Genomic DNA, 55,338 nt, shown 5'->3' on the forward strand with positions numbered 1-55,338 from the left:
CGCGGGCGGGGTCGAAGGGCAGGCGCGGCAGCCGCACCTCCAGCGTCTTGGGGTCGAGATACTGCCGCAGCGTGTCGCCCAGCACCGCCGGGTGCTCGTGCAGCTCCTTCTCCATGTAGTGGCGGTAATTGCCCTTGCCCGTCGCGGCGCCGGAGACGGCGGTGACGCGGATCTCGCGCTCCACCTCCTCGCCCTGCGCGTCGAAGAAGCGCGCGCCGTCGCAATCCAGCACGGCGTGGTCGCCCTCCTCCAGATAGGCGATGCGGCGGGTCAGCGGGGCGAGCGCCAGCGCGTCGGAGCCGACGAACATCTCGCCCTCGCCGAAGCCGACGGCAAGCGGCGCACCCTGGCGGGCGCAGATCATCATCTCGGGCCGGCCGGCGAAGATCAGCGCCACGGCGAAGGCGCCATGGACGCGCTTCAAGGCGGCGGCGGCGGCCTCCTCCGGCTCCATGCCCTGGGCCAGCAGGTGGTCCACCAGGCGGCAGAAGGTCTCGGTGTCCGTTTCGGTCTCGAAGGTCGCGCCTTCGGCCTCCAGCTCGGCGCGCAGCTCGGCATAGTTCTCGAAGATGCCGTTATGGACCACGGCGACGCGCGCGGTGGCGTGGGGGTGGGCATTGCGCTCCACCGGCGCGCCATGGGTGGCCCAGCGCGTGTGGCCGATGCCGGTGGTGCCGGCCAGCGCCTCGCGCTCCAGCACGGCGGCGAGGTTGCCGAGCTTGCCCTCGGCGCGGCGGCGCTCGATGTGGCCGTTCACCAGCGTCGCGAGGCCTGCGCTGTCATAGCCGCGGTATTCGAGCCGGCGCAGCGCCTCGAGCAGCCGCGGCGCCACCTCGTCCCGTCCGACGATCCCGACAATGCCGCACATGCCTCTACTTCCTTCTCAGTATGGAGCCGCTAGAGGTCCAGGACATGGACCTTCAGGCAGGGCGGGCCTCCCGCCTCCAGCGCTTCGGGAAGCGACTGGGAATCTCCAGTTGATACCAATGGTTCCACCGCGAAAAATGCGGGTTGTAGTAGGGATCTGCGTCAAGGATCGCGCCCCATCTTTCACGCATGTAGCGCCCCTCGCGCTCTGCGCGGGCCTTGCTTTCGGATGTCATGTCATCGCGTCCACGCGAGGCTGACTCCAGGTGGAACAGCTGCGCAAAGGGCGTCCAAATGTGCCGGAGCCCCAGTTCCGTGATGCGCAGGCAGAGATCGACATCATTGAACGAGATGGCGACATCGATTTCGTTGAAGCCACCAACCTGCCTGAAAACATCGCTCCGAACGGTGAGGCAGGCGGCCGTGTTTCCCGACACGGTACGTGTGAGGAAGTTGTGCGAGAAATAGCCACGGTCGGACTGCTCGTCACCGAGGCCGTAATGGCCGGCAACTCCTGGCCCGTCAGCAAAGTCCCCCACACCCAGGACGACGCCGGCATGCTGGATGGTCTGGTCTGGGAAAAGAAGCTTGGCACCGACCGTTCCGACGCCTGGCCGGATGGTGTGAGACACCATCTCGCGCAACCAGTCAGGCTCGATCACAAGAATGTCGTTGTTCAGAAGGAGGAAAATTTCGCCACTGGCCGCAGCCGCCCCAAGGTTGTTCAGCTTGGAGTAGTTGAAGGGACCGGGTTCCCGAAGGACGCGCACGCGGGGATCCTGCTGGAGTTCCTCCAGGAGCGCGAGTGCCTCTGGCTGCTCGGAGCCATTGTCGACGATCACGACCTCGAGGTTTGCGTAGTCTGTGCGATGGAGAAGGCCGAATGTTGAGCTTCGCAGAAGCTCTGCACGGTCACGGGTCGCTATGATCGCGGTTACGCGCGGGACTTCGGCCGGTAGAGGCCAGACGACCCGGTGAAACTCAGGCACGAACGGGTGAGGCACAACCTCTGCACCGGCCGCATCGGGCCTCGAGGCGAGGTGCTCCTTCACGGCAAGACGGGCAGCCTGGATGCACCGGTCCAGCTGCTCGGAGGAGAAGCTCCCGCTCTGTGTGCGCCAGTGGTAGAGGAGCCCTGGCACATGGCGTATCTGGTGCGGCTCAACGAGACGCGATGCCCGCAGAATGAGATCGTGGTCCTGGCTGCCCTCGAAGCCTTCACGCAAGCCACCGACCGCCTCGAGAAGGGATCGGCGATAGGCTGCGAGGTGGCAGACATAGTTCTGCCCCATCAGCAGGTCTGGGTCCCAGCCTGGCTTGAAATACGGCGTGTGCCGCCGGAGCCCGTCTTCGTCGATCCGGTCCTCGTCGGAGTAAAGGATCTCCAGATCGGGCGCGTCGTTGATCGCCGCTGCTATCTCATAGAGTGCCCGCTCCGACAAAAGGTCGTCGTGGTCCAGGAAGACCACATAATCACCTCTTGCGAGGCCGAGAGCCGTGTTTGTTGCCGCGCAGATATGGCCATTGAACTGCCGTGACACCCAGCGGATACGGGCGTCCTGCGCTGCGATGGAATCAAGGAAGGGCCGGATATGGCCGGCTGTCGAAGCGTCATCCGCGATGCAAAGCTCCCAGTTCTCGTAGATCTGCGCCTGGACCGCCGCGACAGCACGCCGAAGCCCTGCCTCGGGCGTGTTGTAAACGGGCATCACGACAGAGATCAGAGGCTTCCGAGAGAAGCGGGATATATCCTCCCTGATCGCGCCTCTGTCCCCCTCGGTCAGGACGTCACAGTGGGAGACCCAGCGCGCGAAAAACTCCGGATCGAGCGCAAGGCCTCGATCCTGAACCACGAGTTGATCCATCGCATCTGGCGCAGATCCAGAGGCTGTTCCATGAGGGCTGGCGGAGCCCGGCGCTGACCGGCCACGCATGCTTTTCATGGCCTTGGCGGCAGCCAGAACGGGGGCCATTGCGCGCCACAGCGTTGAGTGAAGGACTGCCTCGGCCGCCTGGCGTGCCTCGCGTGCGACGCGGTAGGCATCCTCGATCTTGCGGACGGCCTCTTCCTTCTCGAGGTTGGCCTCCTTAGTCACACGCTTGTAGCGCTCGGCCTGCGCGCGGGCATGCATGGCGCGATGTTCGGCCAGGAGCAACTCGTCCTGGAGCGCCTGAATACGCGCCGTGAGGTCTCGGATCTCCTGGTCGGCTGGCGTTCCTGCAGGCTTGTGATCTGACATCATCCTTCCTCGGCCCACGACCGCGTTCTGCACGCTGAGGTCGCTGAACTCAGCGCTTGTCGCTGGATCTGGGCAGCACTCTTATGACGCGAAGAAATCGCTAACCGGCATATCGCCTACAATCCGGCCCTGGTCCATCTGCAGGACGCGCGTGCACCAGCGCTGCACGACGTTCATGTCGTGGGTCGCCAGCACGAGGATGTCCGCGCCGGAAACCAACTGCTCCAACCGCGTGGTCGCACGGGCGATGAAGTCGGCATCGCCAGCGAGAAACCACTCATCCATCAGCAGGATCTGTGGCGACATCAGCGTCGCCGCGGCAAATGCGAGGCGGATGCCCATCCCAGCAGAATAGGTCCGGACCGGTACGTCGAGAAACTCACCGAGGCCGCTGAACTGTCCTGCCTCTTCAGCCATGGCCTCGCACTCGGCCGGCGTCCGGCCCAGGAACATACCCCGCAATACAATGTTCTCGCGGCCCGTCGCCTCTTGGTCCATGCCTGCGGCAGGGTCAATCAAGGCGCCTATGGTCCCCTGCAGCTCGATACGTCCACTGACCGGCTCGTAGATGCCCGCGAGGCAGCGCAGAAGGGTCGTCTTGCCTGCACCATTGCTGCCGACGAGCGCCACGCGCTCCCCCGGATTGATCGTGAAGGTCAGGTCCCGCAGCGCAGAGACGACCACTCGGTTCGCGTCATCCCGCAGACGGCTCGAAGACTTCGCCAGGAGCCGCTTCTTCAGAGACCGAGCGCCGAGATGATAGAGAGGAAACTCGACAGTCATCTCCTCGGACCGAATGTAAGCCATAACCGACGGTCCTCAAATCCAGAACGCAAGCCGGTTGCGAAACCGGACAAAGAACACAAGGGCGAGCGCCACCATTCCAGACGTGTACACGACCGAGGCGGCCCAAACCCGGAGCGGAACCCCGCCCTCAACAAGCGGACCTCGGACCACTTCGATGAGGACATAGAACGGGTTCAGGAAGAGCCAGGCCTGCCACCCTTCGAGGAGTTCAGGCTTCCACAAGATGGGAGAAAGGAAGAAGGCGAGCTGCATGACATTCGCGACAATGGGCGGGATGTCGCGGAAGCGGGCACACAGCAGGCCCAGGAAAAACGCGCCGGCGATCGCATTGACGATCAGGATGATAAAGCCAGGCACGACAAGGAAGGCCTCAGGGCCAGGAAGGTGTCCGCAGACCAGGAAGACAAGGGCGATCAGGGGCAGGCTATGCGCCGCCGAAATCAGCGTCCTGAAGACAGTCCTTAGGATGTGGACGGTGTAGGGCAAGCGCATCTGCCGGATGATGGCGTCAGCGCTTGTGAAGGTCGTGCAGGCCTCAGCAGCGATCTGGTTGATCGTGTTCCAGAGGAGGAGGCTCACTGCGAGGAAGGGGAGGTATAGTCGGATGTCGAGCTTGAAGAGCGTCGAGTATAGGACGCCCAGTCCTCCCACCATCACGGCCGTGGAGAATGTCAGCCAGAACGGCCCAAAGACCGAGCCCCGGTAACGGTTGCGCGTGTCGAGCCACGCCAAGGCCCAGGCAAGCCGCCGCTGTCTCCAGCCACCGGCTAGATCCTCGACCGCCCGTGCGACTTTGCGGGGATCGGCCGCATCCCGGACGTAGACTTCCGTTTCCATGGGGCTCTGCTGAAGCATGGCCGCCCTATAGCCCAGCTACAGGGAGCCGCCTACCAGCTTGCCCTTCGGCCGGGAACCGGAGACGGGCGTCATCTGGCCGTGGCGTCTGACACCATGGGCGACTGCCCTGAATTGGATGACGGCACTGCACTTGATCGTGTCGTGGGACGTGCGGAGCGGGAGTCTGCGTGGGGCCAGCCGCCCAAAAAGGTCAATCCCTGCGCACCCCGCGACGACGCCCCCTAACAGCGCCTCCGGCCAAGGGACGGAACGGTTTCGGAAACACCAAAGGGGTGTAGCCCTCCTCCCGACTTCCAGGGCTTGGCCAGGGACACCTCGAATGGTGCTGGACGGCCTATGTGGCCAGGACGCGACGAGGCGGAGCTTCCCTCATTGCGAAACTTTGTGCCGTGATGGGTGTTCTACAGGACGCTAACCGACCACAGTACCTTCAAACTTCCCCCGTTGCCTGAATGGCAGCGGGGCTTCTCATCTGGTGTCGCCGGAGCCCACGCCCTAGCGGCAGCGCGAGGCATCCACAGTCCAGCCGGGCGAGGGCCACGGCGCGGTCTGGGAGAGGCAACACGGCGGGGCGGCGCCCATCTCATCCCCGAAGGACCGCTGGCCTGTGCGACGCTGCCTCAGCCTCGAGGTAAGCCCGTCCCTAGAGGGGGTTGGCGGTCCCCGCCCAGGTACTGCTCTGCGGAAAACTCCGCCGCTTAGCGGAGCGCCGTGCTGCGGCGCGGTCCGAGATGGCGGGGCGTATCGCTGGTCCATCTATGGCGACAAACGTGTCCTTCATGCACACACCTCAGCTGACGCTTGTGACCACGGCTTCGCGACCTAACGGTCGCTGCCAGATCCTCACAAGACATCTCCGCCGCATCCGACCAACAACTTCGCAGCCGTCGACTTGCCCGGACCAAGGCAAATCCCGGAGAGGGAGGCCCATAGGATTGGCCCTGCTGTCCTGCTTGCCGCGTCGAACCCGTGCGCCGGTTCTCCGCCCCCGGCGTTGTGGCGTGCCATGCGGCACACCAGCGCCGGCGAACCCAAGATGCTCGGCGAGCGACTGGCAGGGGCCTGGGATGCCGAGGCGTTATGAACGGGTTTCTCAGGCTTGGTCTCTCTCGCAGCGCGTCAAGAGAAAGGGCGGCACTGGCAGTTGCCAGGCGTCGTGAGCTTCGGCGGGGGGGGCATGTAGGGGGCCACCTCGCTGAGCCTGCCGCTGTCGAGCGGCCAATGTCATTTTGACCGGGCCAATGTCATTTTGACCGGGAAAGATAACTGGGAAGTCAGCCTCATAGTGGTCTCAGGCAATCCTAAGCTCTCTCATGTCGATCTCGGAAACCACCTTCCTCAACACCTCGATGATGTCGTTGATCTCGTCGAGGTCACTTTGCGCGAACTCGCTGCCTGGCGGCCGTTCAGAAACAGACCGAAAGATCTCGACCGCGGTCAGCCCGTACTGAATGAGGGTCTGAACCTCGAACACCAGTTCGCCGTCACGCGTCACCCTGAAATCCACAGATCTCAAGGCGGCGAGGATGTTTTCGATGGAAGGGATCGTGCCCACGCTGATCCGGCGCGCCCTTTGCGGGTCGGAGAGTGCGTGGTGCGCCATAGCGAGCAGCTTTGCGAGGTTCTGCGCGAGAAGAGCCACGCCCTTGCGGAGGTTCCGCCCCTCATCAAGTTCGTGCTGTGCCAGCGTTCGTGCATGGCTGCTCGCAAGGCGGGCTGCAACAAGAATACCGAGGACAGATCCGATCGCCTGCACCCAGGCCGCCCAGGTTCGACCTTCGACGCTCTGGAGCCAGACCCAGGCTTCGCTAAGTGCCGCCACGGCTCGTCGCCTCATTCCGATTCACGTCACCATCGTCCGTACACTGCTGGCGCGCCGCAAGAATTAGAAGCAAGAGCCTGCCCGAACCGACATCTGCCGACAGCGCCGGAACATGAACCGGAATGCGTTACGAAGTCAGCTTGGGGGCAGAAGGCGGTCGAGTATGGGCGTAGCGATGACGACCTCCTGCAGATCGAGAAACGCTCCGGCCCTTGCGGGACCGGAGCGCTGTCTTTTAAGCCCTGATGAGGAAGTGTCAGGCGGCCTTGCGGCGCACGAGGCCAAGGCCAAGCAGGCCAGCGCCCAGCAGGGCGAGACCGGCCGGCGCGGGCACGGGCGTCTGCACCGGAAGCGCCGCCGAGCCGCCCGAGAAGGTGAAGTCACCGACCAAGTTGATGCCGTCCGTCTGGCCCGAGAAGGTGAAGGTGCCAGGGGTCGCGTCAAAGCCCGCAGCGCGCAGCGTGCCGGTGCCGCTGATCAAGAGGTAGTCGGTCGGCGCGGTGCCCGGAGGCAGCGGCGGGATCGTGGTCTGCGTCGCGATGATCGTGTTCAGGTCGAAGGACAGGCCGCCCACCGTGAAGAAGTTGGCGATCGGGCCCGAGAACGAGTCGAAGTTGAAGTCCTGGATCGTGCCGACGTTGCCGGAGGAAACCGGCATGTTGCTGCCCGGGCTGACGGCGTCGACCGAGAAGGAGCCACCGGCACCGGTGATGCAGGGACCGACCACGTTGGCGCAGAAGTCGATGGCCACGGCATCGGCGAGGCGGACATTGTTGCCGCTGCCGTCGACACCCTGGAAGATGCCGCCGAAGTCGATCGAGCCCGTCAGGGGCGCGGCATGCACCGCCACAGGCGCCGCCAGAAGAGCGAGGCCCAGTACCGCTTGCTTGAGAATCTGCATACTCGTGTTCCTCTTGTAATCGGCCAACGCGGCCAGGAGACACCCGTCGTTGCGGGTGCGCACCCTCGTAGCAAGAGCCGTGCCAAGATGTTTTTGGAAACGTTTTCAGTGGTTTGAACCGAAGCTCGCTGCTGAAATTTTCGGGTTTGGCTAGGTCATCGACACGTGCGTCGGTTTCATGAGGTTACGAAAAATTATAATTGCAGAACTCAACAAGAGGATGCTGGGAGTTGCCTGTGGGGCCGAAGTGCTTCCTTCCCCTTGCTGCCAGGAGGCTGACAACTCCAGGACGAACGGCTCAACTGCGCCTGAACACCCAGGTCCCTTTAGAACAAAGAGGTGTAAAGGCCTCCGACCTCGCTCGGCATTTATCCGCAGCCCGCGGCTGACCAGGGTCGTCTAAGAGCCCGTCTCGAACCTCATGCGGAACGGCAGAGGCGGCGTAGAGGAAGGCCTCGGCGGAGGCGATGGAAGCCTCGAAGTCCTTGGCCAAGCGCCGGTTGCGGCCGATCCACGCAAAGAAGCGTTCGGCCACCCCCTACGTGCATGAACAGCGAAGCCGATCTGCCCTTTTGGCTTGCGCACGATCTCGACACGGATGGGGCTGGCCCCCGCGACACGTTCACCTGCGTAGCCTGCATCGGCAAAGGCCAACTCGACGAAGGGCCAGCGGCGTCGCGAGGCGCGCAGGAGGGGCGGCGCGCCGTCGCGGTCCTGCACGCTGCCGAGGTGAGCATGCAGGATCAGTGCTCGGCCATCCGTGTCCACCAGGGCGTGCTGCTTGCGCTCCAGCACCTTCTTGCCCGCATCGTAGCCGTGCGGGCCACCGGCCTCGGTGGTCTTCGTGCTTTGGCTGTCGATCACCGCCGCTGTCGGGCTGGCCTCGCGCCCGGCGCGCTCCCGGTCGAGGGTGACAAGGTGGTGGCTGAGGCTTCCGGCACCCCGTCGTCACGCAGTCGGGCAAACCAGCGATACACCGTCCGCCTGGGCCGGAAGCTGTCCGGCAGGAGGCGCCAGGCACAGCCCGCCCGCAGGACATAGAAGATGGCATTGACGATCTCCTGCTCGGGCCAGGCCCGCCGACGCCCTTGTCGCGAGGCTGGCGGCCACAGCGGTGACAGCACCGCCCATTCCGTGTCGGTCAGGTCACTCGCAAAGCGTAGGGCCGCGCGGCTATGCTGCCGCCGGGTGGCGGGGGTCCACATCGGGTCGTTCGTCCAAGGTGTACGCTCGGCACCCAGGCGGGCCATCCGACAACGGGCGATGGTGCTGCCAAGAACCTGACGGGGGATACGTTCATGCAGCTTGATCGCCGCTCGACCCTTGCCCTCACGCTGGGCGGCCTCGCGATGCCCGCGCTGGCGCGGGCCCAGCGCGGTTCTGTCTGGCGGCCCACGCGGCCGATACGCCTCATCGTGGCTGCGTCGCCCGGCGGCTCCAACGACATCCTCGCCCGCATCATCGCCGAGCCGGCCGGGCAGCTCCTCGGCCAGCCGGTCGTCATCGAGAACCGCGCCGGCGCCGGCAGCGTCATCGGCAGCGAGGCGGCGGCGCGCGCACCGGCCGACGGCTACACGGTCCTGATGAACAGCTCGCTCGCCACCATACCGGCGGTGGTGGCGAACGTGCCCTACGACACGCTCGGCGATTTCGACGGCGTGGCGGTGGCCGGCTTCTCGCCGCACCTGCTCGTGATCCATCCCGCCGTCCCGGCGCGCACGGCGCAGGAGTTCCTCGCGCTGCTCCGCGCCAGCCCCGGTCGGCTCAACTACTCCTCGGCCGGCCCGGGCAGCGGCCCGCACATCGGCGGCCTGGTGCTGATGGCGCGGATTAACGTGCAGGCCGAGACGGTTCACTACCGCGGCGGCGGGCCGAGCGTCGCGGCGCTGGTCTCGGGGGAGGCGCATTTCGGCACGCCCACCATGGCGTCCGCGATCGGGCAGGTTCGCGGCGGCAGCCTGCGTGCGCTTGCGGTGCTGGCGGAGCAACGGAGCCCAGCCCTGCCGGACGTGCCGAGCGCCCCACAGGCGGGCATGCCGGGCGTGATCCACGAGGAGTTCTTCCCGATCGTCGCACCGAAGCGCACGCCGCCCGCTGCGCTTGAGGCGCTCGGCGATGCCTTCCGGCAGGCCATCCAGCAGACCGCTGCGCGGGTGAACGAGATGACGGGGGTGGCCGCGCGCCCCGGCTTCGAGACGAGCGCGCAGGTGATGGCGCTGGTCCGGGAGGGCATCGAGACCAACACGCGCCTCCTGCGTGCCGCGGGCGTGCAGCCGGAGTGACGCGGCCGGACTGCGGGCGCCGCGGTCGTCCGCCGGGACATGCCGGCAGAGCCGCGATGCCGCCTCCTCGGCCAGGCGGCGCATGCCCTCCTGCTCCCTACGCAGCGTTCGCGCCGCTCCGGTCCAGGCCGGCCACGAGGAGACAATCAAGGAGCCCGCCCCGCCCGGTGTCGGACATAGAGCCGTGGCACTGGCCGAGGCGGCGAAGGCGCGCTTGCGTGGGCTGCCGCGAGCGACCGGTGCGGTCAATGATCAGGCCATCGCCAAGGCCGCCCCCGCTGATGGTCCGCTTTCCGCCCACACCAGACGTTCCGCAGATTACGAGACAGTCTTCAAGTTCGAAGCGGGCGGGAACAGGTTCTTCTGGCTCAAGCACGAGCCCGTGAAAGGGTGTTTTGACAGGGGCCTTAGGACAACGCTGGAGCCTAAAGGCCTATGGCTAACCCGGGGCCGGCGTTGGTCGCGGCCCTTTCCTCGTGGGAATAGGGTAATACCGCAGAGCGCAATCTCATCGGCGGACCAACGGACGGTTCGACAGCCTGGGCTGTCTTTCATATGCGCAAGAAATCACAGGTGATCTTAATAGAAAAATTGCATAGTCAACGAAGTAGATGGCCGATCCAGAACATGATCATGAGTATTATAGAGAAAAATGCAGTCGCCACTAGCCAAACAAGAAGCCATTGTTCTCTGGAGATGGGGCGGTAGGCAGTACTTTTTTCTGAAGAAATAGCCATCAAAACGCCCGCGAGAACAGGGATCAGATACCAGGGCAGACCTGCATAACCTAGAAAAGCGGCCGCGACACAAGCTGCTGCATTCATGGCAAGAACTGGCTTTATAGGCTTCAAATCAGCAAGACTCATCAGGCTCTCCCATCCTGTTCTGACTGTAGAGTGAAATGCCCTGCAGTGGCGAGACTTGATCCCCAGCAGAACGACCCGCGCCTCTTGCTTCCTGCATTGTGTTCCAATCGGTCAGGACCTCGTTCCGATAGCACACAGCAGTCACCCTGCCGATGATGGCCGAGACACGGATCGGCGGCTTGTCCACGACGTGCGGTCAGGAGCCGGCCTGGCGAGCCAATTCAGGCCTGTGGGTCGGGAGTCCTGGGACCGCAAACCATCCGATGGGCCGAGTCCTTGTCGATGCTGCATCGTTTACCGATTGCGGCCGGAAGCCATGGCCTTGTCGAGGAGCTGCCGCAACAAATGTTGGTGGCAAGTGGCCCGCAGGTGGAGCAGAGCGGCCAACTCCAGACATGAGAGGCCAATGGCCTCGCGCCGCGCCTGCTCGGGAGGTCGGATGGATCGCCTGCGCCTCTGCTCCCTAAAAATCGGGAACGGAAGATGCGAAGGCCACCCGACCAACGCTCGGCGAAAACGTGAGCCCGCCTGCGCTCATCGAAGCGACAGCGCAGCCATGGAAGGGGCGAGCCACCGAACTCTACATCCAGAATTCACATGGACACTGGCCAAGAATATGGCCCAGGCCGCCGTCAACCACGCGGAATTCGGGATCTGCATCTTCCATCTCGATGCTTGGCCACTATATGGAGCACATCAGCTTTTATTGGTTTTAGTGCGCTCTTCCTGCTCCTGCCTGAGCGCCGGGCCCGCCCATCCCAGAAGAAGATTGATCGGACGCGCAATCCTGTGCGGCCGCGACCTGCGCATGGATGTGGCGCCGATCCTCAGACGGCGTCGCCGAGAAAAAAGACGACAAGCATGAACACGACTTACGTTCCGCGCGGCCTTCCCGCGCACAGCGGTACCACCACCACACCGTCAGCTACGCCGCGTCCTGGAACTGCGCTCTCGGCCGCCGAAATCCGCCAGATCGTCCTCGACATCCTGGGCTGATCTTGGCGTCCGACCGTTCAACAACCTAGGACAACACGAGGGCACGATGCCTGGAACCAAGCGCGACGACTTCAACACAAGACGCGAAGCTGCAGGCCTCGCCCGCAGGGCGATGATCGAGCGTTTCCGTGCACAGCCAGGACCAAACGACCCAGCCGTGCAGGAGCGGCTTGCCGCACAGCGCGCGGCAGCCGAGGAGCGCGAGAAGCGTCGCGCCGAACGTCGTGCCGAAGCCGAGGCGCAGGCGGAGGCTGCCGCCACGGAAGCCCGGCGGCTGAAGGCGGAGCAGGCGGTCCGCGAGGCCGAGACAGCGCGTCTCGCTACCGAAGAGGCTGCGCGGCAGGTGGAGGCCGAGCGCGAAGCAGCCGCGGCGGCCGTGACGCTTGCCGCTGAACAGAAAGCGAAGCGCGACGCCCGTTATGCCGCCCGTCAGGCGCGGCGTCGGTAGCCGGGCACCAGTACCATTACCCTTCCCGATGGAGTCTCCGATGACACCCCTAGCAACCAATTCGGCACCGAAATCCGACACCCAACTCGAAGAGGATGTCGCGCAGATCGCGAAGCGGCACAGGATCTCCGTGGCCATTGTGCGAGAGATCATGAGGCGATCGGGGACGACAGACCGCTCCGTGATCGAACGCGAAATCACGAAGGGAAAAGCCCGCCGCTGATGGTATGAGAGGCGTGGCGGATGCGGGTCCATTCGCATGCGTCGGCATGCATGTCCGCGCAAGATCATATCTGCTTCTAGGGGTCTCGGGCTCGCTGGCCACTATCGGTTCTCTGCCCTCCTGATCCTTCGTCTCGACCAGCAGCCCGACCGCCAGCAGCGCTGGCTCCAGCGCGGCTTAAGGCGTGAGTGACGTGATATTCGCTTATCTCGTAGACGAGGACGCGAAATACCGACGAAAATCGGCACTGAGGTTCAGCCCCCTGATGACGATAGACGTTCTCGCCGCACGAACTTCCCCTGACCCAGGCGCCTTTGCGGCTGCCGGAAACCCAAATTCCCTAAAGCATCTGGAGGCTTATGTCTGACATCGACCGTGTCTTCGCCCGCCTTGGTGGAGGAAAGATCGCCGGCACCGAACAGCGCGAAATCCTAAACGTTCCGCGCAAGGGCCATTCGGCTGGCAGCCGAGCCGTGGAGGTTGTGCGATTACCAGCCAGACCCGTCAGTTCGAGCACGACTGGCGCTGATGGGAAGGGTTACAGGGCTCGTGCCCAGACATGGGACGACGGGTTTCCCGCCAAATCCAAGCATTTCTCACCGCAAGAGCCGGTTGAAGCTGAGACAAGGGAGGTGGTCGCTCACATTATGCCGATGTGGGCGCCGGCACCGACTGAACCTGAAAGCGAGCCAGTGCCGGCTGCTTCAAGCGAAGCGGTACAGCCCGCTCCGTCCTCAATAACGCCATACCCCAAGCGACAGTCTGCTAAGCGGCGCGTCGCCGACCCATTTGACGCACACGACGGCGGAGCGAATTGCCTGCGCTGCGGCTATGCCATTGAGGCTGCGCGCGATCGGCGCGGACTGATGACCTGCGCGAAGTGCGGATAGCCTGCTGCCCATGACGTGCAAGCGGCGTCCCGGAAGGGGCTGAGCGGCCTTCCGCCGAAGCAGCCCAGATTGTGCCTGAAGGAGCGAAGCGGCTGCCTCCAGCGGTGTGCTGGCGCAGCGCTGACACTTGGCAGGAGTGAGAAGAACCGCGTCGGTAGACCGGCTTGCCGTCAGGGTGCCCCGCGCGTCCGGAGCGCCTGTCCGCCGCAGATAGCTGTTCCCCTTTGGTTGGCGGGCCATCCCATGAGGAGCCGCCAGACTGTGCGGCGCTAAGCCTCTCACAGAGCCAGTCAGCGAAGACGGCCAGCAATGGACCACCCGTAAGCCGTGCCTCGTACTGCAACATAAAGTGCCGGCGAGTTGGCCTGAGGGTTGGATGCACAATAGCCAGACGGCTGCCTAAAGGGTCGGGTCCAGGGAGGCCCTCAATGGCGATCGCGAGACCGAGATCGGCTGCCGCCGCTTCATGTGTCAGGCTGGCGCTTTCAAAGGTGCTACCGCCCTGAACCGGCACGGCGCTGAAGCCGGCGTCGTCTAGCCAGTGCCGCTAATCCTCCGGGCGTGGCCGCATGTGAAGCGGGGGCACGCGCGCAACATCAACCAGCGTCATCTCGTCTAGCACCTCTGCCGCCGGGGTGCCGGCAGCGAAGACGGCGCGGGTCATGCGCGCCTCGTGCTGGGTGAGCTGCTGTGGGACGCCGGGCTTGAACAGCTTCACGACCTGACCGGGAACCCAGGCGTGGACGTCCGAGAACTTGCCTTCGCCAATCCTCTCTCCGGGGGAGCGCAGCATTGCCTGTCCTCAGCCGCGAGAAGCAAACATCGGTCCGTGTAGCGGTGCTTCCGGCGGATTCAGTCGTGGTGCGTAAAGGGACGCGCTGCCTCGGTGCTCGTTTGTGTCTGTGCGCGGAAAGACCTTTGGCCGTCCGTCAGCGGCCCACAAAAATGGCAGGCCGCCGCTCCGCACTGGCGCGCACACCTTCGCGGAAGTCCTCCGTATCGCGAAGCTTCATCTGCTCGGTGCGCTCATGTTCCATGGCCGCGCGAACTCGCTCGACGAGGCCGCGCCGCATCGTTGCCCGGGTCGCGGCCAAACCAAGCGGCGAACACTCTGCAATTTCGGCAGCCAAGGCCATCGCAGCTTGGCGCACTTCGTCCTGTGCCACGAGCTTCTGCGCCAAGCCCATCGCAACCGCCTCTTCTCCCGCGAAGCGTCGGCCTGTGTAGAACATGAGATTGGCGTTGGGCGCGCCGACTGACTCAGGCAAGGTGACCGTCAGCCCAAAGCCGGGATGGAAGCCGATCCGGGCGAAGTTGGCCGAGAAGCGGCCCTCCGGGCAGGTCACTCGGAAATCCGCGGACATGGCGAGACCTAAGCCTCCGCCGATCGCAGGGCCCTGCACGGCCGCCACAATCGGCTTTCGGTGGCTGAAGATTCGCAGTGCCTGGTCGTAGATGTTCGGCCCTTTGGAGGGGCCGTTGGAAAAATTCGCCCCGGCACAGAAGGCCTTTCCACGAGCCCCCAGGACCACCGCTCGCACCGAACTATCACCATCGAAGGCGTCGAGTGTGTCAGCGATATCCTTGATCAGCTCGTAGTCGAAGAAATTCGAGGGAGGGCGGTTGATCTCGACAATCCCGACCATCCCTTCCCGGGAGATCTCAATATCCACGTTTCTGTCCCCTTCTACTGGGCGGATGCCCGTCCGATCACGCCTTGCTCGTCGAGTTCCTGGATCTCCGCCGAGGACAAGCCAAGCCGGGAGGAGAGAATCTCCTCTGTGTGTTCACCGAGGTCAGCCGATGGCACTGCGCGCGTCTTCGCGGCGCCATGGAACACGATCGGGTTGTTGGGCACGACCAGTCGCCCAAACTCCGGATGATCAATCCACTCCAGCATCCCGCGCTGGTGCATGTGCGGATCATTGGCGACCTCGACCAAGTCTCGAACTGGCGCAGATGGGACCTTGTGGCGGCGCAGGATCTCCATTGCCTCGTCGCGTCCAAGCTTTGACGACCATTCCTCGATCAGGCGGTCCGTCTCCTCCAGGTTCCGAACGCGCGCAGCCTTGCTCGAAAATCTTGGATCGTCCCGAAGATCCTGCCGGCCCATCGCGGCCAGCAGATTGTTCCAATGATTGTCCTTGACCGCGATGATCGAGACGAAGCCGTCTTTGGCGGGGTATACGTTGTAGGGCGCGGCAGCCAGTCCACCATGCCGGTTTCCCGTGCGTGGAGGCACCTGACCGTTCTCGTACAAAAAGGAAAGATTGGAGGCAAAGGCCGGAAAGACGACCTCCTGCATCGCGACTTCCACAAGGCGGCCAACACCGGTGAACTGACGCTCGTAGAGGACGCTGACGACGCCGGCATAGAGGTGAATGCCACTCAGGAAATCGACCAGTGCGGGACCCGCCTTCACTGGCGGACCATCGGGAAATCCCGTGACACTCATGAGGCCTGACGCGGCCTGTACCGTCACGTCCATCGCCAGATTGTCCTTGTCCGGACCGCTGAGTCCGTATCCTGAACCTGAGGCGTAGATCAGTCTTGGATTGATTTGGCGCATCGCCTCCCACCCCAAGCCGAACTTGTCCATCACCCCGGGAGCGAAGTTCTCGAGCAGAACGTCCGCGTCCTTGACCAGTCGCCGGACGATCTCCTGTCCCTTGGGCGATTTGATATTGAGGGCGATGCACTTCTTGTGGCCATTCAGCATGGCGAAAGGTGCGGCTGCCACTGGACCGATCGAGCGCCGCTGCCGGACGGGTTCACCAGCCAATGGCTCGATCTTGATGACCGTCGCCCCAGCCATTGCCATGAGATAGGTGGCGTAGGGGCCTTGATAGACCTGCCCAAAGTCAATGACCGTCACGCCGTCCAGCGGCCGGTGCTTGTCTATCTCCATCTGGCCGATCTTTCCCCCAGGGGCGGCACGCGTCAGCCCCGGCAAATTGTCCGTTGGACCCGATCCTGCCGCAGCCGCGCAGGCAAGGCCACCGCATTCACATATGAGACTTTATTTTCACAGACGTGAATTTAATCCAAGATGGACGTCGCCGCAGTCGCGCTCAAAAAAGCGCTCAAACCCACTGCGCAAAATCTGCAGGATTGCCTCCTTCTTCTCGGTCAGGCGCACGACGGGCCCGCCCACTCCGATCGCAAGGACGCGGCCATGGCGTCGTTCGGGTATCAGCATGCCGATCACGCCAGCACCCTCGGTCACCGTGTGCTGAGACATGACATACCCGTCGGTGCGGATCTGGCGAATGATCTCCATGAGTTCGCCAAGGTCCGTCTTTCTCCCTTCCGGTGGCGTCTCGGCATTAATCCGCCGCACCAGCTGCTCGACCTCCTCATCGCTGCGAGAGCTGAGAATGAGCCATCCCAGGCCAGAGCGGGCGAGGGGACGAATGGTGCCAGGTTTGATGCTGAGGCGGATGGCATGCGGTGATGGCACGGTGTGGATGTACTGCATGTACAGATCACTTTGTGTGCCGATGCTGACAGTCTCTCCCGTGCTTTCAACGACGTAATCCACCAGAGCGATGATGTGGGTACCGAACATCGAGTTCTTCACCCATGCCCCGAGGCCATGGATCCGCATCGTCGGCATGTAAGTTCGCGTATAGCGGTCGTAATCAAGGTACCCGAGCTGCATCAGTGTCTTCAGAAGGACTGAGGTGCTGGATGGAGGGTAATCAAATCTCGTGGAGATCTCTTTGAGGCTCAGGGGCCGCTCTACAGCATCGAAGTGTTCAAGCACTTCGAGTACACGCCGGGCCGTCTTGATCGTCTCGCCGCTCATGAGGACCTCCTCATAAGTTCATATATGCGAAAAAGATTTCATATGAAAGAAGAGACTTTGGCGCGCCTTACGCCCGGTGTACCAAGGCTCAGGGCAAGGAAACGCGCGAAAGGAAACGCCTATGAAGGCGTCAGGCGAGATGCTGTTCGCCAAGCAGGACCACGTTGCGACGATCACGCTTAATCGGCCGGACCGGATGAATGCCTGGACCACGACGATGGAGCAGGAGTTGCGAGAGCTGCTTTCTCAGGCCTCCCGCGACGACGAGGTCCGCGTCATCGTTCTGACCGGTGCAGGCCGTGCCTTCTGTGCCGGGGCTGACATGGGCAGGCTCGTCAATTCTGCGAACAGCGTGCCTGGCACACTTGAGCAATCGGCTAAGGACGACCTGGATCAGCGCTATAGCTACATCATGGCTGTCCCCAAGCCGGTGCTTGCAGGGATCAATGGCGCTGTTGCCGGGGTTGGTCTTTGTCTCACCCTTTTCTGTGACCTCCGCTACATGGCCGCTGGCACCAAGTTGACGACTGCTTTCGCGCGCCGCGGATTAATCGCTGAACACGGAAGCGCGTGGATGCTGCGCCGCCTGATCGGCCCGATGAATGCGGCGGACATCCTGCTCACGGGCCGGCCGGTGGAAGCTGAGGAAGCGGAGCGCATGGGCTTGGTGCGCGTTCTGCCGCGCGAGGATTTTCATCAGCAGCTGCAGAGCCGCGCTGCAGAAATCGCGGCGCTCTGCTCGCCGCGTTCCCAGCGCGTTATCAAGCGCCAGCTCAATCAGGCCATCTTCCAGAGCCTCGCAGAAGCAACTCGGCTATCCGAAGAGGAGGCGCTGCTCTGTCGAGGCACCGATGACTACAAGGAAGGTGTCGCTCATTTCGTTGAGAAGCGCGCGCCACGCTTCACCGGCACCTGATCTGGGAGGGGGAGAGTATCATGAACGACGCATCGATCACTCGCCGAAAGTTTGGCCTGATCGGAATCGGCTCCGCTTTGGCTACCCCATCCCGTGCGGACGAGAACTATCCAAGTCGGCCTCTCAAGATCATCGTGCCGTTTGGCCCGGGCGGATCGGGAGACATCTCCGCACGTCTCTGTGCCCAGTACATCGAAGCCACGGCCAAGCAGCCTGTCGTCGTCGAAAACAGGCCTGGCGCCAACGGCGTGATCGGCACCATGGAGGTGCGGCGCGCGCCTGCTGATGGCTATACGCTGCTTCTTTGCACGACGAGCACGCATGCAGCGAACCCCAGCCTCATTCGAAACCTGCCCTACGATCCCGGAGCCGATTTCGACGTCGTCGGGATGTTCGGATCGGCAGGCAGCTTCTTCATCGTCAGGCCTGACTCCCCCTGGCGTAGTGTGCCCGATCTCGTCGACGCCGCGCGGGCCCAGCCTGGCCGCTACACCTTCGCCTATTTCAACACGGCCTCGCGACTGCCCCCTGAGGTCTTGAACAAGGTCGCTCAGATTCAGCTGCTGGGCGTGCCATATCGAGCCGTGGGCGGTGCCATGACCGACCTGATTGCCGGGCGGATCGACTTCATCGTTCAGGAAACGTCCGCCGCGGACAGCTATCTCCGGAACAACCAGGTTCGAGCTATCGCGGTGACGCGCGCGCAGCGTTGGGATCGGTATCCAGACCTGCCGTCCGTCGCCGAGTACTACCCAGACGTTGCGCTTCCCGGCCTCCTCGGTCTCGCGGTGCCCAAGGGAACCCCGCTTCCCGTGATGCAGCGACTGAATGAGCTTGCGGTCGGAGCCCTCAACTCGAGCCCAATGCGAGAGCGGCTGGAAGAGTTCGGCCACACCATCGGACGCTTCAGTCTTGAGGATTGTGCCGCCTACACCCGTGATCTCCGCGAGCGCTTTGCACGCTACATCGCGATGGCGGGTATCGAACCGGAGTAGGGGCACTGGGATCGAGAAGTTTCTGCCTCGGCAGCTGAAGCCTTCACTGGGCTTCGTGGGACCTCTGACGATCTGACGGGTACAAAGGTCGCTCCCGCCAGCCTCAGCTCGACGTATCGAGTTCGGCGCCCTCGAAGCGCGGCGCCTCTGGCTTCCCTTGGGATTCGATCGTGTCGGCTAGATCGCGCAGGGCCTTCGCCATGGCCTGCACCGACTGTGCCTTCTCCTCGAGTGCAGCTACCTGCCTCAAAGCGGTGGACCGCACCTCCTCTGGTGCCTTCCGATCGTCCTCCCACAGAGCCAGAATGGTCTTCACCTCGGCGAGCGGGAAGTTCAGTTCCCGGGTGTGCCGGATGAAGCGCAGGATCGAAACCGTCTTCTCCGAATAGGAGCGGTAGTTGTTGGCCAAGCGCTCCGGCCGGACCAAGCCCAATGTCTCGTAGTGCCGGATCATCTTCGCTGAAACACCACTCCGGTTGGCGGCCTCGCCAATATTCATCGCGGCACTCCTGTTCCTGAACGTCTGCCCTCATTCCTTAACGCTTGGGGCTAACCTTCCGATGCGGCAGAATAGAACACTTTGACAGAATGGAAGAGGAGCGTGCCGTGGGCTTCGGCCGAAGGCCTCTGCGCTTCCCTGAGCGGCAACTGGCGGCCTTGGGGGTTGCTTAGGGACGCATGGCGAATCCCTGGACCAAAAAGAATCCCTTTCTCAGCATGGCCCTGAGCGCCGCCAATGCCTGGGCGGGTGCGGCGCGGGGCATCATGACGGCACAGGCCAAGCGCCAGCTCTCCGCCGCGGCCAAGAGCGGCAAGCCGGCAACGGGCAGGAAGCGGTCGAAGAAGCGGGGCTGAGAGGGCAGGGGATGTGCAGTCTCTACAGCATGAGCAGCAATCAGCGGGCGCTGGTCGAGCTGATGCGGGTGAATGAGAACTGCATCGGAAACCTACCGTCGCTTCCCGCCATCCACCCTGAACGCGCAATCCTGGCTTTGCTGCCAGTCATGGCGCCAACGAGAAAAGATCACCTCGCCGTCGGCAGCGATGCGGCCTAGCCGGAAGCCCTCCGCCGAATCCGATATTGACGGTGCTGCCCGGCATGGGGGCCTACGTCCTGCCAGCCATCAGGTAGCCCACTAGCGGGTTGGCACCAGGATGCGACGTCCGGTCGTGTCTCGGCTTGGCAGCTGCGCCTGACCACTACTGGTTGCGCCCAGGCGGCAGTGCGGTCCGGGCACGAAGCCACTCTCCGAGTTCTTGGTCCTCCAGGGCATAAGAGCCTCGGGCACTCTTCCACACGAGATTCCGGCCGCGCAGCACCTCGATCGCTGCCTGTGCCTCGCTCGCGGAAACCGGGGCACCGTTCCGCTCGGCATAGGCGGCGAGGGAGGCTGACGAGAAGGGCGCGAAGCCCTCGGCCGTTTCGGCGATCCGCAGGAGGATAGCCTGTTGGAGCGGCGACAGGCCGCCGAACTCGCCATCAAACTCCTCCCAGATGCGCTCACGCAGGGCGCGCGCCCCGTCGGCGAGTGCCACCTGGAGGGCCGGTGCCCCGGCCTCGCTGAGGGCGGCCCGCTCAAGCTCGCGGCGGAGCAATTCGGGACGCTGACCGAGCGCTGTAAAGGCCGCCCAGACACCATTCGGCTCAAAGCGGTTGCCTTCCGCGAGCCGCGCGTTGAGCCAAGCCGTGTAGGCGTCGGAGAAGTCGCGCCCGAGGCGGGGCAGATCGGACACCTCGCCGCCGAAGAAGGGTTGGTCGCGCCGGAGTACCAGATGGGCGAGCTTGTCCCGGTGGGAACCGGTCATCACGAGGAGGAGGCGCCGCCCTTTGTCCGTGGCACCGAGTGCGTCGCGCGCCGCCTTCAGGGCGAACATGGCGTCCGCTCCGGCTTCGGTGGTGAGGGCATGCTGGGCCTCATCGATGATGAGCGCCACCGGGCCTCCCGCCCGCTCGGTCACAGCCCGCAAAGCGTCCGTCAGTGTTGGGCCGTCTGGGGCGCCGATCTGGTCGAGGTCGAAGGAGACCCAACTGCCGAGTCCGGCCTTTGTCAGCCCTGCGCGGCGGGCTGCTCGCACCACCGAGCCGTCAAGGGTTCGGAGCGCGCCCCGGATGGCGTCCGCGATCAGGGCAGCGGGATCCCGTTGGCGGTCTGCCCAGAGGTCGACATAGACGACCTCGACGCCGCGGGCGCGGAGTTCGTCACCAAGATCGTTCTTAACGAAGGTCGTCTTGCCCGTGCGCCGTGGCGCGGCGAGGAACAGTCCCGAAGTGCGGTCGAAAGGACCGACGCCCAAGAGGGCATCCGCATAGCCCCGTGCGAGAGCCGGACGCCGGAAGACGAAGGGCTGCGGACTGGCTGCCTCCACGCTTTATCCCCAATTATTGTGCTGACCATAAATTATGGCCAGAGCCATAAAACGCAATAAGCGGTGGGCAACGTTCGCCCCGGCGCTGCGCCACAGAGAGCAGCCGAGGTGTGGTGACAAGGCGAAACCTTGCATATGGAGTGCCCAAAGCCTTTTATAATCAATTTTATGCCCACTTCCTTGACGAAGAGACGGTCTTTGCGCGGTGACCTCGCCCCGCCGCTGCAGGAACTCGCCCTGCCGCCGAGGGTAATCGGCCAGGTCTCTGCGGCACAGGCCACGCTCGCGGCGCTCAGTGCCCGTCTGGGGCCGCAGAAGAACCCATTCTCCGTCACTCGCCTGCTCGCGCGGGAGGAGGCCGTGCGATCGTCGGCCATCGAAGGGGCCAAGACCACCCTCGACCAACTGCTCCAAGCCGAGCCGGTCCTCGACGACGCCGAGGCCAGGACCAAGGGCAGGGACGGGGGCAGGGGCAAGCCTGACGAACTCGCCACGGTCCGGGCCTATGCCATGGCGCTGGAAGATCGTCTCGCACAACCCTCCGCCCTCAACGTCGAATGTATTCTCACCCTGCACCGCCAGGTGTTTTCGGCCGCGCCGGAGTTCGCCGGCGGTCGGAAAGGACCAGCCGGGGCATGGCGCGGTCGAGAGGTCCGGATCGGCCGGAGCCGCGACACCTCGGAGGCGACCTCCATCCCGCCAGCGCACGCTCTCGTCCCCCGGCTGATGGACGAGCACGCCGCTTGGCTCGCGGCCACTGCCGGAGATGAGACCAAGCTTGCGCTGCCGATCCGGCTGGCGCTGGCGCATGCCCATTTCGAAGCGGTCCACCCCTTCACCGACGGCAACGGCCGCATCGGGCGGATGCTGCTGTGGCTCATGCTGGCCGAGGAGGGCTTTGTCCCAGTCCCGCTGTCGCGCCTGCTCGAAGCCGAGAGGCCGCGCTACGACGAGGCGCTGCGTTTCGCTCAGCAGAAGCAGGATCTCGTGCCTCTCGTCCTTCTCCTGTGCGACGCCATCGTGGAGGGGGTGAAGTTCACCGAGGCGCTGGACAGGCGGCTTTCGCCGCTTCCCGACCACTGGTGGGACACGGCACGCTGGCCGGGTCAGCGTCCTCCCCGTCAGGGCAGCGCTGGCAACCGGCTGCTTGACCTCTTGCCCGTCTATCCGGTGGTGACCGTCGGCACGGTGGCGCGCCACCTCGGCGTGAGCCGACAGGCCGCGAACCTCGCCGTTCAGGAACTGGCAGAGGCGAAGGTGCTCGCCGAGCGGAACGGGTGGCGTCGGAACCGGGTCTTTGTCTGCCGCGAGGCCCTGGCTGCTATCGCCGAGAATGCGCACCAGGGATTCATGCCGGTGAGCTTGTGCAACGCAGCGCCGCCGCCGGCGAGATTGCGGTGCGCCTGTCCCTGAGCTTGTAGAGCAGCTGATAGGACAGCCCCATCATCGCGGCCGTCTGGGGCAGGGTGAGGCCGAGCGGGGGCAATGCGTGGCGGCTACCCATAAATTCCCGCATCATCGGCCGGCTTGGTTCACGGCCTACGGCAGTTGCGGATGCGGATTGCCGGTCGGCCTCCGTTCGAACTGCTGTCATGCACCACCATGAACAGATAGACACTGAAGTTCGGATTGAGGGTGCGGGCAAACTGAGACACCTGCGTCGAGCCGGCTGATAGAGTGTATGAGTTGTTGCTGTTCAAGGTCGGATAGACATCGCTCGGGAAGTTCTCAAACGAGAGATTGAAGGCGACCCTTCCGGCATCCTGATTGCGCAGGGTGACGTCGAAGTAACGCGTACCCGTTGCGACAACGACGTCGCCGGCCGTGACAACACGGACTTCGTAGGAGACGGGAGCAATGCGCCCAGCACAGGGGAACTGCTGCGCCTCAGCGGATACCGCAAGGAGCAATGCGGCGAGTGTGCAAAACACGGCGGTCTTGTTCATGGACTTCCCTCCAACCGCAGCATCATCAGCAGCACGGCGAGGTATGACCAATCGGGAAGACCTATCAGGCCGAGAGGCGCCTGTGCGGGCGTCAAACAAGTGCCGTCGTCGCGACCAAATGGAACAACCCTATCTGTTCGCTACCTCTCGGGCACACTGCCGCGTGTGCCGCCTAGGGCCGGGTAGTTGCTGGCATCCCCCGGGGCTTGCAGCGCGTCGAGGCGAGCGCGCATCGCCGCGATTTCGACCGTTTGGCTCGCCATGATCCCCTCGGCGAGCTGTCTCGTAAGCGGATCACGACCATGCAGTAACACCAGGCGTGCCATCTCCACCGCGCCTTCGTGGTGCGGAATCATCATGGCAAGGAAGTCCTCATCGGGCTGCCCGCTCTGCGGTGCAGCGTGCATCGCCTCCATCATGCGTGTCATGGCCTCCGCCATCGAAGCGGTGAAGGCCTGTCCGTCCAGAGCCAGCACGCGGGATTCGGCGCTCCCACCGTGTACTGGGCCAGCGCCGCTCATCCGGTGACACTCGGTGTGCCCGGGCGGACGAAAACCAGATTGATGCCCTTCTTGTTGCGCAGCCGCCCCGACGGTAGGGCCAGGTCGTCCAGCGCTATGCGGTCAATAAATCGCGGCCGGAACGGGTCGGTCACGTCGAGCACTGTGCACAGGGTCTGGCCCTCTCCGGGTGTGCCCGTCGATTTCATCCACTAGTTCTTTTTCGCGGAAGCTTTGGTGCCAAATGGTGAGACGTTCGCCATACCCGCGACGAGGTCAGGCATCGCCCAAACGCCCGCGGCGCGCCGCCAGCCCGGCCGCGAACTCCGGCAGCAACTCGTCGCCTGGCGCCGGTGGGTTGCCCGCGCGTGCGTGCACACGGAAGCGCTCGCGGAAACTGGAACTGTCCCTCCGGCTCTCTCCGGACCGGTAGGTAACCTGCAGAAGCGGTGGGCGGCCAGGGTTCAGTCCTCGGCGTAGTCGGCGAGATCGACGGTCTTGATGCTGAAATCAACCCGATCAGACCTGCGGGCCGCCTCGCGCAGCAAGTTCTTGCTGCCTGAAAGCAAATCTTCGAGTGAGCGGAAGGGGAAGTCGGTTTCTTCTCCATCCTCGGACTTGATCACGAGGGCCTTGCCGGGCCGCGAGGGGGCCGAGCCGGGCTCCTTGGACGAGGAAGGCGGCGTCGGTCCCCGTCGGCCCCTTCCCGTGTCCTTTGCCTCAGACCGAGGCTCGGGCGGAGTTGTCGGCGGCGGGGCCGCCGCTGGAGGGGGACCTTTGGCCGGCGTGAGGGGAACGGGCGAAACGGCATCGGAAAGCAGGGGCCGCGCTTCCGAGGCGGACTGAGCTTCTGGCGATTGCCCCTCACCCGTCGGCTGAGGCGCCACGGCGACAGGCAAGGCGAAGCTGAACAAATCCTCTGCCTCCCTTCGCGCGGGCGAAGCCGTTGGCACGGTTGCTTCGGCGGCCGCCGCGCGATCCCTCGAGACATGTTCATCATCAAGGGAGCTTTTCGACCCGGTGGTGCCGGTCGCCTCCGCCTCGGAGGCGGAAACGTCCTCTGCCAGTGCGCCGGCTTCGCTCGTTGCTTCGAGATCCTCTGCCGCAACCATCCCCGGGACCACGGGGATGATCTCGACTTTTCCTCCGGCCGCAACGCTTGCGGCTGGCGAATGAAGCCCTTGATTTTCTGCTTCAATGGCTCGCTGCTTGCGGGCGATGATGGTGATGTTGGCCGGGGTGACCCCGAACTCGGCAGCGATCTTCTTGGTTGGCTCCCGGGCCTCGACGCGTCGAAGGATGTCGGGCCAGTGGCTGCGGGTGATCTTGATGGCGGGCATCGGGGAGGCCTGTCTGCGGAGGCGGGCGGGGCCGCGCGGTCTGAGAGAGCAAAGAAGGATCTGGTGGCGAGACGTCGCACTCGCCAGGGCGATGCGCCAGTGAGGTGTAGCGAAAGCCGGTCAATCTTCACTGCCGGGCCGAAGGAGGTCATCAAGGGCCAACTGGCAGCGGTTGACGTTCAGGGTTGTCACCGATGGCGCGGCGCTTGGTGATGACTGGCGTGCCATCGGCCGACATCCGATCGGACCCCTGCTTTTGCCGATGTCCCTTACGCCGAGGGCAAGCCTGCCTGGCCATCCCTGGCGGTGTTCAGCGTGCTGCAGACGGTGTGTCAGAATCTCTCTGACGTGGAGCTGAATACTCCCAGACCGACTTGCTCCGGCGCTCGGAGACTGAGTCTACAGCCGCCTGAGTGTCGCAGGGTCGGAGGGGCGCATGCGTGCCTTCCGCTTCGCCGCGGGGGTTGAGGCGCCGTTCCATGGATCCTCGACTATGTCCAGATCGAGCTGGAGTTGGTGGCGCTGCTTCTTCAGCGGCCACCCGAGCGCCGCACTGTGGGTTTCGAAGGCGCGAATTTCGAGTAGAACCCATAGGCCAGCTGCGGAAACCAGCAGGCCTGATGAACAGGTCCAAATGACCAGCGAGCAGTGGAATCGTCTGATCGAAGACCGGGTTAAACGGCGAGAACGCCCCTAGGATTGGCGCTTGACGGCCTGCGGGTACATCACTGCGTCGCCCTTGCTCCACATGTAGGAGAGTTCCTCGTGGGTGATGACTTCCGGCGTCTTGCCGTTCCGTGAGCAGAGCGTCTCCACGATGATGTTACGCTTTACCTCCGAGACCAGCACGCAGGTGCGGTGATAGGCCTCAGACAGCGTGCGGCCGAGGACGGTGAAGCCGTGGCGCCGCATGATGATGCAGTTGGTGTCCTGGATGAACGTCTTGATGGGCGCTACATCTTCCTCGACGTTAACACTGGCTGGCAGATAGAAGGCCGGCTTCTGCATTAGGAAGCCATATGTGAGACTGAAGCTCCTGATCTCCTCGTAGCCCGAGGCGAGGAAGGCGATCGTCTCGTCGTGGTGCAGGTGGATTACGCAATTCACGTCGGGACGCAAGCGCAGGATTTCGCGGTTCATCTGGTGGCCAACGGTGGTGGCCTTCTCACCCGCGAGAAGCCGGCCGTAGGGAATGTCAGTGATCACGAGGTCCTCGACCTCTGCCTCCTCCAGGCTCACGCCCTGCGGCTTGGCGTAGCAGATACCATCCGGGTAGTCGGGGTGCGGCACGCGCACGACCATGCCGCCGACGCTGGAATTCACAAGGCCGCGGGCGGCGAGCCAATGAGCATACTTCACATAGGACGCAGCGACCTTCGGATCGAAGGTGACGTTCGGATCGGGCGTCAATTCGTTGACGCGGTAGGGCGGGGTTTGAATGCCGTCCATGGGGGCGCTCCTTTATTCCGGCTGGATGTGAAGCCGCTCGGCAAGCGCGCGCCATTTCCGCGCGTCGTCGGCGACGACCTGGGTGAATTCGGCGGGCGTTGGCATGGCGGGGATCACGTCCATCGCCTCGAGTTCGGCCTTGCCGGGGCCGGATAGAAAAGCCTGTGCCAGTGCCTGCTGGATGAGGGTGGCGACAGCAGGCGGCATGCCGACTGGGCCCATGAGCCCGTACCAGAAAGCAGCATCGAAGCCCTCGATGCCAAAGCTCGAGAAGAGCGGCACCTGGGGCAGCATCACCGAGGGGCGGCTGATGGCATAGGCGGTGAATCTTCCCTCGCGCACCATTGCGGCGGAGGCAGGCGGGTTGTCGAGCAGCAGGGCCACCGTGCCGTTCAGCAGGTCGGGATAGACCTGCGAGGAACCACGGTAAGGCACATGCCGCATCTCGATCCCGGCCAGCAACTCCAGCTGCCGCGTCAAGAGGTAGCCGAGCGTGGTTACACCGACGGAGGCGTAGACGACTTGGCCGGGATTCGCCTTGATCCGTGCTATGAGCGAGGGGAAGTCTGCAGCCTGCGCCGCAGGTCCGCCGATCAGCACATAAGGCGTGCTGCCGATCAGGGTGATTGGCGTGAAGGAGGTCACGGGATCGTAGGGCAGATCGCGGCGGAAAATGGGTGCGACGGGATGGCTGCTCGAAGTGGCGACGCCGATCGTGTAGCCGTCGGGCGCGGCGCGGGCGACCGCCTCCGTGCCCACCATGCCACCGGCGCCGGGGCGGTTTTCGACCACTACGGGCACGCCGAGGGCCTCCGACAGCCGGCGCGTGGCGACGCGTGCCGTGGCGTCCGTGCCGCCACCCGGCGGCAGTGGGACGATGCAGCGGATAGGGCGGGAGGGCCAGACATCCTGGGCCAGTGCGGGCGTTGACAGGGTGGCGGCGGCCAAGAGGCTGCGGCGGGTGGTTTGGATCATTCCAGTCCCCGTATCAGGCGTGCGTATCCCCAGTGCCCTGATCCTCGCACCTGCTTGATAATCAGCGCCAGCTAATTTCAATCTCGACCGGCAACAGGGGCATTTCGGGCGACTACGTGCGCGTCTCAGCCTGTCCCGACGCCGACACCGTGCTGCGCTCGTTGCCGGCTTGGTTCGCCCACTACAACGAGGTCCATCCCCATCGCGCCCTGCGCTACCTCTCCCCGAGGCAGTTCATCCGTGCCAACCTGAAAACCTGACCTGCCCAATCTTTCGGGGGCAACAAAAATGCCGCTCTCGACGCGCGCCACTCGGGCACCAGCGAACGGTTAAAGGCCCTTCTAGCGGCCGCCGCATCACTCGGCATGATGGCAGAGGTAGCGCGCTCGCTCATCATCCGTATCGACGGAATCAACGTTGGCTCGCCGCACACTTCCGGCGCGTTTCAAATCTATCCGACCGATCCCTCTCGTGAGGCCGGTCCAGTTGCTTTTTCGGCCTACACGAATGCTGTCCATTCTCTGGCAGGTGGAAGTCTCCCGGACAGAACTGTGCCGGGGGAGACGTTGCTGCGTTGCAACGAGACGGCGCTTCTGGCGCGATCTGGCGAATGGCTTACGGCGCTGTGTTCGCTCCAAGGGGCTGTCGTGCCCGACGCTGTATGTCCCAGTAGACAGACGCTCGTTGGCAGAAGACATGAATCTTGCCTCTAGCCACAAAATAAGTCTGCCTGCTCTCCCTTGCCTAGACGAAATGCGCTCGGCCGAAGGGTGAGCAGCGAGAACATCAAGCCACAGCGCGGCGTCGCCGCATCATGCCGATCTGCCTTCGTTGGCAACGGGTTCTCTTTAGGAGGAGAGTGCCTGTAAGGAACAGCCATGCCGCAGGGCCACGAGGAAGTGAGGGAAACCCTGCGGCAGATGAATGCGACGGTCCGTGCCTCTGCCACACTTCGCTTTTGATGGCAGAAGCGCAGAAGCGCTACTTGATCAGGAAATCGTCCTTGGCCTTGCCCTGAGCCTGGGCCACCTGGATCCATTTCGGCATGCGGCCTCGACCGCTCCAAAGCTCCCCGTTCGGGCCACGGAACTTCGGCGCAGGCCCTTCGCCATCTGCCTTGCGCGCAGACTTGCCGCGGCCGCGGCCTGACTCCTGGCTGGCCCCGCCAAAAAGGTCGCGGACGCTGATGCCCAGCGCGGCCGCCTTGCGCTCGATCTCTTCCTTGAGCGCCTTCTTCTCGTCCTCGGCCTTTCGCTGGATCAGCCGCTCTGCCGTGCTGACGACCTGTCTCAATTCCCCGACGCTCATCGTTTCAAGCGCAGCGGACGCCTTCTCTACGGCCTGTGTGCTGCCAGCCTCATGCTCGCGAGCGCGGGACGGAGATTGGGAATCAGCTTCGTTGACCAACATCAAAAAACACTCCTCAGACAAAGGTAGATGCCGCCTGTTCCTATAGGCGTCGAACGCGATTTGCAAAGAGTGGCGGGCATCGTTCGGAAATTGTCGCGCGGAAATGCTGCTCTGCGATCATCAGCGAGAGGGTTCGATGCAACGGAAGTAAGTTCAGGAAGCGAATGGATCGAGTCTGCCTGCCGAATCTATGGACGGAGTTCAGTTTCCGGCACGCGGTTCAACCTGCGCCGAGGGATCGCGCATCAGGGCCACAAAGGCCGGCTGAACGAGGTGGCAAGCCGCCACAGGGCGAAGTCACGCTCTCTGATGAACTCCATGCTCTCGTGGCGAACCTCGAACATCCGCATGGCCAGGGTGGCGTCCGCCCCCATGCGGGTGAGGTAGTCAATGATCGCCCACTTGGCGGCGTCGCGGTGGCGCTCGGCCGCGGCGGCATCTAGGTTGGGCATGATCAGCTCGGGCTTGTGGACGCCGATGCGCGCGCTGGGCACGGCCTCTATGGGCTGAACGAAGCGGTTCACGCCGCGTGGCACGAGGGGAGGAGGCCAGGATGGACGGCATGTCGGTTGTGGAGGAAGGCGCGGTCGCGGCCGCGCTGGCGGTGCTCGACCGCCACATGGCGGCGCTCAATGCGGGCGATCAGGCGGCCATGACGGCGGAGTTGCACTTTCCGCACTACCGCCTCGCGGGGGGGCGCCTGCAGATCTGGGAAAGGCCGGACACCTATCTCGCCGATTTCCTCGCCCGCGCCGGCGAGGGCTGGCATCACAGCGCCTGGGATTTCCGGAACCCCATCGCGGCCAGCGCGGACAAGGTCCATCTGGACGTGCAGTTCACCCGCTACCGTGCTGACGGGTCCAGCCTTGGCGCCTTCCGCTCGATCTGGGTGGTGGCGCATCTGAATGGCCGCTGGGCCGCGCAGTTGCGGTCGAGTTTCGCGCGCTGACAGGCGTGCTGGCGGCAATAACTAGGATAACACCATGATACGACGCAGCATGCTGAGTTCGCTGGCCGCGATCGCGGCCGTCGCCGCAACCGGCGGACGCCGCGCCGAGGCGCAGGCTTGGCCGAACCGGCCCATCCGGGTGGTGGTTACCTATGCGCCCGGTGGCAGTTCGGACATCTCGATCCGCAGCATCGCGCAGGGCGTCGGCGAGCGCCTCGGCCAGGGGCTGGTCGTCGAAAACCGGGCGGGTGCGAATGGCTCGATTGGGATGGAGGCTGTCGCTCGGGCGCCGGCCGATGGGCATACTTTCGCGGTCACCGCAGATTCGGCGGTGTTCCAGACGCTGCTGAAGCCGACCTATCCCTATGACGTGGCGCGCGACTTCGAGCCGGTCTCGCTGCTCGTCTCCCAGCCGATCGTCATCGCGGTGCATCCCTCACTGGGTGTAAGGAGTCTCACGGAACTGGTGGCGAAGGCCCGGCGCGATGGGGAGGAATTGCCCTACGTGCTCTCCGGCATCGGCGGCACGCATCACCTCGCCGCGGCACTGTTCGCGGAGCAAATGGGCATCAAGCTCACCCCGGTTTCCTATCGTGGGGGCGGGCAGGCCATCAACGATCTGGTGGGCGGCCAGGTGAAGCTCGGCTTCCTTGGCTCCTCGCCCGTGCTCCCGCATGCGCGCGAGCGCCGGCTGCGCATCATCGGCGTCACCTCCGCGCAGCGTTCGACGACCCTGCCCGATGTGCCGACGGTGGCGGAGGCGCTGGGGTTAGCCGATTACGGGCTCGACCAGTGGTTCTGCATGCTGGCACCGCGCGGCACGCCGGAGGAGGCCATCGGCCGGATGAACCGCGCGATCGACGCCGCCTTCGCGGAGCCGGCGGTGAAGCGCGTGCTGGCCGATCTCGCACTCGATCCGCTCGGCGGGCCGCCGGAGGCGCTGGCCGAGCGGATCCGCCGCGAAAGGGAGATCTGGTCCACTGCGGGCCGTCGCCTCGGCTTGGCCGAAGGTTGACCCTCGCGCTCCAGTTCGGCGCCGGCGCGCCCCGGGGGCGGCGCAGATGCCATAGAGCGCTTCGGATCTGCTGCGTGTTCGCAACTTGGCTCAGCAGCCATCCACTCTGAGCGTCCGTCTATGCCTAGTTCTCTAGGCCACGCCAGCGGCGCTCGCGCCGCAGGTGCTGCCGCAGGAACTCCAGTCGCGTTAGGAAGGTCTTCAGGACAGTCCTGGCCGCGTCTGCCTCTTCGAAGAGCCGGTCGCGATCCAAATCCCTGATGAGGGAGCGCTGCCGCGCCACCAGCCCCTCGCTTTCTCGGATGAGCCGCTCAGCCCAGGCCAGAGAATCCTCATGCAGTTCCATGCGCCCACCGTCAGGGAAAGGTTCAGCCCCAGAAAATCGGAAGGCGCCGAGAGGATCTGTCCTCTTGGCGCCTTGATAACGATCTCGGCCAGTGAAGGCCGGGGTCGCGTTGGAGAATGATGCCTGATCAAGGCCCGGGCATGAAGAACGGGAAAACCCGTAACTTCCTAGCAGCTGACGGCAACGGCAAGGCGACGCGAGGCCCCCGACGGTGAGCCCTCGAAGATGATGGCTGGTGGTGCTGGTGTGGTGCGCCTGTTGCCGGATGAAGAGGTAACGACGGGGCTCGGCATTGCCGAGGGCCTCGAGACAGCGCTTTCGATGCGATCGCTGATGACGACGATGCACAGAAGCAGCCGCACCCCTTCGATTCGCGTGCCGATGGAGCGGATGCGCTCGAACCCGGCACGCTCCGTCGCGTCCGCTGTGCCTGGCGCAGCGAGATGGGAAAGCAGGGCCAGGTCCCGGCGAAGAGCCATCGCAGGGCGCGGGTGGTCTGAATCATTCATTGTCTCCGAAGGATGTGTGAGTGAATGACGCCGCCCAGGCGAACAAGCCGGATCCTTTCTCGGAGGGGCCGGCTGGTGCGCTGGGCAGGTGATCCCTCTCTTTCTTTCCTCAGAGCTTGCGCCGGCCGATGGCCGTGGGGCGTGCGGCGCTCTACTCGACGTTCCGGCCCTTGCGACTTTCGTCGAGATCGCCCTCCCACTTCACCTTGCCAGCGAGCCGCAGAATGGCTTTCTGCCGCTTGAGGCGGATCACCAGGCGGAGGGCTTCCTCCACGACAGCTTCGGGCGAGGAAAGGCCCGTCGCTTCTTGAGCCTGTGCCAACAACTTCCGATCGACGGAGACGCGCGTTCGCTTGATAGCTGGTTGCTGGGTGTGGTCTTTCGGAGGAAGACTCATCGCCGGTGAGTCCCTATCCGGCCGGGACCGATGGGGCGGCCGAAAGCCACTCGCGCAGCTTCGACCACCGACGCCGTCCGCCCTGATTCCGCACCGCGAGGCCCAGGGCCCGCTTCTGCCCCAGGAACACAACCAGCTTCTTGCCGCGCGTCACGCCCGTGTAGAGCAGGTTGCGCGCCAGCATGGTGTAGTGCTGCGTCGTCACCGGGATCACCACGGCCGGGTATTCCGACCCCTGAGCCTTGTGGATGGTCGTCGCGTAGGCCAGCACCAGCTCATCCAGCTCGCCGAAGCCGTAGGATACCGGCCGTCCGTCAAAGGTGACGGTGAGTTCGCCCTCCTCCATGTCCAGGCCGGTGATCACACCCAGGTCGCCGTTGAAGACCTCGCGCTCGTAGTTGTTCGCCACCTGCATGACCTTGTCGCCGGGGCAGAAGGTCCAGCCGAACCGCTCGACCCGCAGCTCTCCAGGTGGGTTGAGCGCCTTCTGCAGCTCGATATTGAGCGCTCGCGCTCCAAGCCCGCCGCGGTTCATGGGGCACAGGACCTGCACGTCGCGGACCGGATCAAGGCCGAAGCGCGCCGGGATGCGCTCCTTCACGAGGTTCAGCAGCTTGCGGATGCCCTCCTCGGGATCGTTCGCCTCAACAAAGAAGAAATCGCCCCCCGGCTGCGCCTCCAGGTCCGGCATCTGACCGCTATTGATGCGGTGGGCGTTCACCACGACCTGGCTTTCTGCGGCCTGCCGGAAGACCTCGGTCAGCCGCACCACGGGGACGGCATCCGAGCCGATGATGTCGGACAGCACCTGTCCGGGGCCGACACTCGGCAGCTGATCGACGTCGCCCACCAGCAGCAGGGCGGCATCGTCCGGCAAGGCCCGGAGCAGGGCACGCATCAGGGGCACGTCCACCATGGAGGTTTCGTCCACCACGAGAAGCTCACAATCCAGGGGCGCCACCTCGTCCCGCTTGAACCCCCCGGTCTTGGGATCGCTTTCCAGCAGCCGGTGGATGGTCCGGGCTTCGAGGCCGGTGCTTTCGCTCAGGCGCTTGGCCGCGCGGCCCGTGGGGGCGCAGAGCGCCACGTCCACGCCTTTCGCCCGCAGGACCTGAAGGATGGAATTGACCAGGGTGGTCTTCCCCACTCCGGGTCCGCCGGTGATCACCAGCACCTTAGAAGTGAGGGCGAGCCGCAGAGCCTCGCGCTGGCTGTCGGCCAGGGAGAGTCCGGTCCGCGCCTCCACCCAGGGAACGGCCTTGTCAGCATCGATCTCTGGCCAGGGCAGGGCGCCGGCGGACAGACGCCGCAGCCGTTCCGCGATGCCCTGCTCGGCGCGATAAAGGCCGGCCAGGAATACGCAGCGCTCGCTGTCGAGGGTGTCGGCCACGACCTCCCCCTCCTCAAGCTCCAGCGCGAGGGCGGTCTCGATGAGGTCCGAGGGCACCTCCAGCAGCTTGCCCGCGAGGTCCGTCAGATCGCCCACAGGCAGGCCACAGTGACCCTCGCCCGTGGCCTCCGCCAGCGCGAAGGAGATGCCGGCACGAACGCGGACCATGGCGGTGCGCTCAATGCCCAGCTTGCCGGCTACGGTGTCGGCCGTCCGGAAGCCGATGCCTCGGATATCGCGCGCAAGCCGGTACGGGTTCTCGGTGATGATCTCGACCGATTTCGGCCCATAGGTCTTGTAGATCCGCACCGCCCGCGAGGTGCCGACACCGTTGGTGTGCAGGAACAGCATGATCTCGCGGATGATCTTCTGTTCGGACCATCCCGCCACGATCCGGGCCGCCCGCTTGGGCCCGATGCCGGTGACCTCGCGCAGCCGGTCCGGCTCAGCCTCGATCAGGTCGAACACGGCCGTCCCGAACGCCCGCACCAGCTTCTTGGCATAGACCGGGCCAATGCCGCGGATCATGCCGGAGCCAAGGTATTTCTCGATCCCCTCCAGAGTGGTGGGCTGCGAGGCCTTCAGGAAGTTCGCTCGGAACTGCAGGCCATGGGTGCGGTCGGTGACCCAACTGCCTGAGACCTGGACCCACTCGCCGGCCGAGATCGAGGCCGCGTGCCCGACCACGGTGAGGAGATCCCGATGTCCCCGCGCCTTTAAGCGCAGCACGCAGAAGCCGTTCTCGGCGTTGTGATAGGTGACCCGCTCGACCAAGCCTGCCAACGCTTCGGTGGGCAGCATGCCGTCAGCTGCAGGACGGGAGGGGGCACGAGCGGCGGTGGACAACACGGGGATCGGCTCCCTCAGCTAAAGACCAAGTTAAGCCGCTGACGCAGGAGATTCCTGCAGCAAGGCCTTCCAGGATGCGGATGACGATAGACCGGCGAGCGGCAGGAAATGCCAAGTCTGCCTTCAAATTCTTCGTGAGAGATCGGGATTTCGTCAGTGATCTCAAGTCCTGCACTGGCTGCGGCTCCGGAGGAAGACGGCTTCTGATTGAACCAAAGCCTCCCCGGTTTTTCCGATTGCGCTCGACCGCCAGTCTGCCACCGGGTCTGATCATCCATGGTGGGTTTGCACGTCTGGAACTTTGCGGACTTCAAGACAGAGCAGGGCACCGCGCGCTGCGGGATGCGCTACAAGGGCGTGTTCACCCGTTATCGGCGGCCCAAGGCAGCCGCCCATTTCCTGCGCTCGCGCTGCCTGAGCAGTGAGGGCGTCGGCCTGGGAGGTACATAGTGATGATGCGTGAGCAGAGAAAAGTTTGGGTTGCGGGCATCATTGTCAGCGCGGCGGTCTTCGTGATCGCTTCGGTCCTCGCGGACCGGGCACGACGGAGCGAGGCAGCATCCAGGTCCAACTCCCTTCGCCAGGCCGCCGTGCGGCATCACAAGAACATCCGGCCGGCAGGCCCTGAGACGATGCATTCTCCGCCCCGGGAGCCTTGGGACGAGGTGGACGAAGCCTCCGACAGCTCGTTCCCCGCGAGCGACCCACCCGGCTACTATCCGATCCGAGCCTAGGATGCGGTCCGACGAAAGCGCCTCCCAAGGCAGCCACGTGACAAGGGACCTGATTGCGGGCCTTGTGGGCGCGGTGGCCAGCGTTCCGTCCGGTCTCGCAACCGCCTCCTTGGCCGGTGTGAAGCCCATCGCCGGCATCTAAACCAGCATCTTCGCCCCCTTCGCCGGCGGCCTTCTGGTGTCCGCCCAACGGATGTTCATCTCCGTCACCCTTCAATTTTACGTAATTCTACGTATGGTTGTGGACGAATGAAAGGCTGCGGCGATATGTGGCGCGCCGAAACGCCGAGACCCAATGCATGAAGCCGAACAGGGAGGTCGCCAGCCCCAAGGTGCTGGTGGTGGAGGACGATTACTTCCAGGCGAGCGCCTTGGCGCGGGCTTTGGAAGAGGCGGGCGTGCAGGTCGCGGGACCTGTGGGGACGCTGGATGCGGCGATGCGGATGCTGCAGCGGGAGGCCGACATCACCGCGGCTGTGCTGGACGTCGAGCCGCATGGTGAGCCGGTGTTCCCGGCGGCCGCGGAGCTGACTCGAAAGGGGATTCCTCTGATCTTCACGGGAACGCGGCCGCGCTCGGGTGTTCCCTTGTCTCTGCGGGCCATGCCATGGCTCGCAACGCCCGTCGCTCCCGATCAGGTTCTGGGTGCGCTCCAGCTGGACCGGCCGCTCCTCGCCGGCGCCGAGCAGGACGTGGCAGGGACACTCGCCGCCTGAGCGATCTGCTCGGGAATGTACGCTGCGCTTTTAGCTTGCAGGCTTGTCCGAATCATTCCAGAGCAACGATTGCTGCGGTGCAGTGTTCAGCCTCCGATTGGTTGATGCGATCGCAAAACAAGTTCCTCTGGCAAAGGATTCGGCGTGATGAAGTTCCGCAACGTCGAAGCTGTGGAGGTCTCCTTTTCGGTGATCCCGGTGGCGGAAGGCGGCACGCGTGCGATGATGACCGTCCGCTACGCCGATGGTGTTTCGGAGCGCTTCGTCCGCGAGGATGTCCAGCAGGATTGGGCGCGCACCTAGATCCGCCATAGATCGCCGTGACCGGGCCGAGGCGGTCTCGGCCCCAGCGGTTATGCTGCGGTCGAAAGGCGCCCGGGCGATGAGCGAGAGCAGCGGGAAAAGCGGGAATTTCATGAGGGATCTGATCGCCGGCCTGGTGGGCGCGGTGGCCAGTGTCCCATCTGGTCTCGCAACCGCCTCCCTGGCCGGGGTGAACCCCATCGCCGGCATCTACACCAGCATCTTCGCCCCCTTCGCCGGCGGCCTTCTGGTGTCCGCCCAGCGGATGTTCATCTCCGCCACGGCCGCCTCAGCGCTCGCGGCCGGCGAGGCGATCAGCGGCGTGCCGGAAGAGCGCCGTCTGGACGCGATGATGATCGTGACCCTCGCGACAGGCGCCTTCCTGGGCCTCTTCGCGCTGATGCGCGCAGGGCGGCTGATGAAATACGTCTCCCACGCCGTCATGACGGGGTTCCTGATGAGCGTGGCCGTCGTGGTGGTCCTCGACCAGACGATGCCGCTCACGGGCTATGACCCGCGCGAGGGGAACACGCTCTTCCAGTTTTGGAGCCTTCTGACCAATCTTGGCGATGTCCATCTGCGGACCGTGGCGGCCGGAGCGGTCGCATTTATGACGGCCCTTGTCCTGGCACGAACCCGCCTCGCCCCCGTGGCCTCGGTTATCACCATGATCGTCCCCGCGCTGTTGGTGCTGGCCCTCGGCTGGTCAGACGTGCGGGTGGTAGCCGATGCCGGAGGCATGGAAGGGGGCCTACCCCTTCCGCGGATGCCCTCTTTTGATCTGATCAGCCCAGACCTCCTGCTCAGCGCCTTCTCGGTGGCCGCGATCATCGCCATCCAGGGTGCCGGGGTGAGCCAGAGCCTCACCAACATCGATGGCAAGCCCATCAGCGTCGACCGAGACCTGCTGGCGCAAACCGCCAGCAACGCTGCCGCAGGGGCGTTCGGCGGGATTCCCGCTGGCGGTTCAGTCGGGCAGACCGCCCTCAACATGTCCGTGGGCGCAAGAACACGCTGGGCGAGCGTGGCCTGCGGCGTCTTCCTGCTGCTGATCCTCTTGTTTCTCTCGAGGCCTGTGGGCTTCGTCCCCATGACGGCCTTGGCGGTGCTCATGATCATCGCCGGGCTTGGAGCAATCAATGTGGACGACGCAAGGTCGATCTGGGCCGTGGGCTGGACGCCCCGGATTGCGACGTTCGTCACCTTTGTCGCAGGCATTGTCTTCTCGCTCACCGTGGCGATCCTGGTCGGGATCGTGCTTTCCACCACCCTCGCTGTGGTGCGGGCTGGCAATGACGTCCGCCTGCGCCGCCTCGAGCGCGACGAGAGCGGTGTGCTGGTGGAGACGGATGTTCCCGACAAGCTCGGTGCCGGCCACGAGGTGATGGCCATCAATGTCTATGGCAGCCTGTTCTTTGCCGGCGCCCGCACCCTGGCTGAACGGCTTCCCCAGCCGGACGGGGCCGACCGACCGGTGGTCATCCTGCGCCTGCGCGGGCACAGCCACGTCGGAGCGACGTTGGTCGAAGTGCTCAAGGAATATGCCGGCAAGCTGAAAGCGGCCGGCGGGCGCCTTTATCTCACGGGGCTCGACCCCGCGATCATGGAACCGCTCACACGAGTGTGCCGGATCTCCGGGGACAAGGAGGTGGCGCTTTACGCGGCCACCGATCGCCTGGGGGCCTCGACCCGCGAGGCGGTGGAGGACGCTAAGGTCTGGCGCTACGAGGGGGAGGGCGCAGACAAAGAAGATGCCAATGGCTCCACAGAGGCAGGAAGGTCAGCATGACGACTGACGCGTGGGAGCCGGCTCTGGACCGGCTCATCGAAATCGGCCGAGAGCGCGGATACGTCACCGTTGCTGAGCTAAGCGCTGCGATACCGTCGGAAAAGGTGAGCGCTGTCATGGTGATGCTGTCGGAGATGGGAGTGGGCATCGTCACGAAGGACCCGACCGCGGACGGAGGATCTGTTGTCGAGAGCCCGCGCGGACCGCTGAGTCCTTTGCCCCTGCATTCCGGGGCCGAAGCGCCCTTGGACGGGAACCCGTAGTTCCTCTCTGGAAGGTGCGGCGGGGGCTGTCTGCCTCGGCACGTTCTCAGCCTTTTAATTCCTTTTTCATGCTTTCTGCCCCATCTTCAGCGGACAAAGCCGTTGTCAGACCGGCGTCCTTCGCCCTGGTGCAGCAGCATCCGCCCCTGCGTAAGGTTGAGGCCGCGTTGGAGGAACTGCCATGGTGCCCAGCCGCATGTTCTTTTCCGCGGGCGTTCTCGCCTGTGGCCTTCTCGCGGTCGGTGTCCCGGGTACACCTGCGCTCTCCCAGCCGACCGCTTCGCAGACCAGCGCTTTCAGTCTCGCCGATCTGGTTGAGCGTGTGGCACCGGCGGTGGTTCGCGTGACGGTGGTCGGCCGGGCACAGGTGGCAGAGAACGCGGTGCCGCCCGAGATGCGCGGCTCACCGCTTGAGGAGTTCTTCCGACGCTTCGGCGGTGGCGGCCGCGGCCGCGGGCTGGGCGGGCCGCAGCCCCGACAGCCCATGGGCCAGGGCTCGGGCTTCATCATCGACCCCAGCGGCTTCGTGGTGACCAACAACCACGTCATCGGCAACGCCGAGCGGGTCACCGTTGAACTCGCCGATGGGCGCGAGTTGCCGGCGCGCGTGGTCGGCAGCGACCCGCAGACCGACGTCGCCCTCTTGCGCATCGAGGCGGGCGGCGCACTGCCCACGGTCTCCTGGGGGGACAGCGATCAACTTCGCGTGGGCGATCCGGTGCTCGCGATGGGCAATCCCTTCGGCCTGGGCGGCACGGCCACCTCGGGCATCGTCTCGGCTCGCGGCCGCCAGATCGGCGCCGGCCCCTATGACGACTTCATCCAGACGGATGCCTCCATCAACCCGGGCAACTCGGGCGGGCCGCTCTTCAATGCCCGTGGTGAGGTCGTGGGGGTGAACACCGCGATCTTCTCGCCCTCCGGCGGCAACATCGGCATCGGCTTCGCCATTCCCTCGCAGCTCGCCCGGCGCGTGGTCGAGGATCTGCGCGATGACGGAAAGGTTGAGCGCGGCTGGCTCGGTGTTTCCCTGCAGCCGCTGGACCGCGAGCTGGCCCAGGCGCTGGGCGTCGAGGAGGGAGGCGCTCTCCTGGCCTCCGTCGAGCCGGGCTCACCGGCCGACCGGGCGGGGCTGAAGGCGGGCGACGTGGTGACGCAGGCGGGCGACCGCCCGGTGCGCGGTCCGCGCGACCTGTCGGGCGCCGTGGCCACGGCACGGCCAGGGAGCAGCCTCAACCTCACAGTCATCCGCGACGGGCAGCGCCGCGAGCAGCAGGTGAGCCTGGGCACGCCGCCCGATCGGCGCGAGGTTGCGGCTCGTGGGGGGCAGCAGCAGCCCAGGGAGCAAAGCACGGGCGCGCTGGGCTTGGCCCTCGGGCCTCGGCAAGGCGGGGGCGAGGGAGCTTCCGTGATGCGTGTCGCCCCCGACAGTGCCGCCGCTGAACGCGGCCTGCAGCCGGGCGACGTGATCCTTCGCGTCGGCAACCAAGAGATCAAGGGGCCGGGCGATTTCGTGGCGGCGATCGAAGCCGCACGCCAGGCGGGCCGCCCTGTGGTGGCGCTGCAGATCCAGCGCGGCGAGGCCACCAGCTTCATCGCCCTGCCGCTGCAGCGACAGGGCTGAGCGCAAGACGGGAGGTGCTGAAACGACGGCGAGACGCCGTGTGTGGCTCCTCCAAAAGCGAAGCATGCTTCTGCCGGCAAGGGCGTCATGGCGATAAGCGAGGCCACCAGCAAAAGTGGGAACTTGGCCAAGGACCTCGTCGCCGGTCTCGTGGTCGCGGTGTCCAGCGTCCCCTCTGGGCTCGCGACTGCGTCTCTGGCAGGGGTGAACCCCATCGCTGGCATCTACACCAGCATCTTCGCGCCCTTGGCCGGCGGTTTCCTGGTGTCCGCCCAGCGGATGTTCGTCTCGGCGACGGTCGCTTCAGCTCTCGCGGCCAGCGAAGCGATCAGCGCCGTCCCGGATGCTCAGCGAATGGACGCGATGGTTCTCGTGACCCTCGCGACCGGTGCGTGGCTCGCGATCTTCTCGCTGCTGCGGGTCGGACGGCTGATGAAATATGTCTCCCACGCCGTGATGACAGGGTTCCTGATCGGCGTGGCGGTGGTGGTGGTCCTCGACCAGACAATGCCGCTCACAGGGTACGACGCGCCCGAGGGCAAGACGCTCTTTCAATTTTGGAGCCTTCTGACCCATCTGGGCGACGTCCATCTGCGGACCGTGGCCGTGGGTGTGCTGGCCTTTCTGACGTTCTTTGTTTTTACGCGCACTCGGCTGGCCATGGTGGCTTCGGTCATCACCATGGTCATCCCCGCCTTGGTCGTCCTGGCCCTGGGCTGGTCGGACGTGCAGCTCGTGGCGGATGCGGGAGGCATGGAGGGGGGCTTGCCGCTTCCTCGGTTGCCGGCGCTGGAATTGATCAGCGCGAGCCTCTTGCTGAGCGCCTTCTCTGTGGCCGCGATCGTCGCCATCCAAGGCGCCGGGGTCAGCCAGAGCCTGACCAACATCGACGGCAAGCCCATCAGCGTCGATCGGGATCTGTTGGCGCAGAGCGCCGGCAACATCGCCGCAGGCCTGTTCCGTGGGATTCCGGCCGGCGGCTCGGTCGGGGAAACCGCCCTCAACCTTTCCGCTGGCGCCAGGACGCGCTGGGCCAGCGTGTTCTGCGGCGTCATGTTGCTGGCGATCCTCCTGTTCTTCTCGAAGCCCGTTGGCTTTGTTCCGATGACCGCCTTGGCGGTCCTGATGATCATCGCCGGGATCGGGGCAATCAATGTGGAGGACGCCCGCGCGATCTGGGCCGTGGGCTGGACCCCGCGGATCGCCGCCTTTGTCACTTTTGTCGCGGGCGTCGTCTTCTCGCTCACTGTCGCGGTCCTGGTCGGGATCGTGCTGTCCACGACGCTCGCGGTGGTCCGGGCGGGGAATGATGTCCGGCTGCGGCGGCTCCGGCCCGACGAAAGCGGCGCAATGGTGGAAGCCGACGTGCCCACTAAGCTCGAGGCGGATCACGACGTGATGGTCATCAACGTCTATGGTAGCCTCTTCTTTGCGGGTGCCCGCACCCTGGCGGAGCGGCTCCCTTCCCCGGAGGGCGCTGACCGGCCCGTCGTCATCCTGCGTCTGCGTGGCCACAACCATGTCGGAGCGACACTCGTGGAGGTGCTCACGGAATATGCAGGCAAGCTAAGGGCAGCTGGTGGGCGGCTTTACCTCACGGGGCTGGAGCCCGCGCTCATGGAGCCGCTCGCCCGTGTTTGCAGAATGACAGGGCATCAGGATGTGGCCCTCTACGAAGCCAAGGAGCGCCTCGGCCACTCGACCCGCGAAGCGGTGGAGGACGCCCAAGTGTGGCGCTATGAAGGAAACGGCACGTCCGCAGAGGGGGTCGAGAACGGCAAGGCGGCGAGCGAAGGGGACAACCGCTGGACCCGGTCCTAATCCTTGAGGTGTCTTCGGGATTTATCGAACGCTTCCTGGCCACCGTGTCGGAGGCGGGCGTGAACGTCACCGAAGGAGACGAGGCCGGGGACGGCGAGAAAGCCTTCGCCGAGAGCCCGCGCGTTCCTTCATCTTTGGCGCCATGGCCCGGACCGATGCACGGGCCGGAGACTTCAGGATGGCGCCCTGCGTCGCATCGGCGCAAAAGCCGCCGCGCTCCCAGCGGGGAACCGGGAGCATCGCATGTCGCTGGCTGGGATTTCCGCGCGATGTTCTGCACCGGGCTGCCGCGCTTCCTCAGAGCCGGCTAGCCTCGTCGACGAGCACAAGGGGGGAAGAGCGCCGAAATGGTCCATCAGCAAGACCCGTCCCAATCTCTTGAGGTCGAGGATGTCGGCAGCAATCCGGCTCCCGGCCGTCCAATTGGCAGCCTCATCGAGGCGCGGCTCTCGCGCCGTGCGGCCCTGCGGGGCTTGGTTGGCGCCGGCGCGGTAGGCGCTTTCGTCGAGACCCTGTTGGAGGGCGCACAGGCACAGCCGCTCGCGGTGCCGCGCGAGGGCGGTCCTTCCAGCCTGACGTTCGCAGAGCTGAGGCAGCAACTCAGCCAGACGCACGCTGTGGCTGAGGGCTACGACGTGCAGATGGTGATCCGCTGGGGTGACCCTGTGTTAGCCGGCGCACCGCCCTATGACCCGCGCAACCTGACCGCGCAGGCCCAGGCGCTGCAGTTCGGCTACAACTGTGACTACCTCGACTACTTTTCCTTGCCGATGGGCTCCGGCAGCTCGGACCATGGTCTCCTCTGCGTAAACCATGAATATACCAACACAAACCTGATGTTTCCGGGCATCGGCGAGGGCCGCGCGGCACGAGGCCGCACCAACCGGGAGCAGGCTGCCGTCGAGATGGCAGCGCACGGCATGACTGTCGTGGAAATTCGGCGCGAAAACGGCACTTGGCGAAGCGTGCCGGGCGGCTCCTTCAACCGCCGCATCACCATGCACACGCCGATGCGCATCAGCGGCCCCGCTGCTGGTCACCCGCGCATGCAGACCGGCGGCGACCCTTCGGGCACGCGCGTGCTCGGCACACTCAACAACTGCGCCGGCGGCAACACCCCTTGGGGCACGGTCATCACGGCGGAGGAGAACTTCAATGGCTACTTTGGCGGCGCCGCAGCCGAGACCGGCCCTGAAGCCGTAAACCACCGCCGATACGGCGTTCAGCGCAACGCCACCTGGGCCTGGGGGCGCTTCTTTGACCGGTTTGACCTGGATAAAGAGCCGAACGAGATCAATCGCTTCGGCTGGATCGTCGAGTTCGATCCCTTTGACCCGGAGAGTGTGCCGGTGAAGCGCACGGCTCTTGGACGCTTCAAGCACGAGGGCGCGACGCACGCGGTCAGCCATGACGGACGCGTTGCCTTCTACTCCGGCGACGACGAGCGGTTCGACTACCTGTACAAGTTCGTCACGGCGCGCGCTTGGAGACCGGACGATCGCGCCGCCAATCGTGACCTTCTGGACGAGGGCACGCTGTTCGTCGCGCGCTTCGAGGAACGCGGCGTCCTGCGGTGGCTGCCACTCGTCTTCGGCGAGGGGCCCCTGACCGAGGCGAACGGCTTTCAGAGCCAGGCGGATGTGCTGATCGAGACGCGCCGTGCCGCGGATCTGCTCGGCGCGACCCCAATGGACCGGCCGGAGGATGTCGAGACCAACCCGGTCAACGGGCGCGTCTACGTCATGCTGACGAACAACAGTCGCCGCACGGCGCAGCAGGCGAACCCGGCGAACCCGCGCGCGAACAATGCGCATGGACATGTGGTGGAGCTGATTCCGCCGGGCGCGGGAACCGACCGCGTGGATCACACCGCGACCGAGGCACGCTGGGACTTTTTTCTGCTGGCCGGCAAGCCCGGACTCGATGCCGGCGCGCGCTATCACCGGGCCACGAGCGACAATGGCTGGCTCTCCTGTCCCGACAACGTGGCCTTTGACACCAAAGGGCGCATCTGGATCACGACCGACGGCGCGGCGGAGAATGCGGGCATTGCCGACGGCGTCTGGGCAGCCGATACCTCTGGCTATGGCCGTGCCTTGACGCGCCTGTTTTTCCAGGCGCCGACCGGGGCGGAGGTGTGCGGCCCTCGCTTCACACCAGACGACCGCACGCTGTTTCTGGCCATCCAGCATCCCGGCGAGGACCCGGGCAGCACCTTTGAACGACCTTCAACCCGCTGGCCGGACTTCCGGGATGGCGAGCCACCCCGGCCGTCGGTGATTGCCGTCGTCAAGCGTGATGGCGGTGAGATCGGGAGCTGAGGTGCTCTTGGCCCGGACCTTGGAAACGGATCCGCGGCGCGAAAAGGACTTCGGGCACACGTCCTGTCCCAACTTTGCCGTCCTGCGGCAGACCTCAGCCACGGGTGTGTCGCTAGGATTTCGAGGTCTCCCTGCGCACGACGGTGACCTTGCCGTCGGACTCAACGTGGGCAGATTTCACCTCCTCGATGCCATCAATGCCTTCCATCCGCAGATGGGCCATCAATTCCTCCTCGGTGAGGAATTCCTGCCGCATATTGCGGCGCAGGAGCTTGCCGTTCCGCACGATGGGCAAAGGCTGCGCGGACACCAGCCGCTCAAAGAAAAGGCACGCGGTAGCTCAGGAGGTTTATCAGGTAGTTCCAACCCATGAAGACGACAACGAGCAGGAGCCCGTCCGCGACGGAGGTGTGGCCGCCCATCCCCTCTGCCACGGCCTCGGCGATCAGGAGGATGAACACCAGGTCCATCGCCGCAAGCTCGCCGCCACTGCGTCTCGGCATCAAGCGCATGAGAATGAGGACGCCGAAATACAGGGCTGTGCCGCGCACAAGGATTTCGATGAGCGCGGCTTGCGGCACGAAAATGCTCGACCAGTCGTCTGGCAACAGAAGCATGATTCTGGCTCGTCTCCTCTCCGGTTACAGGGAGGCTCCGGCGGCCTCAAACCTGCAACAGGACGGAACCACCTGGATCCAGAAGAGGTTGGCGCAGGGAGGACTTGAAGCGCCCAACGAAACTTGCTGCTGGGTGGTAGAGCGCAGCTTGGCTTGGACAGCCCACTTCCGCCGTCTCATTCCTCGCTCCGAGCGCCGCGCACGAAGTGCTGCCGTCGCTGTTGGCGCTGCTACCTGTAGCCCATTCGCGCCAGGGCGTCGGCGCGGCAGCACTGATCACTACCCATCCCCATCTGGCATCCAGCCACGAAGTACCGAAACAGCGCTCGGCACGCGTCCTGATTGCGCTGACTGCACTGTGCGGCCTGCATACGGGTCTGGTTGTCGGCTGTAGCCGGGACCTCGAACGGCGAGCACGAGCTTGGGCTCGGCAAAGGAGGAGGTGGCGGTCTCGCTGGTTCGTAGCGGGGCGCAGGCTGGGGCGGGGCCGGTGGAGGAGGCCGGAACATGATTTCCAACATCCGATCCATGGTCCTCTCCGCCACTTGGCGGCGGCAGTTCATGTTGGCCGTGAGCGCCGCCCCGAGCGCCTCTTGCGTCAGGCCCTCCCACTCTGCAGAGCCGATCCGCCCCGAGGCCGTGCCACCGAACCGGAGCACCCTCGCGGCAAGGCTGTTCGTTTCAGCCCTGACTTCCGCCCCGAGTTGGGATTCGCTTATTCTGCCCCTCTGCTCGACGGTGGTGCACACGCGGGCAGCGTAGTTGCTGACATCAGCCATCAGCTCCCTCCGCGCCTCCGTCGACAATTGGGCGTCAGCCGGGGCGTGCCCGAAGAACAAGATCAGCGCAGTCACCACCAGCAGTCCCGACCGCGTCATGGCCGTACCTCAGACAGCAGTGCCAGAGTGCATGGTAAACTATGCGCTTGGCTCGCGCACCCGATTTTGCCTGGCGCGGCGTCGCCCCTGACTTGGCGCTGATCGTGCCCGAACACACATGTCGCCCGAGTTTTCGTGGCAGGAGCGACGTCATGACATCTGACGCGTGGAGGCCGGCCCTGGACCGGCTGGTCACCCTTGGCCGAGCGCGAGGGTTTGTCACCGTGGACGAGATCAACACGACACTGCCGCAGCAGGAGGTTTTCCCGGGGTTCATCGAGCACGTCCTGGCCACCTTGTCGGAGGCGGGCGTGAACGTCACCGAGGGGGACGAGGACGGAGACGACGAGGAAGCCTTTGTCGAAAGCCCGCGCGGGCCTGCGCCTCTGCAATCCGGCGCAGAGGCGCCCTTGGAACCGGAGGCCTAGGCGAGCCCGCGATATTGAAAGAACTCGTCAGGCGACATCACGTCGAGCTGCTTCGTGGCACCGGCCCTGATATAGCCGACGGCGGCCGCGTAGGCCTCCCAATCGGCCATCAGCTCCTTGAACTTGGCCGGCTCCTGCTCCGCAAGGTTGTCCATCTCGCGAGGGTCGGTGCGCAGATTGTAAAGGTGCCACTCATTCTCCCCATAGGGCGGCGGCACGAAGATCAGCTTCCAGCCATCCTTCATGACGGTGCGGCACTCGAACATCTCGAAGCTCAGGGCGTCGAACGACCCACGCACGGGGTTCAGGGTGGCGCCCGTGAGGTAGGGCTTCCAGGACCGGCCGTAGAGCGGTGCCAAAGGCTTGCCATCGCGCTCGCCCGGTCGCCGGACGCCGACAAAATCGAGAATGGTGGGCGCGAGGTCCGTCACGTGCAGCAGCTGTGAGGTATCGACGCCGTGCCGGTGGATGCCTGGCCCGGCCAGGATCAGCGGAACCTGCGTGCCGCCCTCGTAGGTCGTGGTCTTGAAGTAGGAAAGCGGCGTGTTGGTCACCTCCGCCCAGCCACCGCCCAGGGACACGAAGGAGCCGATCCGCCCCATGTTCTCCATGCTGTTGTCGAAGTCGCGTTCGATCTGCTCCTCGGTGTTGGGCGGGTAGAAGTGCGGCTCCTTGGGGTTCGCCCCGTTGTCCGAAATGAAGATGACAAGGGTGTCCTCGAACTTGCCCTGCTGCTTCAGCAGGTCGAACACGCGGCCGATGTTGTGGTCGATGTTCTCGATCATGGCCGCATAGATTTCCATCTTGCGCGCCTGCGTCGCCTTCTCCTCTGCATCGAGGTCACCCCAGGCGGAGAAGAGGCCACTGCCCGGATTGCCGGGATGATCGGGGACCACGAGCCCCATCTCCTTCATCCGGGCCAGACGCCGGTCGCGGATGGCGTCGTAGCCTTCGTCATAGGCGCCCCGATAACGGTCGAGCCACTCGTCCGGCACCTGGATCGGGTCGTGGGGCGCGGTGAAGGCGAGGTAAGCAAAGAAGGGGGCGTCGTCCCCCTGCTCGGAGAGATAGCCGATCATCTTGTCGGTGTAGAAATCGGACGAGAAGAAGCCCTCCGGAAGTTCCTCAGTGACGTCCTTGCCATCCTCGTCGTAGCGGCTGTGGACCGCCTCCGCGCTGCTCAAGGGCCGGGCGTCGTGGAAGTGGCTGACGCCGCCCGCGAGAAACGAGAACACCCTCTCGAAGCCCCGGTCCTCGGGCCGGTAGCCCGGCAGCTCGCCCAGGTGCCACTTGCCCGCCATGTAGGTGCGATAGCCTTCGGCCTTCAGCACCTCCGCGATGGTCAGCGTCCGATGGTTGAGCGGCCCCTCGTAGCCGGGCTGCAGATACTGATTGGTGGCGTGGAAGGGCGGCATGTTGCCGAGCCCTGCCTGGTGGTTGTCCACGCCCGTCAGGAGCATGGCGCGCGTGGGGGCGCACAGCGACGAGACGTGGAAGTTGCGGAACCGCACGCCCTTCTCCGCCAGGGCCTGGAGGACCGGCGTCCGGATCTCGCCGCCATAGGGCGCGATGTCGGAGAAGCCCATGTCGTCAACGACGATCAGCAGGATGTTGGGGCGCTTGTTCTGGGGGGTGTCTGGCATTGTCCGCTCCCGTCCATGCCCAAAGGGGTGGTTGTCAGCTCCCGGCGCCGTCCAGCCGGACCTCGACCCGCCGGCTTTCCAGGTCCTCCATGCCTGGCGTCGGACCGCGGCTCTCGCGGCGCAGCCGGCTCGCCGGCACGCCGTCGGCCACCAGGAAGTCATAGACGACGCGGGCGCGCAGCCGGGCCAACAACACGTTCGCTTCCCCGGTCCCCCGCGGGGAGGCGTATCCCACAATCCTCAATCGAGCCGCAGGGCGCGCCTTGGCCCGCTCGGCAAGCTCGCGCAGGGCCACCATCGCCGGATCGTCCATGGCGGCCGACCAGGAGGGGAAGAAGACCGGCAGGGCAGACCGTCTCACCACAAGGGGGCCGGCCTCCCCTGGCGCTGTCGAGGCCGAAGGGAGCACTTGTGTGGTGCCAGGGACGGCAACGGCTTTTCCAGGGGACACGGCGACCAGAGCTTCATTCTGGGAGGCGCAGGCCGCGAGGGCAGTTATCGCCAAGGCAGCAAGGACGGAAGCAGGGCGCATGGCGGAATCCCTCTCGGCCTTCGGATGATCCTCGCCTCAGGCGGGTTTGACGCGCAAGGGATCAAACGCGCCCCTGGGCGGAGTGTTTGACGGCCATGGAGATCAGCTCCTTCGGCCCAGCCCACCTTTCATGGGCGGACACCTTGCTGCGGATCGGTGCCGCGCTGCTGTTTTCACTCGCCCTGGGGGTCGAGCGCTTCGTGCACAAGAAGCCGATCGACTTCCGCCCCTTTGTCATCATCGCGCTGGGAGCCTGCGTTCTGATGATGGGCATCGTCGAACTGGCCTACCGGACCGACGACCCGCAGCTGTCCATCGACCCGGCCAAGGTGGTGAGCGGTATCCTGACCGGCATCGGCTTCATCGCTGCGGGTGCCCTGTTCCGCGAGAAGCAAACGGTCCACGGCGCGGGCTCCGCGGCGTCCATTCTGGGAGCGGGCGCCATTGGAATCACTTGCGGCATGGGCTTTCTCTGGCTGGCCGGGCTTTTCAGCCTCGGCGTCGTTCTTGTGCTGGTCCTTAGCCGTCCCTTTACCGATGACTACATGGTGAAGTCAGACCCCAACCAAGAATGACAGGATCGGTGACTTGGATTGAGCGGGACGCTCGAACGGCGAGTTTCTTGCGTAAGAAAGCGGAAGACCGTTATACTTCCCCTCAAGCCGACGAAGCTGGCAGCCAACTTGGGGACGCTGATTGCAGAACGTCCCTGAAGCATCGTCAACAGTCGCGCGGAGTGTGCCGTCATGCGAAGGCTCACCGGATTATCGCCAATCTTATTCGCGATCTGCTTTGCTGCGGCCGTGTGCCGCCCCGCATCCGCTGGGGAATTACAAGGTCCCTTCTGGGTGCAAGACTCCATTCACCAGATGGAAGTGCTCTTCGTTCACCCGGGTCCGATCACGGGGCGTGATCAACACATTTTCCGTCCCACCACCGGGGTTTCGGTCCGATCGCCGCACGGGTTCTGGGAATTCTTTCAGGTCCGGTTTGACGAGCATCCGGGCCCAGGTTTGGACAGCGTTTTCACGAATGGATCGATGTTTCGTCATCTCGTGGGGCCGCATGAGAAGAATGCCGGTGATCCGTTCAGTTTTTCCCTGTCGGTTCCACTTATTAATCCGATGCGGCCGCCTGGCGGCTTTTTGTACAGGGTCGAGACGGAAGAAAGAACGGACCATTTGACCGATGAGGGCGAAACGCATCACGATTTTTGGAGAGCATTTTTGGGGGCTCGTCTTGATGCGAACAACCAGATCCGCGATTACATTCTAAGGGTGGAGGCTCAGCACGTTCCCGTGACTGAGCCAGCTTCCTTTGGTCTGTTGGGTCTCGGCCTGCTCGGACTCGCCGCCATCTGGCACCATTATCGGATGGGTCCGCGTCCCCATCCGTAGCGCTATCACGAATGCACTTCGCTAGGGCCCCCAGGTCGCAACTGCCCCATCAAGCCAGTGTTGCTGTGCTGCGGCCTTTCCGGGCCCAGCGCCCTTGGCGTCGCACCACGGCACAGCCGCCTGGAGGGTCATTCATGACCATATTCGACAAGCTCGACCGCTACGTCCCCCATGCGTTGGCGGTGCTGCGCATCGCGACCGCCATCATCTTCATGCTGCACGGCACGCAGAAGCTGTTTGGCTTTCCCGCTCCACCGAGCAGCGGACTTCCTGAGGTCTTCACGCTGTTCTGGATCGGGGCCGTGATGGAGTTCGTGGGCGGACTGCTGATCTTGCTTGGGCTGCTCACACGGCCGGTGGCCTTTCTTCTCGCGGGTGAGATGGCCGTGGCCTATTGGATGTTCCACGCGCCACGGAACTTCTACCCCACGCTCAACGGCGGGGACGCGGCCATCCTCTACTGCTTTGTTTTCCTGCTCCTGGTCTTCACCGGGCCGGGGGCTTGGAGCCTGGATGGTGCGCGGGGGGCAAGGGCTGGCCGAACAGCCAAGTTAGCTTGAGACTAGGCGATGCGCGGCGCTTTCATCACGGATCGCAGCCGCGCGCTTCTGGTGGCGCTTTCTGCCGCCCTCCTTGCCGTAGCGGCGTGGCAGCTTTCGAACGTGCTCCTGCTGGGCTTTGGGGGCGTGCTCGTGGCCGTGCTGTTGCGCAACCTGGCCGTCGGGCTTGCAGAGCGGACGCGGCTGTCCACTGGATTGGCGCTTACCGCCGTGGTGCTCGTGCTGATTGGGCTCTCGGCTGGCTTCGTGCTCTCGGTGGGGCCGCGGGTCGCCGAGCAGTTCGGGGAGTTGTGGCGCACCTTGCCGGGGGCAATGGCGCAGTTCCGGACTTTCCTTGAGCGCTTCGACTGGGGGCGAGAGCTGGTCGAGGCAGGCGTCGGGCCCAAACCGGCCACCCTGGTCAGCCTGGCCACCGGCCTGATTGGCACGATCTTCAACGCCCTCTCGGATCTCCTGCTCGTCGTGGCGGTGGCGCTGTTCCTGGCCGCCGACCCCGAGCCCTACCGCCGTGGCCTTCTGCGCCTCGTGCCGCTCCCGCGGCGGGCGCGGGCAGGGGAGGTGCTCGATGAACTCGGCGCCGGGCTGTGGCGCTGGATTCTGGGACAGTCGCTTGCCATGCTCATCGCTGCGGTCGCCACGGCCGCCGGGCTGATGCTCCTGGGCATTCCCCTCGCGCTCGCGCTGGGCATCCTGGCGGGGCTGCTGAACTTCATCCCCTATCTCGGCCCCATTCTCGCTGGTGCGCCGGCCGTGCTGGTGGCCTTTGCCCAGGGGCCGAACGACGCCCTCAAGACGCTGGCCCTCGTGGTCGTCATCCAAAGCCTCGAGGGCTATGTCGTGACCCCGCTGCTGCAGCGCCGCGCTGTCGCCATTCCGCCAGCCCTTGGCATCCTCGCTATCGTGGGTCTTGGCGTCCTGTTCGGTACCTATGGCGTGCTCTTCGCGACGCCGCTCCTGCTGATGGCGATGATCCTCCTGCGGATGCTCTATGTCGAGGACGCCCTCGGCGATCGCGATGGGGACGAGGCGCTGTAATCGGATGCACGGCCTCCTCGCGGGGCCATTCCTGAAAGGGTTGTCACGGTAAATGCCGTGACATGCAAAAAAGGCGCGCCGCATGCTCCGGCAAGTAGCTCATTCCGCGACTGACAAGCGAAGATCGTCAATGCTGGAGGATGTGTCTTGCAAAAGCCGATCCTGGGAAGCTCGGACGCGGATGACCTGGCATCCCGCCCCGGAGCGATAGGCCGTCGCAGCGTTCTTGCCGGCACGGCGGTTGCGGGGGCTGCATCGCTCGTGGCCGATCAGGCCGTTGCGCAGGCGCAGCCCGGCGACGCTTCGCCACGGGCTTCGGCAATGCCAGGGCGTGGAGGCCTGCTCCGCCCTCAGCGGAACCAGCATCGGGAGGTTTTGGACATGTCCGGCCTCTGGCGCTTTCAGCTGGATCCGCAGGAAGAAGACGAGGGGGCGGGCTGGACCCGCGCCCTGCCCGCATCGCGCATGATCCCGGTGCCATGCAGCTGGAACGACCTGTTCGACGACGCCAGGGATCATCTTGGTCTCGCCTGGTACCAGACCGAGGTCTGGACGCCGTCCGCTTGGCGCAGTCAGCGCGTGTTCCTTCGCGTCGGCTCGGCGAACTACGCCGCCAAGGTCTGGGTCAACGGCACGGTCGTCGCCGAGCATCAGGGCGGGCATTTGCCCTTTGTGGCCGGTATCAGCGCGCAGCTCGTGTGGGACCGCCCGAACATCATCGCCATCACGGTCGAGAACAAGCAGCTTCTTGGTCGCGTTCCGCCAGGCCCGGGCGAAGGGGGTGGTGGGGTGGCTGGCGTGCTGGGCGGATACCCCGCGACCACCTACGACTTCTTTCCCTACGCCGGGCTGCATCGGCAGGTCTGGCTTTATGCGGTTCCGGCCGAGGCGCATATCGACGACGTTACGGTGACAACGACAGTCGAAGGCAGCGACGGTGTCGTCCGCGTCAGGGTCGATGCCGTTGGAGATTACGCTGGCCGGGGCAGGGTCCGGCTGAACGACACCGAGGCAGATCTCGCCTTCCAGGCGGGCGCCGCCGAAGCCACCCTCCGTGTCCCCTCTGCCCGTCTCTGGGGACCGCGCGACCCGCATCTCTACCCGCTGACCGTCATGTTGGTGGACGGCCAGGGACGCGCCACCGACAGCTACTCCCTTGAGATCGGCATCCGCACCGTCGAGGCACGTGGCGGCCGACTGCTGCTGAACGGCGAACCGGCCACGTTGCGGGGCGTCGGCAAGCACGAGGACTTCCCTCTGCACGGCCGCGGCCTCGATCTGCCGATGTGGGTGCGGGACTATGAGTTGATGCGCTGGATGGGGGCCAACTCCTACCGCACCACGCACTACCCGTACGCCGAAGAGGCCATGGATCTTGCTGATCGGCTCGGCTTTCTCGTCATCAACGAGATCCCGGCCGTCGGCCTGAATTTCGGCGATGGGCCAGACGCGAACGCGCAGCGCCTCGAGCAGGCAATGCGGCAGATCCGCGAACTGATTGCGCGCGACAAGAACCACCCGAGCACGATCATCTGGAACATCGCCAACGAGCCCTTCGCTGGCGAGATCGGCGTCAATCAACCCGAGGCCGTGGAGGCAGGTACGAGGTTTTTCCGGCAACTCAACGCCGAGGCGCATCGCCTCGATCCGACGCGGCCGACCATGCTCGTTGGCGTCATGGGCGGCCCGCCTGAGTGGTTGGATATCGGCGATGTGGTCGGCATCAACCGCTACTATGGCTGGTACACGCACCCAGGGCAGCTTGATGCGGCGGTGCGGGTGCTGGAAGCAGAGTTGGATGATCTGCACCGGCGCTTCGGCAAGCCCATCGTGATGACCGAGTTCGGCACGGACACGTTGCCGGGTCACCATGCGAACCCGCCAGAGATGTGGTCGGAGGAGTATCAGACCGAGTTCATCCGCCGCTATCTCGACGTTGCGGCGGCCCGACCCTTCATGGTGGGCATGCATGTCTGGAACTTCGCCGACTTCAAGACCGGCCAGGGCACCATGCGCGCGGCAGGCATGAATTTCAAAGGCGTGTTCACCCGCGATCGGCGGCCCAAAGCAGCTGCGCACTTCCTGCGCTCGCGCTGGGTGGAGCGGTGAGGGTGTCGGCCAGAGAGGTCCATTGTGATGATGCGTGAGCAGAGCAAAGTTTGGGTCGCAGGCATCGTTGTCAGCGCAACGGTCTTCGTTGTCGCTGCGATCCTTGCGGACCGGGCACGACGGAGCGAGGCCGCATCCAGGGCCAGTTCCCTTCGCCATGCTGCCGTACGGCATCACAGCAACATCCGGCCGGCAGGCCCCGAGGCGATGCAATCGCCGCCCCACGAGCCCTGGGACGAGGTAGACGAGGCCTCTGACGGTTCGTTCCCGGCGAGTGATCCGCCGAGCTTCTCTCGGACTGGGGCCTAGGATGCCGAGATCGGCTTCAGCATGCGCGCTTGCCTCGCGCTGTGGCTTGAGGAAGGGCGGCAAGGCCAGATATCCGCCCAGATCCTCCACGGGCTCGCCCGTGGCGGTCTCGGTTGGAAGCTTCATCCACGAGGCGGGCGGGATCGGGATGCGAGAGCCGGGACGGGGCGCTAAACCCAGCTCTCGCAGAGGCGGTGCCCTCAGTTGAAGACCATCCCGCCATCCACCACGAGCGACTGCCCCGTGATGTAGTCGGAGTCATGCCCAGCCAGGAACGCCACGGCGCCTGCCACTTCCTGTGGCTCGGACACCCTGCCGAGGGTGATGCCGCCGGTGAACTGCTTCCAGCCCCACTCCTCCGGCTTGCCCGCCTCTTCGGCGGTCTTCTGCGCCAGATCCTCCATGAGGGGCGTCCTCACGATGCCTGGGGCGTAGGTATTCACGGTGATCCCGTACTGCGCCAGATCCCTCGCCGCGGTCTGCGTCAGTCCGCGTACGGCAAACTTCGTCGCCGAGTAGAGGCCAATGCCCGGGTTGCCCACGTGCCCGGCCTGCGAGGCAGCGCTGATGATCTTGCCGCCGTGGCCGAGATCCCTGAAGGCCTGCGCGGCGGCCTGGATGCCCCACACCACCCCGTTGAAGTTGACCGAGAAGATCTTCTCGATGCTCTCGGGCGTGATCTCCTCGATCGGAGAGCGCGGGGCGATGCCGGCGTTGTTGACGATGACGTCGAACCCGCCGAATTCCAACACGGTGCGGTCCACCGCCGCGAAAACGCTGTCGCGGTCGGCGACGTCGACAGGGATGGCGATGGCGCTTTCCTTCTTTGGGTCCAACGTGTCCGCGACCTTGCCCGCCAGATCGGTGTTCCGGTCCGCGACCGCCACCCTGAAGCCATCGGCGTGAAGCCGCTCGACAATCGCCTGTCCGATGCCCTGCGCGCCACCAGTGACGAGCGCGACCTTGCCATTCTCCTTGCGTGTCATGTGTTGTCCTTTCCTTGCTGAGCTTGCGGCCTGTGTCAGGCCGCAAGCTTGCCGGCGATCCCGGCCACGTGGCGGCCCAGGAAGCGCGCGCCCTCCAACTCCGTCTCGCTGACTTGGCGAGAGCCGTCGGAGCCGGTCAGGGTGGTGGCGCCATAGGGTGAGCCGCCCACGATCTCGTCCATCCGCGACTGGCCTGCGAAGGCGTAGGGCAGCCCGGCGATGACCATGCCGTGGTGCAGCAGCATGGTGTGGATGGCCATCAGCGTCGTTTCCTGGCCGCCATGCTGCGTGGCGGTGGAGGTGAAGGCCGCGCCGACCTTGCCGATCAGCTTGCCCTGCGCCCAAAGGCCGCCGGTCTGGTCCCAGAAATTCGCCATCTGCGACGCCATGCGCCCGAAGCGGGTGCCGACGCCCACGATGACGGCGTCGTACTCCGCCAGCTCGCCCGGCTCCGCGATCGGAGCGGCCTGGTCCAGCTTGTAGTGGCTGGAGCGCGCCACCTCTTCGGGCACGAGTTCCGGCACACGCTTCACGACGGCTTCTGCGCCGGCCGCGCGAGCACCCTCAGCGACGGCGTCCGCCATCGTCTCGATGTGGCCGTAGCTGGAATAGTAAAGAACAAGAACCTTGGTCATCCGAGCCTTCCTTCGCTGTGGGTTGCGGCCTTGAAGCGTGAGGCTGGGCCTCTCCCACCCGATATGAGGCTTGCGGAATGGTTCAAAAACCGAAAACCTGGAAACTCATCGTTTCCGGAACTGAACATGGCGCGCTTGCCAGACTTCGAAGCCTGGGCGGTGTTCGCCAAGGTGGCGGAAGCCGGTTCCTTTTCCCGCGCCGCGGCGGATCTCGGCGTGTCCAAGGCCACGGTCTCCAAGGCGGTCAGCCGCCTGGAGGCGCAGATCGGCGCCTCGC

At 64.9% G+C, this 55,338-nt stretch carries 55 protein-coding genes and 2 pseudogenes (1 of these 57 only partly in view); 26 read left to right on the forward strand and 31 right to left on the reverse strand.

All coding sequences use genetic code 11. The features are described 5' to 3' along the window. The 7 genes and pseudogenes from JTJ31_RS14770 to JTJ31_RS14800 all read right to left on the reverse strand — a co-directional run. Positions 1-868: pseudogene (locus tag JTJ31_RS14770) on the reverse strand (glutamine--fructose-6-phosphate transaminase (isomerizing)); the annotation flags it as partial. 52 nt (positions 869-920) lie between these two features. Then, entirely contained in the window at positions 921-3,107 is a 2,187-nt protein-coding gene (locus JTJ31_RS14775; RefSeq protein WP_207539495.1) for a glycosyltransferase family 2 protein, read from the reverse strand. 81 nt (positions 3,108-3,188) lie between these two features. After that, the gene (locus tag JTJ31_RS14780) at positions 3,189-3,890 is read right to left on the reverse strand and encodes an ABC transporter ATP-binding protein (protein WP_236020277.1); all 702 of its coding nucleotides are present in this window, start codon (positions 3,888-3,890) and stop codon (positions 3,189-3,191) included. A 36-nt stretch (positions 3,891-3,926) separates the two neighbouring features. Beyond that, positions 3,927-4,751, reverse strand: a complete 825-nt coding sequence (locus JTJ31_RS14785; protein WP_236020278.1) for an ABC transporter permease — start codon at positions 4,749-4,751, stop codon at positions 3,927-3,929. 1,312 nt (positions 4,752-6,063) lie between these two features. After that, positions 6,064-6,594: a hypothetical protein gene (locus JTJ31_RS14790; protein WP_207539498.1), complete on the reverse strand. Its 531-nt coding sequence runs from the start codon at positions 6,592-6,594 to the stop codon at positions 6,064-6,066. 256 nt (positions 6,595-6,850) lie between these two features. Further along, complete coding sequence (locus tag JTJ31_RS14795) at positions 6,851-7,495, reverse strand: PEP-CTERM sorting domain-containing protein (RefSeq protein WP_207539499.1); 645 nt, start codon at positions 7,493-7,495, stop codon at positions 6,851-6,853. 433 nt (positions 7,496-7,928) lie between these two features. Next, positions 7,929-8,700: pseudogene (locus JTJ31_RS14800) on the reverse strand (IS5 family transposase); the annotation flags it as partial. A 93-nt stretch (positions 8,701-8,793) separates the two neighbouring features. Between JTJ31_RS14800 and JTJ31_RS14805 the strand changes: the two are divergent. Further along, the gene (locus JTJ31_RS14805; RefSeq protein WP_207539500.1) at positions 8,794-9,777 is read left to right on the forward strand and encodes a Bug family tripartite tricarboxylate transporter substrate binding protein; all 984 of its coding nucleotides are present in this window, start codon (positions 8,794-8,796) and stop codon (positions 9,775-9,777) included. A gap of 599 nt (positions 9,778-10,376) precedes the next feature. On the opposite strand, the gene JTJ31_RS14810 is transcribed toward JTJ31_RS14805, so the two are convergent. Further along, entirely contained in the window at positions 10,377-10,643 is a 267-nt protein-coding gene (locus tag JTJ31_RS14810) for a hypothetical protein (RefSeq protein WP_207539501.1), read from the reverse strand. Between the two features lie 861 nt (positions 10,644-11,504). On the opposite strand from JTJ31_RS14810, the gene JTJ31_RS25025 reads away from it, so the two are divergent. Together JTJ31_RS25025 and JTJ31_RS24685 are read left to right on the forward strand one after the other, a co-directional pair. Then, positions 11,505-11,639 carry a hypothetical protein gene (locus JTJ31_RS25025; protein ID WP_268957077.1) on the forward strand — a complete coding sequence of 45 codons (135 nt, stop codon included), beginning with the start codon at positions 11,505-11,507 and terminating at the stop codon, positions 11,637-11,639. 46 nt (positions 11,640-11,685) lie between these two features. Next, positions 11,686-12,087 carry a DUF6481 family protein gene (locus tag JTJ31_RS24685; RefSeq protein WP_236020279.1) on the forward strand — a complete coding sequence of 134 codons (402 nt, stop codon included), beginning with the start codon at positions 11,686-11,688 and terminating at the stop codon, positions 12,085-12,087. 1,660 nt (positions 12,088-13,747) lie between these two features. On the opposite strand, the gene JTJ31_RS14820 is transcribed toward JTJ31_RS24685, so the two are convergent. The 4 genes from JTJ31_RS14820 to JTJ31_RS14835 all read right to left on the reverse strand — a co-directional run bounded on the left by JTJ31_RS14820 (position 13,748) and on the right by JTJ31_RS14835 (position 17,008). After that, positions 13,748-13,993, reverse strand: a complete 246-nt coding sequence (locus JTJ31_RS14820) for a hypothetical protein (RefSeq protein ID WP_207539503.1) — start codon at positions 13,991-13,993, stop codon at positions 13,748-13,750. 136 nt (positions 13,994-14,129) lie between these two features. Continuing rightward, positions 14,130-14,873 (reverse strand): enoyl-CoA hydratase/isomerase family protein, encoded by a 744-nt coding sequence (locus JTJ31_RS14825; RefSeq protein ID WP_328805752.1) that lies wholly within the window; start codon positions 14,871-14,873, stop codon positions 14,130-14,132. Between the two features lie 14 nt (positions 14,874-14,887). After that, entirely contained in the window at positions 14,888-16,108 is a 1,221-nt protein-coding gene (locus tag JTJ31_RS14830; protein WP_207539504.1) for a CaiB/BaiF CoA transferase family protein, read from the reverse strand. Positions 16,109-16,225: 117 nt separating this feature from the next. Beyond that, a complete protein-coding gene (locus JTJ31_RS14835; RefSeq protein ID WP_207539505.1) occupies positions 16,226-17,008 on the reverse strand; it encodes an IclR family transcriptional regulator in 783 nt (260 codons plus the stop codon). Positions 17,009-17,147: 139 nt separating this feature from the next. Here JTJ31_RS14835 and JTJ31_RS14840 point away from each other — a divergent pair, with 139 nt between their 5' ends. Both JTJ31_RS14840 and JTJ31_RS14845 read left to right on the forward strand, forming a co-directional pair. After that, positions 17,148-17,924 (forward strand): enoyl-CoA hydratase-related protein, encoded by a 777-nt coding sequence (locus JTJ31_RS14840; protein WP_236020280.1) that lies wholly within the window; start codon positions 17,148-17,150, stop codon positions 17,922-17,924. Positions 17,925-17,944: 20 nt separating this feature from the next. Beyond that, positions 17,945-18,919: a Bug family tripartite tricarboxylate transporter substrate binding protein gene (locus JTJ31_RS14845; protein WP_207539507.1), complete on the forward strand. Its 975-nt coding sequence runs from the start codon at positions 17,945-17,947 to the stop codon at positions 18,917-18,919. Between the two features lie 103 nt (positions 18,920-19,022). Here JTJ31_RS14845 and JTJ31_RS14850 read toward each other — a convergent pair whose 3' ends face one another. Further along, the gene (locus tag JTJ31_RS14850) at positions 19,023-19,418 is read right to left on the reverse strand and encodes a MerR family transcriptional regulator (RefSeq protein ID WP_207539508.1); all 396 of its coding nucleotides are present in this window, start codon (positions 19,416-19,418) and stop codon (positions 19,023-19,025) included. A 179-nt stretch (positions 19,419-19,597) separates the two neighbouring features. On the opposite strand from JTJ31_RS14850, the gene JTJ31_RS14855 reads away from it, so the two are divergent. Beyond that, on the forward strand, positions 19,598-19,774 hold the full coding sequence (locus JTJ31_RS14855) for a hypothetical protein (protein ID WP_207539509.1): 177 nt from the start codon (positions 19,598-19,600) through the stop codon (positions 19,772-19,774). A 29-nt stretch (positions 19,775-19,803) separates the two neighbouring features. Beyond that, positions 19,804-19,974 (forward strand): hypothetical protein, encoded by a 171-nt coding sequence (locus JTJ31_RS14860; protein WP_207539510.1) that lies wholly within the window; start codon positions 19,804-19,806, stop codon positions 19,972-19,974. Between the two features lie 145 nt (positions 19,975-20,119). Here JTJ31_RS14860 and JTJ31_RS14865 read toward each other — a convergent pair whose 3' ends face one another. Further along, a complete protein-coding gene (locus tag JTJ31_RS14865; RefSeq protein WP_207539511.1) occupies positions 20,120-21,286 on the reverse strand; it encodes an AAA family ATPase in 1,167 nt (388 codons plus the stop codon). A 198-nt stretch (positions 21,287-21,484) separates the two neighbouring features. On the opposite strand from JTJ31_RS14865, the gene JTJ31_RS14870 reads away from it, so the two are divergent. Beyond that, a complete protein-coding gene (locus JTJ31_RS14870) occupies positions 21,485-22,699 on the forward strand; it encodes a Fic family protein (RefSeq protein ID WP_207539512.1) in 1,215 nt (404 codons plus the stop codon). A gap of 119 nt (positions 22,700-22,818) precedes the next feature. Here the strand turns inward: JTJ31_RS14870 and JTJ31_RS14875 are convergent, their stop codons facing one another. From JTJ31_RS14875 to JTJ31_RS14900, 6 genes are all read right to left on the reverse strand, one after another. Further along, a complete protein-coding gene (locus JTJ31_RS14875; RefSeq protein ID WP_207539513.1) occupies positions 22,819-23,232 on the reverse strand; it encodes a hypothetical protein in 414 nt (137 codons plus the stop codon). A gap of 140 nt (positions 23,233-23,372) precedes the next feature. After that, positions 23,373-23,708 carry a DUF305 domain-containing protein gene (locus tag JTJ31_RS14880; RefSeq protein WP_328805753.1) on the reverse strand — a complete coding sequence of 112 codons (336 nt, stop codon included), beginning with the start codon at positions 23,706-23,708 and terminating at the stop codon, positions 23,373-23,375. Between the two features lie 41 nt (positions 23,709-23,749). Continuing rightward, entirely contained in the window at positions 23,750-23,941 is a 192-nt protein-coding gene (locus JTJ31_RS14885; RefSeq protein WP_207539515.1) for a hypothetical protein, read from the reverse strand. A 255-nt stretch (positions 23,942-24,196) separates the two neighbouring features. Further along, positions 24,197-25,072, reverse strand: a complete 876-nt coding sequence (locus JTJ31_RS14890; RefSeq protein ID WP_207539516.1) for a hypothetical protein — start codon at positions 25,070-25,072, stop codon at positions 24,197-24,199. Between the two features lie 693 nt (positions 25,073-25,765). Next, on the reverse strand, positions 25,766-26,521 hold the full coding sequence (locus JTJ31_RS14895) for a class II aldolase/adducin family protein (RefSeq protein ID WP_207539517.1): 756 nt from the start codon (positions 26,519-26,521) through the stop codon (positions 25,766-25,768). A gap of 12 nt (positions 26,522-26,533) precedes the next feature. Continuing rightward, the gene (locus JTJ31_RS14900; RefSeq protein WP_207539518.1) at positions 26,534-27,496 is read right to left on the reverse strand and encodes a Bug family tripartite tricarboxylate transporter substrate binding protein; all 963 of its coding nucleotides are present in this window, start codon (positions 27,494-27,496) and stop codon (positions 26,534-26,536) included. A 149-nt stretch (positions 27,497-27,645) separates the two neighbouring features. Here JTJ31_RS14900 and JTJ31_RS14905 point away from each other — a divergent pair, with 149 nt between their 5' ends. Further along, positions 27,646-27,756 (forward strand): integrase core domain-containing protein, encoded by a 111-nt coding sequence (locus JTJ31_RS14905; protein ID WP_408015426.1) that lies wholly within the window; start codon positions 27,646-27,648, stop codon positions 27,754-27,756. Between the two features lie 721 nt (positions 27,757-28,477). Here JTJ31_RS14905 and JTJ31_RS14910 read toward each other — a convergent pair. Next, positions 28,478-28,906, reverse strand: coding sequence for an H-NS histone family protein (locus JTJ31_RS14910; RefSeq protein WP_207539520.1), 429 nt, complete (start codon positions 28,904-28,906; stop codon positions 28,478-28,480). Positions 28,907-29,151: 245 nt separating this feature from the next. Next, positions 29,152-29,430, reverse strand: coding sequence for a hypothetical protein (locus JTJ31_RS14915; RefSeq protein ID WP_207539521.1), 279 nt, complete (start codon positions 29,428-29,430; stop codon positions 29,152-29,154). A gap of 29 nt (positions 29,431-29,459) precedes the next feature. Here JTJ31_RS14915 and JTJ31_RS14920 point away from each other — a divergent pair, with 29 nt between their 5' ends. Next, on the forward strand, positions 29,460-29,855 hold the full coding sequence (locus JTJ31_RS14920) for a hypothetical protein (protein WP_207539522.1): 396 nt from the start codon (positions 29,460-29,462) through the stop codon (positions 29,853-29,855). 34 nt (positions 29,856-29,889) lie between these two features. Further along, a complete protein-coding gene (locus JTJ31_RS14925; protein ID WP_207539523.1) occupies positions 29,890-30,870 on the forward strand; it encodes a Bug family tripartite tricarboxylate transporter substrate binding protein in 981 nt (326 codons plus the stop codon). Between the two features lie 124 nt (positions 30,871-30,994). On the opposite strand, the gene JTJ31_RS14930 is transcribed toward JTJ31_RS14925, so the two are convergent. From JTJ31_RS14930 to recD2, 3 genes are all read right to left on the reverse strand, one after another. After that, the gene (locus JTJ31_RS14930) at positions 30,995-31,216 is read right to left on the reverse strand and encodes a hypothetical protein (protein ID WP_207539524.1); all 222 of its coding nucleotides are present in this window, start codon (positions 31,214-31,216) and stop codon (positions 30,995-30,997) included. Between the two features lie 660 nt (positions 31,217-31,876). Further along, positions 31,877-32,122: a type II toxin-antitoxin system VapB family antitoxin gene (locus tag JTJ31_RS14935; protein ID WP_207539525.1), complete on the reverse strand. Its 246-nt coding sequence runs from the start codon at positions 32,120-32,122 to the stop codon at positions 31,877-31,879. A 13-nt stretch (positions 32,123-32,135) separates the two neighbouring features. Then, the gene (recD2, locus tag JTJ31_RS14940) at positions 32,136-34,313 is read right to left on the reverse strand and encodes an SF1B family DNA helicase RecD2 (protein WP_207539526.1); all 2,178 of its coding nucleotides are present in this window, start codon (positions 34,311-34,313) and stop codon (positions 32,136-32,138) included. Positions 34,314-34,637: 324 nt separating this feature from the next. On the opposite strand from recD2, the gene JTJ31_RS25370 reads away from it, so the two are divergent. From JTJ31_RS25370 to JTJ31_RS14975, 8 genes are all read left to right on the forward strand, one after another. Further along, entirely contained in the window at positions 34,638-34,811 is a 174-nt protein-coding gene (locus JTJ31_RS25370; RefSeq protein WP_408015421.1) for a glycoside hydrolase family 2 TIM barrel-domain containing protein, read from the forward strand. 583 nt (positions 34,812-35,394) lie between these two features. Continuing rightward, positions 35,395-35,811, forward strand: coding sequence for a response regulator (locus JTJ31_RS14945; protein ID WP_207539527.1), 417 nt, complete (start codon positions 35,395-35,397; stop codon positions 35,809-35,811). Between the two features lie 147 nt (positions 35,812-35,958). Then, entirely contained in the window at positions 35,959-36,114 is a 156-nt protein-coding gene (locus JTJ31_RS14950; protein ID WP_207539528.1) for a hypothetical protein, read from the forward strand. A 112-nt stretch (positions 36,115-36,226) separates the two neighbouring features. Then, positions 36,227-37,903: a SulP family inorganic anion transporter gene (locus tag JTJ31_RS14955; protein ID WP_207539529.1), complete on the forward strand. Its 1,677-nt coding sequence runs from the start codon at positions 36,227-36,229 to the stop codon at positions 37,901-37,903. Next, a complete protein-coding gene (locus tag JTJ31_RS14960) occupies positions 37,900-38,166 on the forward strand; it encodes an RNA polymerase sigma factor region1.1 domain-containing protein (protein WP_207539530.1) in 267 nt (88 codons plus the stop codon). The genes JTJ31_RS14955 and JTJ31_RS14960 overlap by 4 nt, the downstream gene beginning before the upstream one ends. 181 nt (positions 38,167-38,347) lie before the next feature. After that, entirely contained in the window at positions 38,348-39,790 is a 1,443-nt protein-coding gene (locus tag JTJ31_RS14965; RefSeq protein WP_207539531.1) for a Do family serine endopeptidase, read from the forward strand. A gap of 123 nt (positions 39,791-39,913) precedes the next feature. After that, positions 39,914-41,611: a SulP family inorganic anion transporter gene (locus JTJ31_RS14970; protein ID WP_207539532.1), complete on the forward strand. Its 1,698-nt coding sequence runs from the start codon at positions 39,914-39,916 to the stop codon at positions 41,609-41,611. Positions 41,612-41,958: 347 nt separating this feature from the next. Further along, positions 41,959-43,932 (forward strand): PhoX family protein, encoded by a 1,974-nt coding sequence (locus JTJ31_RS14975; RefSeq protein ID WP_207539533.1) that lies wholly within the window; start codon positions 41,959-41,961, stop codon positions 43,930-43,932. A gap of 112 nt (positions 43,933-44,044) precedes the next feature. Here JTJ31_RS14975 and JTJ31_RS14980 read toward each other — a convergent pair whose 3' ends face one another. Both JTJ31_RS14980 and JTJ31_RS14985 read right to left on the reverse strand, forming a co-directional pair. Then, positions 44,045-44,242 (reverse strand): YetF domain-containing protein, encoded by a 198-nt coding sequence (locus JTJ31_RS14980; RefSeq protein ID WP_207539534.1) that lies wholly within the window; start codon positions 44,240-44,242, stop codon positions 44,045-44,047. A 7-nt stretch (positions 44,243-44,249) separates the two neighbouring features. After that, the gene (locus JTJ31_RS14985; RefSeq protein WP_207539535.1) at positions 44,250-44,549 is read right to left on the reverse strand and encodes a DUF421 domain-containing protein; all 300 of its coding nucleotides are present in this window, start codon (positions 44,547-44,549) and stop codon (positions 44,250-44,252) included. A 1,030-nt stretch (positions 44,550-45,579) separates the two neighbouring features. Between JTJ31_RS14985 and JTJ31_RS14990 the strand changes: the two genes are divergently transcribed. Next, positions 45,580-45,855, forward strand: coding sequence for an RNA polymerase sigma factor region1.1 domain-containing protein (locus JTJ31_RS14990; RefSeq protein WP_207539536.1), 276 nt, complete (start codon positions 45,580-45,582; stop codon positions 45,853-45,855). Here the strand turns inward: JTJ31_RS14990 and JTJ31_RS14995 are convergent. Both JTJ31_RS14995 and JTJ31_RS25030 read right to left on the reverse strand, forming a co-directional pair. Next, complete coding sequence (locus JTJ31_RS14995; protein ID WP_207539537.1) at positions 45,852-47,498, reverse strand: arylsulfatase; 1,647 nt, start codon at positions 47,496-47,498, stop codon at positions 45,852-45,854. The two genes, JTJ31_RS14990 and JTJ31_RS14995, sit on opposite strands and share 4 nt — an antisense overlap. A 34-nt stretch (positions 47,499-47,532) precedes the next feature. After that, positions 47,533-47,859, reverse strand: coding sequence for an OmpA family protein (locus JTJ31_RS25030; protein ID WP_207539538.1), 327 nt, complete (start codon positions 47,857-47,859; stop codon positions 47,533-47,535). A 266-nt stretch (positions 47,860-48,125) separates the two neighbouring features. Here JTJ31_RS25030 and JTJ31_RS15005 point away from each other — a divergent pair, with 266 nt between their 5' ends. The 5 genes from JTJ31_RS15005 (at position 48,126) to uidA (ending at position 53,131) form a co-directional block, all read left to right on the forward strand. Beyond that, positions 48,126-48,605: an MgtC/SapB family protein gene (locus JTJ31_RS15005; RefSeq protein WP_207539539.1), complete on the forward strand. Its 480-nt coding sequence runs from the start codon at positions 48,126-48,128 to the stop codon at positions 48,603-48,605. A 171-nt stretch (positions 48,606-48,776) separates the two neighbouring features. Next, positions 48,777-49,427 (forward strand): PEP-CTERM sorting domain-containing protein, encoded by a 651-nt coding sequence (locus tag JTJ31_RS15010; protein ID WP_207539540.1) that lies wholly within the window; start codon positions 48,777-48,779, stop codon positions 49,425-49,427. A gap of 134 nt (positions 49,428-49,561) precedes the next feature. Beyond that, positions 49,562-49,987 carry a DoxX family protein gene (locus JTJ31_RS15015; protein ID WP_207539541.1) on the forward strand — a complete coding sequence of 142 codons (426 nt, stop codon included), beginning with the start codon at positions 49,562-49,564 and terminating at the stop codon, positions 49,985-49,987. Between the two features lie 9 nt (positions 49,988-49,996). Next, complete coding sequence (locus tag JTJ31_RS15020) at positions 49,997-51,022, forward strand: AI-2E family transporter (protein WP_207539542.1); 1,026 nt, start codon at positions 49,997-49,999, stop codon at positions 51,020-51,022. Between the two features lie 321 nt (positions 51,023-51,343). Next, entirely contained in the window at positions 51,344-53,131 is a 1,788-nt protein-coding gene (uidA, locus tag JTJ31_RS15025; RefSeq protein ID WP_268957079.1) for a beta-glucuronidase, read from the forward strand. 509 nt (positions 53,132-53,640) lie between these two features. Here uidA and JTJ31_RS15030 read toward each other — a convergent pair. Together JTJ31_RS15030 and wrbA are read right to left on the reverse strand one after the other, a co-directional pair. Further along, a complete protein-coding gene (locus tag JTJ31_RS15030) occupies positions 53,641-54,426 on the reverse strand; it encodes a (S)-acetoin forming diacetyl reductase (protein WP_207539544.1) in 786 nt (261 codons plus the stop codon). 35 nt (positions 54,427-54,461) lie between these two features. Further along, positions 54,462-55,061 (reverse strand): NAD(P)H:quinone oxidoreductase, encoded by a 600-nt coding sequence (wrbA, locus tag JTJ31_RS15035; RefSeq protein ID WP_207539545.1) that lies wholly within the window; start codon positions 55,059-55,061, stop codon positions 54,462-54,464. A 126-nt stretch (positions 55,062-55,187) separates the two neighbouring features. On the opposite strand from wrbA, the gene JTJ31_RS15040 reads away from it, so the two are divergent. Next, on the forward strand, positions 55,188-55,338 hold the beginning of the coding sequence (locus JTJ31_RS15040; RefSeq protein ID WP_207539546.1) for a LysR family transcriptional regulator. The gene runs 788 nt beyond the window's last position; 151 of the gene's 939 nt are visible here — the first part of the coding sequence; the start codon lies at positions 55,188-55,190; its stop codon lies off the right edge, out of view.

The sequence above is a fragment of the Sabulicella rubraurantiaca genome, assembly GCF_017355885.1.
GTDB classification, from domain to species: domain Bacteria; phylum Pseudomonadota; class Alphaproteobacteria; order Acetobacterales; family Acetobacteraceae; genus Roseococcus; species Roseococcus rubraurantiacus.

What these genes read in the sequence shown, in the direction of transcription:
- JTJ31_RS14775 (WP_207539495.1), bottom strand. Translation starts at nt 3,107, where the DNA reads ATGTCAGATCACAAGCCTGCAGGAACGCCAGCCGACCAGGAGATCCGA.
- JTJ31_RS14780 (WP_236020277.1), bottom strand. Translation starts at nt 3,890, where the DNA reads ATGACTGTCGAGTTTCCTCTCTATCATCTCGGCGCTCGGTCTCTGAAG.
- JTJ31_RS14785 (WP_236020278.1), bottom strand. Translation starts at nt 4,751, where the DNA reads ATGGAAACGGAAGTCTACGTCCGGGATGCGGCCGATCCCCGCAAAGTC.
- JTJ31_RS14795 (WP_207539499.1), bottom strand. Translation starts at nt 7,495, where the DNA reads ATGCAGATTCTCAAGCAAGCGGTACTGGGCCTCGCTCTTCTGGCGGCG.
- JTJ31_RS14805 (WP_207539500.1), top strand. Translation starts at nt 8,794, where the DNA reads ATGCAGCTTGATCGCCGCTCGACCCTTGCCCTCACGCTGGGCGGCCTC.
- JTJ31_RS14810 (WP_207539501.1), bottom strand. Translation starts at nt 10,643, where the DNA reads ATGAGTCTTGCTGATTTGAAGCCTATAAAGCCAGTTCTTGCCATGAAT.
- JTJ31_RS25025 (WP_268957077.1), top strand. Translation starts at nt 11,505, where the DNA reads ATGAACACGACTTACGTTCCGCGCGGCCTTCCCGCGCACAGCGGTACC.
- JTJ31_RS24685 (WP_236020279.1), top strand. Translation starts at nt 11,686, where the DNA reads ATGCCTGGAACCAAGCGCGACGACTTCAACACAAGACGCGAAGCTGCA.
- JTJ31_RS14820 (WP_207539503.1), bottom strand. Translation starts at nt 13,993, where the DNA reads ATGCTGCGCTCCCCCGGAGAGAGGATTGGCGAAGGCAAGTTCTCGGAC.
- JTJ31_RS14830 (WP_207539504.1), bottom strand. Translation starts at nt 16,108, where the DNA reads ATGGAGATAGACAAGCACCGGCCGCTGGACGGCGTGACGGTCATTGAC.
- JTJ31_RS14835 (WP_207539505.1), bottom strand. Translation starts at nt 17,008, where the DNA reads ATGAGCGGCGAGACGATCAAGACGGCCCGGCGTGTACTCGAAGTGCTT.
- JTJ31_RS14840 (WP_236020280.1), top strand. Translation starts at nt 17,148, where the DNA reads ATGCTGTTCGCCAAGCAGGACCACGTTGCGACGATCACGCTTAATCGG.
- JTJ31_RS14845 (WP_207539507.1), top strand. Translation starts at nt 17,945, where the DNA reads ATGAACGACGCATCGATCACTCGCCGAAAGTTTGGCCTGATCGGAATC.
- JTJ31_RS14850 (WP_207539508.1), bottom strand. Translation starts at nt 19,418, where the DNA reads ATGAATATTGGCGAGGCCGCCAACCGGAGTGGTGTTTCAGCGAAGATG.
- JTJ31_RS14855 (WP_207539509.1), top strand. Translation starts at nt 19,598, where the DNA reads ATGGCGAATCCCTGGACCAAAAAGAATCCCTTTCTCAGCATGGCCCTG.
- JTJ31_RS14860 (WP_207539510.1), top strand. Translation starts at nt 19,804, where the DNA reads ATGAGCAGCAATCAGCGGGCGCTGGTCGAGCTGATGCGGGTGAATGAG.
- JTJ31_RS14875 (WP_207539513.1), bottom strand. Translation starts at nt 23,232, where the DNA reads ATGAACAAGACCGCCGTGTTTTGCACACTCGCCGCATTGCTCCTTGCG.
- JTJ31_RS14885 (WP_207539515.1), bottom strand. Translation starts at nt 23,941, where the DNA reads ATGAAATCGACGGGCACACCCGGAGAGGGCCAGACCCTGTGCACAGTG.
- JTJ31_RS14890 (WP_207539516.1), bottom strand. Translation starts at nt 25,072, where the DNA reads ATGCCCGCCATCAAGATCACCCGCAGCCACTGGCCCGACATCCTTCGA.
- JTJ31_RS14895 (WP_207539517.1), bottom strand. Translation starts at nt 26,521, where the DNA reads ATGGACGGCATTCAAACCCCGCCCTACCGCGTCAACGAATTGACGCCC.
- JTJ31_RS14900 (WP_207539518.1), bottom strand. Translation starts at nt 27,496, where the DNA reads ATGATCCAAACCACCCGCCGCAGCCTCTTGGCCGCCGCCACCCTGTCA.
- JTJ31_RS14910 (WP_207539520.1), bottom strand. Translation starts at nt 28,906, where the DNA reads ATGTTGGTCAACGAAGCTGATTCCCAATCTCCGTCCCGCGCTCGCGAG.
- JTJ31_RS14920 (WP_207539522.1), top strand. Translation starts at nt 29,460, where the DNA reads ATGGACGGCATGTCGGTTGTGGAGGAAGGCGCGGTCGCGGCCGCGCTG.
- JTJ31_RS14925 (WP_207539523.1), top strand. Translation starts at nt 29,890, where the DNA reads ATGATACGACGCAGCATGCTGAGTTCGCTGGCCGCGATCGCGGCCGTC.
- JTJ31_RS14930 (WP_207539524.1), bottom strand. Translation starts at nt 31,216, where the DNA reads ATGGAACTGCATGAGGATTCTCTGGCCTGGGCTGAGCGGCTCATCCGA.
- JTJ31_RS14935 (WP_207539525.1), bottom strand. Translation starts at nt 32,122, where the DNA reads ATGAGTCTTCCTCCGAAAGACCACACCCAGCAACCAGCTATCAAGCGA.
- recD2 (WP_207539526.1), bottom strand. Translation starts at nt 34,313, where the DNA reads ATGCTGCCCACCGAAGCGTTGGCAGGCTTGGTCGAGCGGGTCACCTAT.
- JTJ31_RS25370 (WP_408015421.1), top strand. Translation starts at nt 34,638, where the DNA reads ATGGTGGGTTTGCACGTCTGGAACTTTGCGGACTTCAAGACAGAGCAG.
- JTJ31_RS14945 (WP_207539527.1), top strand. Translation starts at nt 35,395, where the DNA reads ATGAAGCCGAACAGGGAGGTCGCCAGCCCCAAGGTGCTGGTGGTGGAG.
- JTJ31_RS14950 (WP_207539528.1), top strand. Translation starts at nt 35,959, where the DNA reads ATGAAGTTCCGCAACGTCGAAGCTGTGGAGGTCTCCTTTTCGGTGATC.
- JTJ31_RS14955 (WP_207539529.1), top strand. Translation starts at nt 36,227, where the DNA reads ATGAGGGATCTGATCGCCGGCCTGGTGGGCGCGGTGGCCAGTGTCCCA.
- JTJ31_RS14960 (WP_207539530.1), top strand. Translation starts at nt 37,900, where the DNA reads ATGACGACTGACGCGTGGGAGCCGGCTCTGGACCGGCTCATCGAAATC.
- JTJ31_RS14965 (WP_207539531.1), top strand. Translation starts at nt 38,348, where the DNA reads ATGGTGCCCAGCCGCATGTTCTTTTCCGCGGGCGTTCTCGCCTGTGGC.
- JTJ31_RS14975 (WP_207539533.1), top strand. Translation starts at nt 41,959, where the DNA reads ATGGTCCATCAGCAAGACCCGTCCCAATCTCTTGAGGTCGAGGATGTC.
- JTJ31_RS14985 (WP_207539535.1), bottom strand. Translation starts at nt 44,549, where the DNA reads ATGCTTCTGTTGCCAGACGACTGGTCGAGCATTTTCGTGCCGCAAGCC.
- JTJ31_RS14990 (WP_207539536.1), top strand. Translation starts at nt 45,580, where the DNA reads ATGACATCTGACGCGTGGAGGCCGGCCCTGGACCGGCTGGTCACCCTT.
- JTJ31_RS14995 (WP_207539537.1), bottom strand. Translation starts at nt 47,498, where the DNA reads ATGCCAGACACCCCCCAGAACAAGCGCCCCAACATCCTGCTGATCGTC.
- JTJ31_RS15005 (WP_207539539.1), top strand. Translation starts at nt 48,126, where the DNA reads ATGGAGATCAGCTCCTTCGGCCCAGCCCACCTTTCATGGGCGGACACC.
- JTJ31_RS15010 (WP_207539540.1), top strand. Translation starts at nt 48,777, where the DNA reads ATGCGAAGGCTCACCGGATTATCGCCAATCTTATTCGCGATCTGCTTT.
- JTJ31_RS15015 (WP_207539541.1), top strand. Translation starts at nt 49,562, where the DNA reads ATGACCATATTCGACAAGCTCGACCGCTACGTCCCCCATGCGTTGGCG.
- JTJ31_RS15020 (WP_207539542.1), top strand. Translation starts at nt 49,997, where the DNA reads ATGCGCGGCGCTTTCATCACGGATCGCAGCCGCGCGCTTCTGGTGGCG.
- uidA (WP_268957079.1), top strand. Translation starts at nt 51,344, where the DNA reads ATGCCAGGGCGTGGAGGCCTGCTCCGCCCTCAGCGGAACCAGCATCGG.
- JTJ31_RS15030 (WP_207539544.1), bottom strand. Translation starts at nt 54,426, where the DNA reads ATGACACGCAAGGAGAATGGCAAGGTCGCGCTCGTCACTGGTGGCGCG.
- wrbA (WP_207539545.1), bottom strand. Translation starts at nt 55,061, where the DNA reads ATGACCAAGGTTCTTGTTCTTTACTATTCCAGCTACGGCCACATCGAG.